Raw genomic sequence first — 57,671 nt, forward strand, 5'->3', positions numbered from 1 at the left:
CATCCCGGCGCAAACAGGTGCTGCGCCTGGGGCTGCTGACCCTGGCCGTGGCGGGCGGCGTCTGGTACGCCAGCCACTGGTGGCTGGTCAGCCGGTTTGTTGAAGACACCGACGACGCCTACGTGGGGGCGGATGTGACCGTCATCAGCGCCAAAGTGCCCGGCTATATCAGCGAAGTGGCCGTGCAGGACAACCAGTTCGTGCACGCCGGCGACGTGCTGGCGCGCATCGATGTGCGCGACTACCGCACCGCCCTGGCCAAAGCCGACGGCGCCGTGGCTGCGCAACAGGCCGCGCTCGCCAACCTGGACGCCACCGAACAGCTGCAACTGGCGGTGATCAACCAGGCCAGGGCGCAGATCGACGCCACCGACGCCGAGGCGCAACGGGCCGGCGACGATCAGACGCGTTACCAGAACCTGGTGCGCAGCCAGGCCGTGTCGGTCGAAAGCGCGCAACGGGTCAACGCCGTGTGGAAGACCGCCCGCGCCGATCACTCCCGGGCGCAAGCCGGGTTGATGGCGGCACGCCGGCAAATCGACGTGATTGAAACCCAGCGCGGCCAGGCTCGCGCCGCACTGCAACAGGCGCAGGCCGAACGCGACCAGGCGCAGTTGAACCTCAGCTACACCGAACTGCGGGCCCCGGTGGACGGCTATGTGGGCAACCGCCGCGCCAGGGTCGGTGCCTACGCCGCGGCCGGCAGCCAACTGATCTCGGTGGTGCCGGCGAAGGGGCTGTGGGTGGACGCCAACTTCAAGGAAGACCAATTGGGCCGCCTGCAGGTTGGGCAAAGCGTGAGCATCCGCGCCGATATCCTCCCCGGTCGCGAATTCCACGGGCACATCGAGAGCCTGGCCCCTGCCACCGGCGCGCAGTTCAGTGTGTTGCCACCGGAAAACGCCACCGGCAACTTCACCAAGATCGTGCAGCGCGTGCCGGTACGCGTGCGCCTGGATAGCCGCGACGCCGACTTTGGCGCCCTGCGCCCGGGCTTGTCGGTCATGGCCAAGGTCAACACCCAGGCAGCGTTCGACGACCAGGCCGGCGCACTCAAGGCCCAGCTATGAACAGCCCGTTGCCCGTCCTCAGCACGGCGCAAAAGGTCGCAGCCTTCGCCACCATGTGCGTGGGCATGTTCATCGCGTTGATCGATATCCAGATCGTGTCCGCCTCGCTCAAGGACATCGGCGGCGGGCTGTCTGCCGGCGCGGACGACACGGCGTGGGTACAGACCGCCTACCTGATCGCGGAAATCATCGTGATCCCCATGTCGGGCTGGCTCTCGCGGGTGATGAGCACGCGCAGGCTGTTCGCCGCCTCGGCGGCCGGGTTTACCTTGACCAGCCTGCTGTGCGCGATGGCCTGGAACATCCAGAGCATGATCGCGTTTCGCGCCTTGCAGGGGTTTCTGGGGGGCTCGATGATCCCGCTGGTGTTCACCACCGCGTTCATGTATTTCAACGGCAAACAGCGGGTGATCGCCGCGTCCACCATCGGCGCCATCGCGTCCCTGGCCCCCACGCTGGGCCCCGCCGTGGGCGGCTGGATTACCGATATTTCCTCCTGGCACTGGCTGTTCTACATCAACCTGGTGCCCGGCCTGTTTGTGACCTTTGCGGTGCCGATGCTGGTCAAGGTCGACCGCCCCAACCCGTCATTGCTCAAGGGCGCCGACTATATCGGCATGGCGTTGATGGCGGTGTTTCTCGGCTGCCTGGAGTACACCCTGGAAGAGGGCCCGCGCTGGAACTGGTTCAGTGACAGCACCATCTCCACCACCGCCTGGATCGCCGCCGTCAGCGGCGGGCTGTTTATCTGGCGCTGCCTGGAAATCAAGGAGCCGATTGTCGATTTACGCGCCTTGCGGGACAGAAACTTCGCCCTGGGCTGCCTGTTTTCATTCATCACCGGCATCGGCATTTTCGCCACCATCTACCTCACACCGCTGTTTCTCGGCCGGGTGCGCGGGTACGGCTCGCTGGATATCGGCCTGGCGGTGTTTTCCACGGGGGTGTTCCAGTTGCTGGCGATCCCGGTGTACGCGCTACTGGCCAATCGTTTCGACCTGCGTTGGATCCTGATGTTTGGGTTATCGCTGTTCGCCCTGTCGATGTGGGACTTCTCCCCCATCACCCACGACTGGGGTGCCAAGGAGCTGCTGCTGCCCCAGGCCATACGCGGTTTTGCCCAACAAATGGCAGTACCGCCCGTGGTCACCCTGACCCTCGGCGCACTGGCCCCCGACCGGCTGAAACTCGCCTCGGGCCTGTTCAACCTGATGCGCAACCTCGGCGGCGCCATCGGCATCGCCGCCTGCGCCACGGTGCTCAACGACCGCACCAACCTGCACTTCTTGCGCCTGGCTGAGCACCTGAACATCCGGAACGAATCGATGAACGTCTGGCTTGAGCAGCTTTCAGGTAACGCCCAGTTGCTTGGGCAAAACAGCCTGGACGCCAGCCAGTTCGCGCTGAGTCAGCTGTGGGCGCTGACCTGGCGCGAGGCGCAAACGCTGACCTATGCGGACGCGTTCCTGATGATCATGGTGTGCTTCATCGTCGCCGTGTTGCTGGTGCCGTTGATGCGCAAGGTGCAGCCGCCGAAGCAGCCGTCTGCGGATGCGCATTGAGTCGTCCGATCATGTTGAAGGCCGCAACGGCGCCAGCCGGCTGAGCTTGGTCATCTGTTTGAATATCAGGCCAGGCGCAACCCGGCTGGCCACCTTCAGCACCTTGCTCAGGCCCGGGCATATTTCCAGTTGGCCGGCTTCGATTTGCCGGATGCATTGCTGCACCATCAGCACCGGGTCCATGCCTTTTTCGTTCTTCATTTCTTCCGCGAACTCGGCCCTGAGCAGCGGTGTTTCGGTGCCGGGTGGGGCAAGCTCCACCACGGTGACGGCGCTGTGCTGAAGCTGTGCTCGCAGGCATTGGGTGTAAGCGTGCAATGCCGACTTGGACGCACTGTAGACGGGCGCCGCCGGAAACGGCACAAACGCCAGCCCGGACGAGACGTTAATAATCAAACCGCGCGGGTGTTTGAGCAGCCAGGGAAGAAACTGCTGGATCATCCGGATCGGGCCATTCAGGTTGATCTCGATCTCTTCAGTCACGTCCTCCAGCACCCGCTCCCCGGCCAGCTTGATGTTGCGCATCACGCCCGCGTTATTCACCAGCGTATCGAGCCCAGGGAACTGACCGGTGACTGCCGCAAACAGCGTTTGGATGCTGGCGGGGTCGCGCACGTCGCTTTGAAACGTGTGCAGACTCGGCAGTAGTTTCCGCGCCTCGTCCAGCCTGTGCTGATCGCGGCCCGTCACGATCACGGTATTGCCTCGTGCCACAAGCTGGCGGGCAAGTTCAAGCCCGATACCACTCGAACCTCCCGTCACTAGCACTGTTCGTCCGGTCATCTTCATCGACGCTCTCCAATGGTGGGTCACACGCAACGAGCTTGAGGGATATACTGGCCTTAAGTAAGTAGGCACCCAAAAGATCTATACGCACCTGAAAGAGAGTGTCCAACGGATGAACAAACACCCTGGCTTTACCGATGAGCAGATTGCCGCCGCCCAGTTTTATGCCCGGCAAACGCCCCCGAAGGACCTGGACCCACGGATCGCGCCCCTGGTGACCGACCTGATAGGCCGCGTTGCGGACAAATGGACCATGCTGATTCTTGAAGCCTTGATCGAGACGACGCCGCTGCGCTTCACGCGCTTGAGTGAGCGAGTCGGCGGCATCAGCCAGAAGATGCTGACGCAGACCTTGCGAGGAATGGAGAGGGACGGCCTGGTGGTGCGCAAGGTCTACCCCGTCGTGCCGCCGAAGGTTGAATACAGCCTGACAACCCTCGGCTTTACGCTGGGTGCCACCTTTTGTGGCGTGTGGGTCTGGGCGGCTAACAATCTGGAGGAGATTGAACAGGCACGGGCGGATTTCGACCTACGGTGCAACACCGAGTCATAAGGCCGCAAAGTACTGGAGCACCTCTCCAATCCCGTCAATATCGGGGGCCTCGCTCACGGCGGCTTGCGGGCTGCACCATGGGTAACTCAGGCGGGACACCCAGCTCATCACGCTCCCCAGGTCTGACGCCGGCAGTGTCTTCATATGCTCGATGGTGATCGTCAGCCTTTCGACCAGCCCCGCTTCGGCATTGAACTGCCATTCATACACACCACACCCTACCCGGGCTTCGCCGGAGCTCTTGTCGGACATGCCCACCAGCCATTGGCACTGATAGGTTTTGGCCCCAGCCTCCGGTGGCGCCCCCAGGCAAAACGTATAGACGTTTTCAAAGGTCTGCCCGAACCGCCTCACCAGCACATCGCCGATGCCGTCCACCCCTTCGACGTGGGGCGGAAACGAGATGGACCCGGTGCGCACCACCATGTCCAGGATCGCGTCCGGAACGAACGCCCGGCTGAGCAAATGCGGGCGGTTGCCGTCCTTGGCGAGTATGTAGTGCTGAATCGCGAGTTGAGCAGTGTTCATGGTTTTTCCGTCGATTCCCTATCGGATGATGCTTAGGCCTTCTGGATCAGCTCTCAGAAGAAACAACCGTCTCATCAGCAGATTCAGCCGCCAGTTTCAGGCGGTCTGCTTTACTGATGTACTTGTCCTTGCGGGCCGGCGCCAGTTTGGCACTGGCCTTTTTGGCCTTGGCCTTGAACAGCTGCTGTAGTTTTTTTTGACGATTCATGGTTTCTATCCGGTGTGTAATCAGTGCTTGCCGTGGTGATTATCCATCTTTCATGCCGTCATCGAAGCACATTTAATTCACGGCACTCCACAACGCCACAGCGGTCTGTGCCTATACGCCCCTATTCTCGCCCAGCGGAGCCACCATGATCATCGTCCACCACCTCAACAACTCCCGTTCGCAACGCATCCTGTGGTTGCTCGAAGAACTCGGCCTGCCCTACGAGATCAAGCGCTACCAGCGCGACCCGAAAACCAACCTCGCGCCACCTGAACTCAAGGCCATCAACGCCCTGGGCAAATCACCGGTGATTGAAGATGGAGCCCAGGTGGTCATCGAGTCCGGCGCCATCATCGACTACCTGATTCGCCGCCACGGTCACGGTCACCTGCAACCCGACCCTGCCACCGCCACGTACGACAAATACGTGCAATGGCTGCACTTCGCCGAAGGCTCGGCCATGCTGCCGCTGATGCTCAACCTGTATGTCGGACGCCTGGGTGATGCCGGCGCGCCGCTGCATCCGCGTATCGAGTCCGAGGTGGCCAATCACCTGGGTTACCTGGACAACGCGTTGGGGCGATCGCCGTACCTGGTGGGTGAGGAATTGACCGGCGCGGATATCCAGATGAGCTTCATCGGCGAAATCGCCCGGGCCCAGGGCAAGTTGCAGGCGTACCCGAATGTGGCGGCGTGGGTGCAACGGTTCCAGGAACGGCCTGCGTATCGCAAGGCACTGGAACAGGGCGGGGAGTATGCGTTTGCGAAATAAAGAACATGACCGGGTTTGACTTCAAGGCACGATTTATAGCGGCGCTGCCGTTCGTGCCGCCGGAACTGGACCTGTGCCTTGGCGAATTTGTCGTCTACGAGGCAGGCAAGGTGAGTGCCCTGGCGCCACAAGACTCGCAGTTCCTGCTCAAACAGGGACTTCCGCGCGACGCCGCCCCCTTCCTGAGTTTTGAAGCCTACAGCGCATCGCAAATCGCCCACCGGCTGACGGTGTACGGGCTTAGCGAGGACTATTTCCCACTTGGGCACAACGGATCGGGGGACGTTTTGGCAATCGATCGTCGAAGCCGCGAGGTCGTTTGCTTCAACCATGACTTCGATAACGCACGTGTTTTCATCAATGCTACCTTGATGCAATTTGCGCAGTGCCTGTGCCTCTTCCAGGAGCATCTGCGTGACGGCAGGATTGATCGATGCCTGGCTGAGATCAAGCGGGTTGACCCCGCAGCGGCAGTGCCGGGTGCGATGTGGACCGACGCGGTCAGCGAAGAGCTTTGTTGAATTGCTTTAACGCCCTGGATAGGGATAACTGTAGGGCGCATACAACTTTGAGATAACCCAGCATGTTCGACCTCGCCCCCATCCTGACGTATATCGCCGTGGTCATCGGCCTGTTCCTGATCCCCGGCCCGGCCGTATTGCTGGTGATCACCCGCACCCTCCAGGGCGGGCGCAAGGTCGGGATCGCCACCGGACTCGGCGTTGCCTCGGGCGACCTGATCCACACGCTGTGCGCAGCACTGGGCCTGTCCGCAATCCTGATGACCTCGGCCGTGGCGTTTAACGTGGTGAAAGTCGTCGGCGCCTGTTACCTGATCTACCTGGGCGTACGCGCCTTTATGGCCAAGCCGGGTGCGACCACGCGCAAAGACCTGCCCACGGTGACCTCGACCCAGGCGTATTTCCAGGCGGTGGGCGCGGAGGTGTTGAACCCAAAAACCGCGATTTTCTTCCTGGCCTTCCTGCCGCAATTCATTCACCCGGAATCGGGTTCTTCCCTGGCTCAATTCGCGGTGCTGGGGTTGATCTTCTCGGGGCTCAGTGCGGTGTACACCACCCTGATTTCGGTGGCGATCCGTCCGTTGAGCCAATGGATGGTGGGGCTTTCAAGGCTGCGCCGTTGGGAGGGGAAAATCATTGGTACGTTGTTCATGGGCCTGGGGCTGAAAATCGCGTTTCAGCAGCGTTAATTCATAGCTGGGAGCTGTCGAGCTTTGCCGGTTAGACCTTCACGGCTTGAGTGAACACGATTCGGGAGCCCTGGAGTCACTCCACTGCAAACCGCTGCCGCTTAACCCGGTACATCTCGCCGTCCGCGTGTCTGAGCAGGCTGTCGGCATCTGCCCCATCCGCCGGGTAAAACGCTACGCCGATACTGCAGGACGGCATCTTAACCGCGCCAAACTCAGCGCTCAGGGGCTGGGCCATCACCGCAAGTATCTGCTGCACTTTCGCCGACACGGCTTCCGGTGACTGGATATCCGTCAGCAGCACGGTGAATTCATCCCCGCCCATCCGGGCCACCAGGTCGCTCTCACGCACACACCCTTCCAGCCGTCGTGCAATCACGCAGAGCACGCGGTCGCCCACGGCATGCCCGTGCACATCATTGATGCCCTTGAAGTCATTGACGTCCAGGAACAGCAAGGCCAGAGGACTTTTGTGGTGGTGGGCCGCTTGCAGGGCCTCGTCCAGCCGGTCATTGAACAGCGAGCGATTGGTGAGGGCCGTCAGCGGGTCGTGATGGGCGAGGAAACGCAGCTCTTCCTCCGCCTGCGTCAGGGCCGTTACGTCCCGCGCAACACCGATCCGCGCCCCCACTTCCTCGGACCAGAAGGCCGCCCACAGGATGTGCACGACGCTGCCATCCTTGCGGATATAGCGGTTGCGGAAGTCGACGTGGGGTTTGCCATTCATGACCCGCACGATCGAGGCCCGGGTGCGCGCCAGGTCTTCAGGGTGCATGTAGTTCGTGATCGGGGTGCCGGTCAGCTCATCAGCGCGGTAACCGAGCAACGCTTCGCAGGCATCACTGACAAAGACAATCTGGTTTTCACTGTCGACCACGAACACCGTATCCAGCATCAGGTGGATCAGTTTGGGATAGAGGGCTTGCAGGTCAACGGGCATGGGGCATCGGGCGTCCGGTTCATGTGGGCCGATCATAGCCCGATCATGCCGGATGGCAAAAAGGAATCATAGCGGCCCGCAGAATAGCCGCAGGCAATGTTGTTGGGCCAACTGGGTTGCCACGAGCAGGCTGCGCCACCCTTCGAGGTCGCAGGACAGCGCGCGCCAGAGCAGCCACGGCCAATAGGTGTAGAGGTGGAACACGTACCAGATCATTCGACGGACCGGATTTTATAATGAACGAATGATTGGTATGCTGAACAACAGACAACACAGCGTCAACCCTTTAAGGATGATTTGAAGAACAAATGACTGACATAACGAACAACCTCAACCCGAGTCGAATCGACCTGCTGGCCCTGTCGATCAAGCGCGAACGCCAGGCCGCCGGGCTTTCGTTGACCGAACTGGCGAAACGCGCGGGGGTGGCGAAGTCGACCTTGTCACAGCTGGAGTCCGGGATCGGCAACCCGAGTATTGAAACCCTGTGGTCGCTGGCCACGGCGATGGGGTTGCAGGTGACCCGGTTCTTCGAGCAGCCCCGGCAGCATCTGCGGGTGATTCGCGCCCACGAAGGCCTGACCACCTATACCGAAACCGGCAACTACGCGGCGACGCTGCTTGCGGATTGCCCGGCGGGCGTGCGGCGCGATATCTACCGGCTCAAGGTGCAGCCTGGCGAGGTGCGCCTGTCTCAGCCCCACCCTGCCGGCACAGTAGAACATGTGATGCTGTGCAGCGGCAGCGCGAACATCGGACCGGCCAATGAGCCCGTGCGGCTGCATGCCGGCGACTACATCAGCTACCTGGCGAACGCGCCCCATGTGTTTGAGGCGCTTGAGGCGGACACCACCGCGGTGATGGTGATCGAGCACCCTTGAGCGGTGGGCATTCGCCCTCAGGCATGGATAGGCAGGGCCACCCCGAACAGCACAAAAAAACCGCCACACACCTTATTGAACCGGCGCCCGGTTCTGGCCAGCCAGGGCCGGACCCGGTGCGCGGCGCTGGCCACCAGATACTCAACGATGAACTCCACCACGGCGTAGGTCAGGGCGATGGTGAGCGTCTGCGCGATGATGTTCCGGTGCGGGTCCAGGAACGGTGGAATGAACGCGGTGAACAGCAGCAAGGCCTTGGGGTTCGAAATGGCCGACACCAGCCCTTGGCGGAACAGCGGCCAGCCCCGCGAGCTGGTTGTGCCGGTCGCCTCAAGGCTGACCGGCGCCGCCCGCCACAGCCCGAAGCCCAGCCAGATCAGATACAGCCCACCCGCAACTTTCAGGGCAGTGAACAAACTGGCCGACGCCTGGATCAGCGCCCCCAACCCCAACGCACACAGCGCCAGCACCAACGCAAACCCGAGCACGCCGCCGGTGATGGTGAACAGCGTTTTGCGGCTGCCATGAAGGGCGCCATGGGTCAGCGCCAATAACGCATTGGGGCCTGGCACCACCGCGATGCCGAAGCAGGTAACCACGTAAAGTAGCCAGGTATCAAAGGGCATGGTCCGATCCAGTAGGTGTTGGTTCTGGGCAGAATGTTGCGGGTGAACAAACCCTCATGAAAAGCGCATAATTCAGGCCTTAGCCATTCGATTAACGAATAGAGGTCACCGCGATGCCGGCCAGTGATTTGCAACTTGATTGGCTCAAATGCTTTGTGGCCGTGGTGGACGCCGGCTCGCTGTCGGGCGCCGCCCACGAGGTCAACCGCTCGCAGTCCGCCGTCAGCATGCAGATGAAGAAACTCGAGGCGGCCCTTGGGCGGCAGTTGTTGAGCCGAGGCCCCAGGCACCTGCAACTGACCGCCGACGGCCAGACCCTGCTGAGCTACGCCCGGCGTATGCTCGCCCTGCACGCCGAGACCCAGGCGGCGTTTCACGGTGAAGAACTGACCGGGCGCATCCGCCTGGGCGTCGCGGAAGACTACGCGGCCCGGTACCTCACGCCGCTGCTCAAGCGCTATTCGCCGCGCTACGCCGGGGTGGAAATCGAACTCACCTGTGAACAGTCGACCACGCTGATCCCGCAGTTGCGCAGCGGCGACCTTGACCTGGCGCTGGTGTCCAGGGATTCGCCCCAGAGCGGCACCTTCCTGTTCAAGGAGCCCATGGTCTGGGTCGGTTCACCCCAGTTCGAACTGTGGCGACGCGACCCGATCCCCATCGCCGTCTACGAAAGCGCCAGCCTGGCCCGGCATTACGCGGTGAACTCGCTCACCCAACGGGGGCGGGCATTCAAGGTGGTGTACAACAGCTCCAGCCTTGCCGGCCAGGTGGCCGCCGTAGAGGGCGGGCTGGCGATTGCCGCGATCACCCAGTGCACCGTGCAGGAGTCGCTTCAGGTGTTGGGGAGCGAGCACGGCCTGGGAAACATTCAACCCATGGAAGTTTCGATTCTGCGTAGCCGGGCGTCTCGCGGGTCTAAAGCCGTCAACAGCCTGCATGCATTCATCATCCGGGCGCTGAGGGCTCAGCCGTAGTCGTTTTGTGATGTGTGGCACCGGCCTCTGTGGCGAGCGGGCTTGCCCCGCGTTGGGCTGCGCAGCAGCCCCAAAACCTGCTACCGGGTAGTGCCTGACAGAACACGGCGGCGCTCAGTGGGGCCGCTTCGCAGCCCAACGCGGGGCAAGCCCGCTCGCCACACAAGCCCTGTTTTCCTTAATAAACATTGAGGAGGGTGCGACAGAGCATTTCGGCACAATCATTGAGCGCTTCGGCGCAGTCCGGCATCCCGGCGCTGTTTAGGCTTAACCCTCACCCCACGCCTGGACACCACCGCGATGAAACTCAAAGCACTTGCACCTGCGATCACCCTGATCATGGCCGCCAGCGGGCACGCCGCCAGCTTCTCCCTCAGCAGCCCGGACATCGCCGACCAGCGCCCGCTGACGCGCCTGCAAGAATTCAATGGTTTCGGCTGCAACGGCGGCAACACGTCCCCTGCCCTGTCCTGGAGCAACGCCCCGGCGGGCACCAAAAGCTTTGCCATCACCGTCTACGACCCCGACGCCCCGACCGGCAGCGGCTGGTGGCACTGGACGGTGGTCAACCTGCCCGCCACCGTCACCCAACTGCCGAGTAACGTGGGCGCCCACCTGCCGGCCGGTGCCGTGCAAGGACGCACGGATTACGGCCAGCCCGGCTTCGGAGGCGCGTGCCCGCCCGTGGGTGATAAACCCCATCGCTATCAATTCACCGTATGGGCGTTGAAAGTCGACACGCTGCCGATCGACAATCAGTCCAGCGGCGCCCTGGTCGGCTACATGCTCAATGCCAACAGCCTGGCCAAGGCCACAATCACGGCCCCTTACGGACGCTAGTCACGATGGATGTTCACGAAGGTGTACGGCACAGGGAAAGCATCATTGAAAGCTGCGTGATCAGGGCCCGGCAACACCACACCCTGCAACGCGTGCCGATCTTCATGACGGCCCTGTGCCGCGTGCGCCAAGGGCAAAAACAGATGCAGTGGGACGCGCGCGAAATGCGCGCGGGCCCGCAGGATTTGATTTTGCTGCCGGCGGGGCGCGAGCTGGGCGTAACCAACTTTCCCGGTGCCCAGGGTGACTACATCGCCGACGTGGTGTCGTTTCCGGTGCCGGTGTTGCGTAGCTTCATCGCCCGGTATGGCGCACAGTTCAAGGGCAACACGAACACAGACCTGTGCGTGCGCCTCGACAAACAGACCCGACAAGCCTGGGACCACCTGCTGATCGCCCTGAACACCGGCGCCCCGGCGACCTTGTGCACCCACTATGGCGAAGCTGTGTTGCTGTGCCTGTGCCTGGCCGGCCAGGCGGGGCCGTTGCTGATGGATCGCAATGATCCGTTGAGTGAGCGGGTGCAGCGGTTGATTGGCAGCAATCTGTCTCGGGACTGGACCGTGGCCAGCGTTGCGCAGCAGTTGAATCTGGGGGAGTCGACCCTGCGCCGGCAGTTGGCCAATGAGGATACGAGCTTCAGGTCGATCCTGGAAAACGTGCGACTGGGGGCTGCCTTGCAACAGCTGCAAACCTCCAGGGACTCCATTGGGGAGATTTCCAACGCGTGCGGGTATGCGTCGGCTTCAAGGTTTGCGGTGCGGTTCAAGTCGCATTATGGGCTGTCGCCAAGGTCGTTGCGGGCGGCGATGTGAGGGTTTTGGGACGAGGTTTATCGAATCTCCTCTACCCCTCGCAAATCGCTTTCAGACCCAGGATGGTGGTTGGTGTACTGCCAATATGAGTGGCCGTGCTGACAACCATATTAGCGCCCGTGTCACCTTCCAGATGATAAGGCTTACCGTCACACACCTTGGCCGCTTTCTGGTTTATGTTCTCCAGCATCCCCTCCCTGGAATTAAAGATGCTGCCATGGCTCGTGATCATGTAGACGCCAGGCGTCACTTCATAAGCCCCGGTAAAGGTACATCCCGTTAACAGCAAGGCAACAGAACCGCTCAAGAGTAACTTCTTCATGTGACCTCCCAGTCAATATTCAATGATTAATTCGCGACGTTACTCGACACAAGCAACCGTTGCTTCAGCGCTGCTGCCATGAGCGCACACTCAACAATGCTACTGTTTTGACATCATCCTGTCCACGGACCGACACCCACAAAAAAAGGGACGGGTCTATTTTCAATCAAATAGACCCGTCGCCTGTTGAGCGTCCTCTTTATGGCGAGGGCAAACCGGTTACTGAAGCGCTTTGGCTACCGCGTCAAAGGCAAACATATCGTCGATCACCTTGCCACCCGTGGGTTTGGTCTGCGCCTGCCACACCACAATCACCACATTCTTGGTCGGGTTGATGTACACGTACTGCCCAAACGTACCGGCCGCGGTAAAGGCTTTATCCGCCTTGGAAGCGTCGGTCCAGCCCGGCCACCACATGGACGCAAAGTCACCGTACGCCGCGTCTGACCCCGTGGTCGCGCTGGCAAAACTCAACCAGTCCTTGGGCAATACCTGCTGCCCACCGGCCTTGCCACCGCTCAGCACGAACTGCCCAAACCGCCCGTAATCCTCCAGCGTCGCACTGATGCCGCTGCCGCCCACTTCATTGCCATGGGTGCCGTCCAGCCACCACTTGGCATCGGTTTGCATGCCATAGGGCGCCCAGATTTTCTCGCTCAGGTATTGCGTCAAAGGCTTGCCCACCGCAGCGCTCACCAGTTGCCCCAACACCTGTGTTTCACCCGTGCTGTAGTTGGTGCGGGTGCCCGGCGGCGCGGCGGTTTGCAGGCTGGCCATAAACTTGAGCAGCGACCCGGGCACTTGCTCGCTACGCAGTTTGATCAAGTGGCGTTCGTCGGAGGTCGGGTCGGTGTATTGCTCGTTCCACTTGATCCCGGAACGCATGGACAGGATCTGGCGCACCGTCACCTGGTCATAACCGCTGCCCGCCAACGCCGGCAAATAGCGAGTGACCTTGTCATCCAGGCTCTTGATGGCGCCGTCCTGCAGGGCCGCGCCCACCAGGGTCGAAGTAATGGATTTGGCCACCGACATCGACATCCACCGGGTCTCGGCGGTGTTGCCTTTTTCATAACGCTCATCAACGATCTTGCCGTCCTTGAGCACCAACAGCCCGGTGACCTTGTTGATCGCCACATAGTCATCGAGGCTGTAGCGCTTGCCCTTATAGTCAAAGGCAACCGGCCCGAGTGGCTGGCTGCTGCGAGGTAACGGGAACGGATGCCCGCCCGCCTTGATCGTGCGCGTGGGGAACAACCGGTCCGTGTTACGGAAGGTCGTCACCGCCAGCTCCTCGCTGAGCCTGCCGTCATAGATGGCCTGCACATCGCCAATCGGCTCCTGTGCATGGGGGTAAGGCTTGGCGGGATTCGGGGTGGCCGCGCTGGCGGTCAACGACAGGGCGAGCGTCGAAGCGCACAGCAACACGTTAAGCGCGCGGCGTTCAACCAGGGATGAAGGGCGATGGAGCAAGGGCATAAGCACCTCTTTATTATTGTTTGATAGGTCTTGAAACGCTGCTGCACATCAGCACCACTGACATGCCGAGGTTCAGGATGCAGCGCGGGATTTTTTCTGGCGCGCGGGATCGGGCCGGATTACGCGCGGAGTCGGGCCATGGAAAATCCGGAGGGTTTACACACACGCGAGCGCTCTGCTCAGGGCGTCTTATCGATGGGACTGATGATTACTATCGAAATGGTCGCCTATTGGCTTAACAGAACCCCTTCCTATAATCGCCTCCACTTTCTCCCTCCCGTCTGTCCGCAGGCGAAATCTCCTCCCGGAACCCGACACCATGCCAAGCGCAAGCCGGGCCCCTAGCGGCCTCCCCGAACATAATCAACAAACCGTCCTGCAACAGTGGCTGGCCATTCTCTCAGTGGCCGTGGGCGCCTTCGCCCTGGTCACCAGCGAATTCCTGCCGGTGGGCGTACTCAACGACGTCGCCGCCGACCTCGGCATCAGCGCCGGCCACGCCGGCCTGATGGTCACCCTGCCCGGCATCATGGCCGCCCTCGCCGCCCCGTTGCTGTCGGTGGGCATTGGCGCCATGGACCGCCGCTACCTGCTGATCGGCCTGACCCTGATCATGATCATCGCCAACATGGTGGTGGCCTACGCCAGCGACTTCAGCCTGCTGCTGTTCGGCCGCGTCCTGCTGGGCATCAGCATCGGCGGCTTCTGGGCCACGGCCATCGCCCTCAGCGGCCGCCTGGCGCCCAAGGGCGTGGGCGTCGCGAAAGCCACCTCGATCATCATGATGGGCGTGACCCTGGCCACCGTCCTCGGCGTGCCCGTGGGCACCTGGCTGAGCGGCCTGATGGGCTGGCGCATGACCTTCCTCGTCACCGCACTGGTGGGCATACCGGTACTGCTGGCACAGATGTTCCTGCTGCCCCGCCTCGAACCGGAAAAAGCCATCCGCGTCAGCGACCTGCCGGCCCTGTTCATCAACCCACAAGCCCGGGTCGGCCTCATCGCCGTACTGCTGATCGGCCTGGCGCACTTTGCCGCCTACACCTACGTCGCGCCCTTCTTCAAAAACAGCTCCGGCTTCGACGGCCCGACCATTGGTTCCCTGCTGCTGCTCTACGGTGTGGCCGGCGTGATGGGCAACGTCTTCGCCGGCTTCGCCGCCAACCGCAGCGTGCGCCACACCCTGCTGCTGGTCGCCCTGATGATCGGCGCCAGCACCGCCCTGTTCCCCTACTTCGCCACCGGCATGACCGGCGCCGTGATGCTGATCGCCCTGTGGGGCTTCGCCTTCGGCGCCTTCCCAGCGTGCGCGAGTATCTGGATGTTCGTGGTTGCGCCCAAGGATGTTGAACGTGGTATGCCGCTGTTCGTGGCGTTGTTCCAGGTGATCATTGCCGTGGGCTCGTTCTTTGGCGGGCAGATCGTCGACAAGATGGGCACTTCGGTGCTGTTGAGTCTGGCGACGGCGTTGGTGGGCGCTGGGTTTGTGACGGTGCTGGTGTTGGGGCGCAAGGTGAGTAATAGCCTGGCGGCTCAGCCTGCCTGAGTATGAAAAACGGGACTGATTGATTTCAGTCCCGTGGCTTGAGGCAGTGAGCACGGCACCTTGCTCCATTGCCTACAGTTGCGTCAGAATCCGCCGGCTTGTGCACCTGGGTTGGCGTCTCTAAGGTTGCTCGGTCGCTGAAACCTCAGTGATCGGGTTTAGTAGCCCTAGATTATCCGAGCAATGTGCATGAGCTTCATCTATCAGACTTCTCTGTCTGTGCTTGATGGTGGCTGTGCGCAGGGCGCCTTCGGGCGCGCCGGTCTTTGTTTGGATTCCCGGTCTACTAACCTGTGCACAGCTGCCACCCTAATCGTTTAGTAGCGAGAAGGTGGCGGCCCACATAGAGAATCCAAACAATGTTCAAGGTAACGCCGAATCCTCCGGGAACTCCCGATCTCAAACTCCACCAGGCCGCCCAGCGCGCCTTGGATCACTACCTCAATCCCTCCTCCGCCAAAACTACCCCGCCGTCGGGTGCGCTGTTCAGTGTGGCTGCGGATGCCAGCAGTGAAAGCCTGATTACCAATAGCTACGAAACCTTTGCCTCGGTCAGCGCGTTGCTGCTTGATCTGTCGGAAGAGCTGAGCGGGAAAGACCGTGATGTGGCGTTGGCGATTCACCAGCTTAGTGAGTTGGGGGTGGTGTTGATGGGGAAGCTGATGGATCGGGAGGTGCCTTGTAGCTGAAGTCGGGCGTGGCACAAGCTGTTCGACTAGCTCATTTGATTCGCTGAGGCGTTGTAGGCATCTGCAGCGGCTCAGCGACTATGATGCCGAGTGCTGCCTTCAGTTGAGTGAGTCGCCGGTCATGCTGCGCTCAATGGCGACTTTCGGCCAGAAGCGGCCGCTCGCAATCGGTAGTTTCCATACCGCAGCCGTCAGCCGTCGATCAATCTCGTGGAATCTGACCGCTCAAATAGCCAATGCTCGAAAGAAACACGTTGGTATCTCGATTAGAGCGCAGGCGAACGACGCGGCATGTTGATGGTGCCGTCGCCACCAGCCACTGCATATTCGCTCGCGCTGTTTTTTTCGTCCGCCACATAAATCTCAAAAACTCTGGCAGATTCGCCAGCAGTTCTGGGCAGTTGTCCGGCAAATCGGGCCGAGAGTTGCCGCGCTGGAGCAGCGTTCTTAGCAGCACGCGCCAAAATCGAAGCGTCGCCGAACGATCAATCCATATCAAAAGATCTGCGCGCGCTACCCGATTCTCCCAAGTAACGGAATGGCCGCCTTCGAATATCCATCGATCACGAGCCTCGACCTCGGAACAAAGGCGCGTTTTCTCGTCCCGGCTTCGTTCAACCCACCCTGGCTGCCAGTGGATAGTGTCTATATGAACGACAGGTAAGCCCGTGCGCAGACCAAGCTCACGCGCCAAAGTGCTTTTGCCCGACCCAGGTTGACCAATAATCATCACCCGCTGCATCTAAGCTCCTTCTCGCCATACGCGCTATTTTTGGGGGCGGCGATTTTACGTCAACCTCCTACTCCGTCAACAGGCAGCAAGGCAAGACTTGATTGTCGCGACGGTTCGCTTTGGGTCGATTTCTGCCTGTAGCCACCGTCAGCTTTTGGCCGGTTAGCGACCGTTGCTCTGATTAGCCATCCTTGTCCTTCCCCACGTGGAGGACTTGTCATGAACATCATTGCTACCTGCGCCCGTCAGCCCTGGAACAAAGGAAAACTGGTCGGGCAGAAAACACCACTCCGACTGAGAGATATCTGGGCCATCCGAGTAAGGCTTCAAATTGCGGAAAGAACCCGAGATCTGGCTCTTTTCGATCTGGCCATCGACAGTAAGCTTCGAGCCTGCGACTTAACCAAGCTCCGCGTGCGCGATGTCGCTCATGGCGAGCACGTATCATCACGAGCCATGGTGATGCAGCAGAAAACGCAGCGGCCTGTGCAGTTTGAGATCACTGAGCAAACACGGTCTGCTCTCGCGGCTTGGATACATCGGGCCCAGCTACGCAGCGAGGACTGCCTGTTTCCTAGCCGGCTGCATACTTCAGACCATCTATCTACTCGTCAATACGCTCGTATCGTCAAAGGCTGGGTGAAAGCCGTGGGCCTTGATCCAGCCATGTATGGCACCCACACGATGCGACGTACGAAGGCATCACTGATATATCGCAGGACGAAGAACCTGCGGGCGGTTCAGTTGCTGCTCGGCCATACGAAGCTGGAGAGCACTGTTCGATACCTGGGGATTGAGGTCGATGACGCGCTAGAGATGGCGGAACAGACTGAGGTTTGACCATGTATAGCGACGGTCGACGTCAGACCGTCGCTAACCGGCCAGAAGCGGTCGCTCACTGTCTAAGAACTAGGGGGCGTATTCACTGCTTTCAAGAAGCAGCTCCCACCAAGGTTTCCGCCCTACATGTTGTATGCAAACGCTCGGGGTTGGTTACTGCAATTGAATCACTGCAAGAATATAGGGTCATTTGCTACAAGGTTGATTTCACCACGACTTTAGAGGGAAGAAGCCAGTTAAAGGCGGCTGGAATGGGGCATCTAACTCTCTTGGACATCCATGCTTCAGGCGAGAATGGCCCCAGAGCGAAAATGGCGTTAGCATTCCGCCTCAATCGGCTTAAAAAGCTTGTTTTTTCAGATCAGGGTCGCATCGTGGAAAAGCTAAAACGCCTCGAAAGTGGAATCGAAGGGCTCGACGCTCTGCTCAAGGGAGGGCTGGTCGCAGGCGCCTCATACATAATCCAAGGACGCCCGGGGTCTGGAAAAACGATCCTCGCCAACCAACTTGGGTTCCATCATGCGAACAATGGAGGCCGAGTTCTGGTCGCCACGCTACTGGCCGAGTCACATGACCGTCTTTTTCAGTTTCTTTCTACTTTGAGCTTTTTCGACTCTTCCAAAGTCGGCGCCGAAATTCAATTTGTCAGTGCTTTTGACACCCTGGAGAACGAAGGTCTGGATGAGGTAGTAAAGCTGCTTCGGCGCGAGATAAGCCGCCAAAAAGCTACGGTGATGGTGGTAGACGGTTTGCTCAATGCGCGCTCAAAAGCCGATTCGCACATCGACACCAAGAAATTCATTTCAGAGCTGCAAGGGCACGCTGCTTTCGCGGGCTGCACCGTCCTGTTTCTTACCAGTTCCCGACTCGATGACGGCAGCCCTGAGCATACGATGGTAGATGGCGTGATTGAGATGGGTGAAGAGCTATATGGCACTCGCTCGGTTCGTCGTATTCAACTGCGTAAAACGCGCGGCAGTGGGGCAATGACAGGCCTTCACGAATGTGAGATTAACGACAACGGATTGGTGGTTTACCCTCGACTCGAAAGTCTTTACAGCCACCCGTCCGCCCCAGACAGTGCCGACATGACGCGTATTGCCAGTGGCATTGGCTCACTGGACGACATATTGGGCGGAGGCGTTTACAGTTCCAGTGTGTCTCTGGTTATTGGCCCATCCGGGATTGGTAAAACGACTCTGGGTCTCAAATTTCTGGCAGAGTCGACGGTGGATTCACCGGGACTGCATTTTGGCTTCTACGAGAGTCCACAACGGTTGCGGCTCAAAGGCCAATCACTGGGTATAGATATCAAAGGTATGGAAGACAGCGGCGCCCTGAGCATTGCCTGGCAGCCGACTACTGAAGGCCTGCTGGATGGTCTGGGCGCACGACTGCTGAGTATCGTTGAAGAAAAGGGCATTAAGCGCCTGTTCATCGACAGCCTTAGCGGTATGACACGAGTCTCAACAAATCCGGCGCGTATTACTGACTTCTTCAGCGCTCTGATGAACGAGCTGCGTTCCAGAGGCGTTACGGTATTTGCGTCCTGGGAAATGCGCGATCTTTTTGGCTCCGAGGTAAGTGCACCAAACTCTGACCTGTCCAGCATCGTCGACAACCTAATGTTGATGCGGTTCTCTGAGAATCACTCTGAACTAAGCAGGACGCTGTCCATTCTTAAAGTAAGAGACAGCTCCTACGATCCCTCTCGATTTGAGGTCGTCATTCGTGAACATGATGTTTTCCTGAAAAAGGCTTCAAGACATGAGCCCTCAGTCCCCACTGATTCATCGCCCGGTTCAATTTCTTAAGCGTTTGAGTAGGTTGAATTAACATGACCACCATCCTGGTCGTCGACGACGAGTATTTGATCGCTGATATTCTCTGCTTCGCGCTGGAGGATGAGGGGTTCATGGTGGTGACGGCTAGCAATGGTCGAAAAGGACTCGAAGTTCTTAATAGAGAACAGCCAGCATTGATCATTACCGACTTTATGATGCCGGTCATGGACGGCCTAGAATTCGCTACAGCTGTCCGAGCCCTCCCTTCCGCCAACCACTTACCGATTATCTTGATGAGCGGTGCTCAGGCACATATCGGTATGCAGAGGTCAGATTTGTTTGATGCGGTATTGGCAAAGCCATTCAATATCGATTTGATCATCGCCGAGGTTAGAAAGCTTTTAGGTTCAGAGTAGCTCGCAGCTTGAGTCGCCCCGGGTTTCGTAGACGTTTTTGGAGTCCGTTTTTTGGACGGCAGAAGCCACTCATGAGCGGCCGCTTCGGGTCGATAGCACCCGTCGTGACGGGTAGCTACTGGCCGGAAGCTACCGCTGTGCCCAATCGGCAACTAGTGCACTACCAATGATAACCAAGCCCCAACGTAAGTCCGAAATCTCCCTGCGCGGTGCCCGCACCTGTCGCACGATAGGTCCACTTCCCACCCCTGGAGCGCGCCGTCAACCCGATGGCCAAAGCGGGCTCACCTTCGTACACAGCCGTTGCCATTGCCACCATCGACTTGCCCGGCGAGGACGCAACCGGTAACCCGGCGGTGGCCATCACCGCCGCAATACCGGCGTACACGTCCTGCCGCAGGCTGCCAACGCGGCGGTCGGTATAGTCGTTGGCCTCAGTTAGCGACCGATTGGCGGCTTGGTTCGAAAGCCGAGTTGCCTGGCGGAAATTGACAGCGTCCGTGCCTTGCACAGCCTCGGCTGCATGGCTGATCTGACGCTCGGCGCCATACGCACCGACTGCCACGCTACTGGCACGTGTGGCTTGGGACCCAGCCCCCAGCGCCACGCTATTTGTCGCGTTGGCGCCTGCTTGCGAACCCAGCGCAGTACTCTGTTTCGCCTGAGCAGTGGCACCAGCACCGGTGGCGACACTGCGCTCGCCTTCAGCCTGAGTCTGTGCCCCGAGCGCAACCGATTGGCTATCCGGACGCGTGGATACGTTGTCGCCGGCTTCGCTCGCATCCACGGCAATGCCGGAAGACTGCTGGCCCAATTGCCTGGCCTGCTGATTCACTGCCTCCAGTTGGCGCCCGTTGACGGCATCGAGGCTGGTAGAACTGACCTCGCCGTCCTCAACGCCACCCACCGTGCGCGAGCCTTGGCTGCCACTGATGTCGACCTGGGCCCCATCAGCAATGCCGGCCAACTGTATGTCACGACTGACCGGATCCTGGCGGACATGCCCCACCTCACCGCTGTCCATTTGTTTGCGCAGTGTCTCGGCTTGCGCATTGATGGCATTCGATTGGTCGTCGGTAGCCACCATACGGTCATCGAGTAGACCGAATGCCTGCCCGATGGAGTCGACCTTGATCAACTGAGCCTCGGCACCGTTCTGGCCAGACTGCGTCACTGCATAGGTGGAAGGGCTCGTCGAACCGTCGGCGTTCACGTTCGCGCTGCCGCCCATGGCGGTAGCCAGGAACTGGTCATGTGCTTTAGCGGAGACCTGGATGTGCCCGAGAACCGTTTCGCCTTGGGCGATGCCTTGCAGCCTGGCGGCTGACTGGTCCGCGACCTGGCCGGCAAGAGTCGCACTGGAGTGCGCTGCGCCGGCGCCATCACGGGCAGTTGCAGCAGCGGATTGTGCGGCCTCGGCACTGCCCTTGGCCGCCTCCGCGCGGCTCTGTGCAATGGCAGCGACGCCTGTCGCACCGACGGCTACGCTTTGCGCCTGGTCAGCCATGGTTTTCCCAGCCAGGGCAACACTCTGGGCTGCCACCGCCGTGCGATCAACGTCATCCAACTGGCCCTTGTTCACCGCATCAGCCTGTGCGCTACCGGAAGCCAACCGGGCGATGCGGGCCGGCTCGCTGGCTGAACTGCGGCCTGCGTTGTAGACCCCGTCGATACCACTCCACTGCAACGTGTCATCGCGCAGGCCCTGGATGTTATCCACCAACGCGTCCAGCTCAGTGGCCTGGGTACGCACGGCATCGTTGAGCGTGGAGAGATTGCCCGCCACCGCGTGCAGCGCCTCACCTGCATTGTCGTGGCTGGTTGCAGGCTGAGCACTGCCAGCGGCTGCGATCAGGGGGATGTTATAGCCAGGTGCCGTGGGCTGGCCTTCAGCGTCCACGGTAGCGCCACCTCCGAGCAGCCGAGTGATGGTCTCGCGACCCACGCCCGCAGCGGCTTTTACCGCCGAGTCCAGGCGCTCTACCACCGTTTGCCCGCCGTCCAGGCCGCCGAGCTGAATCGCAGCCACATCAGCGGTGGACCGGGCGGCGTTGGCAGTGCCCTGGGCATTATCGGCCGTTCGCTGAGCGACCGACGCGACGCTCAACGCCGTGCCGGCTGTCGTTTGTGCTGCAGCGGCTCGATGACTTGCCTGCGTCGCTACGCCTTGCGCCTGGTCGGCGTCGGACTGCGCTACGACGGCGACACTCATCGCATCGATGCTGGCGCTGTTCGCTTGCTGTGCTGTGGTGTGGGCCGTGTCGGCCGTACGCTGTGCCGTGTTTGCCGCATCCAGAGACGCATTGGCGCGGCTCTGGGCAGCCAGGGCCTTCTGATTGACCTGCGAGGCGCTCAGCAACGCATGGTCGGCGGCGCTCTGCGCGGTCTGCGCAGCCGTCTGAGCGGTGGATGCCGCACCCAACGCAGCTTCAGCGTTGGCTTGAGTCTCCAGCGCGGCATGCTGTGTGCCGGACGCCGCGTCGGAAGCGGTGTCGGCACGGCTTTGAGCCGCCTGCGCAGAAGCATGCGCGACGGTGGCGAGGCTCAGCGCCCGGCTGGCGGTAGTGTCGGCAGCGCTGGCTGCTTCTCGTGCTGTCGACGCGACGCCCAATGCGGTATCGGCGCTGTTGCGTGCGGCCATGGCAGTGATATTCGCACTGGCAGCCGAGTCCTGCGCAGCGCCTGCAGTGTTTTGCGCGGCATCCGCAGACCGCTGCGCCTGCAAGGCTGAAGACAACGCGAGGTCGGCAGTGCCTTGGGCCCCGTCGGTGGTGGCCTGAGCGTTTTCCAGCGCGCCCAACGCGCTGTCTGCATCACGCTGGGCGACATCGGCCAGGTCTTGAGCAGAAGCGGCGGTGTCGTGAGCGTTTTTTGCGGTCCCTTGGGCATTCTGCGCATCGGTTTGCGCTGTGACGGCCGCTGCACCTGCCGTGTCAGCTGTTTGCCGGGCGGTGGCTGCCGTTGTCTGGGCGGCGGTCGCCGCGTTCAGTGCGGCGTTGGCTGAAACCTGCGCCGAGTCGACCGCGCTGTGTGCGCCCGCAGCCGTGTCCTGGGCTCTGTCAGCCATGTCCTTGGCGACCTCACCGGCACCCTGGGCGGTCGACGCGACCCCCGCAGCCCGATCGGCGATTTCACGAGCGGCAGCCGCTGCATCCTGTACCGCGTTCGCCGCGTTCAGGGTCTGGCCGGCAGTGGCTTGCGCGGTTTCAGCGGCCACGTCGGCCTCCCTGCCCACAAGCAAGGCCGCATCCGCAGCGCGCTGTGCACCATCGGCCCTCTCCTGTGCACTTGAGGCCGCAGTGGCAGCCTGGTCCGTCCGGTCTTGTGCATCCGCTGCAGCGGCCTGCGCCGAAGTGACCGCATCCGAGACGACATCAGCCGAGCGCAGGGCAGCTGTCGCGGCAGCCGCAGCCTTGTCCACGACATCTCCCACTTCCTTGACACGGATTTGCGCCGCGCTGGCCAGAGCCTGCGCCGTCGTAGCGCTGGCGTGTGCCTGCGTGGCGGCGCCTTGGGCGGTCTGGGCCGAATGCTGAGCGCTTGCGGCAGCAACGTCGGCACGCTCAGCTACCGCTTGCGCGTTGGCGGCGGTCGTACCGGCCTTGCTGGCGGCGCTTGCCGCCGCACCGGCGCTGCCCTGGGCTTGATTGGCGGCGTCAAGGGCACCCGCTGCCTCCTGGGAGGCATTGTTGGCCTGTGCCAACGATGAGTCGGCGGCATCCTTTGCCGCCAACGACACCTGATGAGCCTTGTCCACAGCAGCAGTGGCGGTGCCGGCCGCCTGTTGTGCACGCAAGGCGCTGCTTTCAACGCTGTCCAACTGACCTTTGTTGACAGCATCCGTTACCGCCACGCCGGCAGCCATATTGATAATCGACGTGGGCACGCCAGCGTCCCTGTCGGCGTCATACGCACCCGTCTGGGGGTTCCAGTAGAACCTCCTGGTCGCCCTCAACACCTGGGATTTTTCCGAGATGTCCATGACGGAATCGAACACTTCACCCATGCGGTCATCAGTGACGTTGTGCGCTTTGTCCAAGGCCGCCAGAGCCCCCAACAGCGTGGTGGGCGGCGGTGTTCCCGTGGCAAGGCTGGTCAGTACAAGAGGTGTCGGTACTATCCGATTGCCCTGGGCGAGCGGGCCGGTTCCCAAGGCCTGTGCCATCGATTCACCGGCCGTGGTCTCACGTGTTCCAAGACGGCGGATCGCCTCATATCCCGAGAACAACTGGGCACCGTTAATGGCATCGGTACTTGTGGCGTTCACCGTGCCAGGTGCTACAAAAATCCACTGGCGTAAGCGTGCCAAGCTGCCACTGCTGACCGTACCGACAGCGCTGTTACGGTCGAAGGAGTAGGCGTGCCCGTTAAGGGTCACGGGGGCGACATCCCGTAGATCGTCAGTGGCCGAGAAACTGCCGAGTGCGACACCCGCACTCTGGGGGGCTTGGGCGCTGTAGCCGAACGCCAGGCTTTCGACGTTGGAAGCGCTCGAGCTCCTGCCGATCGCAACCGAGTTATCCCCTCGCGATACCGCGAATCGCCCGCCGGCAAATGAGTTCGCACCGCCAGCCTGTGCGCTGGCACCGAGTGTAGTGGCGTACGCACCTGAAGCCGTGGACGCCGAACCAAACGCGGTACTGAACGTATTGGAGGACAGCGCCGTATTGCCGAACGACAGCGCATACGGATTTTGTGCCTTGGCGGAAAGGCCGAAGGCCATGGTCCAGGCGGCGGTGCTCTGGGCGCCGCGGCCAAAGACAAAGCCGCCATCAGTGGCTAGCGGGTTACCACCCTCCGTGCCTGACTGGCCTATCGCAATGCTGCCGTTTGCACCGCCTAACATCAGCCGCCCGCTGTTGATATACAACTCCCCGCCCAAGGAAAGCGAGGTTGCACCAACACCCGGTACCCCTGACGGGCGATAGAACAACACGCTTTCGGTTTGGCCACTCTTGGCGCTCGAATCGCATCGCGTCGATTGACCCTCCTTGAAACTCACGTTTTCGTTCAAATAGGCTCTGTCGGCCCCAGCCCCTGAAATGTAAATACTCTGGGGATCATTGAGGCTGACGCATTCGCCGCTGTCATTCGCGTTGATGTGTATACCGTTGCCTGCACGGGCATCAGACACGCCCAGCAGCGCCGAAACACCGGTAAGTGTCAGCAGGCCGAAGATCGGCCAACCGCGCGATGTCACCGCAAACTCGGGGCAGTAGAAGGTGCGAATGAGGGAACGAAGTGGATTGAGCGGAACAGCATGCAGACAAGCGACCTGCGAATCGAAACGCAATGTGACTTTCACGATGACTTACCTGAGACATTGACGGATGCGTCGAACCGAAACAAGGCACCAGCAATCCGATGGCTGAAACGGGTTCCACGAGTGGTAGCCGCTGCGACAGCGGGCATTGATTACTGAGGGTTATTGTGGGCAGCGAAGCTGCCGGGGAATATCGGACTGCTCCTAAATCGGCAGGCCGAAGGCCAGGCCTTCGAACTGCCGATATCAGGCCCTACCATTCGTAACCCACCCCGACCGCCAGCCCTACACTTCCCTGGGCACTGCCCGAACCATTGGCCTTGTAAGCCCACCGGCCATCTTCGGTGCGACCCGAGAGGCCGACGGCCAAGGCTGACTGCCCCTCGTAGACCGACGTCCCCATGGCCACCATGCTCCTGCCCGGTGTCGACGCCACAGGTAAGGCTGCCATGGCCATCGCTGACGCGATGCCGGCGTAGGCATCCTGACGCACTGCACTGATCTGGCTGTCGGTATAGGCGTTGGCCTGTCGTAGGGTACGGTCAGCGGCCTGGTTGGAGATCTGCGTGGCCTGGCCGAGATTGACGACATCAGTCGCCTCGCTGGCGGCTGCTACGTTGGTGATTTGCCGCTCCGCCCCCGGCGCGCCCACTGAGACGGTATTCGCCCGCTGGGCCTGGGAGCCGGCACCAAGCGCGACGCTGCCTGGCGCATCGGCCTTGGCATCTGCCCCCAGTGCGGTGCTGCGAGGCGCTTGGGCCACGGCACCTGCCCCCACCGCAACGCTGCGCTCGCTGCCGGCCTGGGCGTTGGCCCCGACAGCCACGGCCTTGCTACCCGGCGTCACCGTTGCCTTTTCATTGCCTTGGGTGTCAACGGCGATGCCAGAGGCTCGTTGCGTCAACTGCTTGACCTGCCGGTCGACGGCGTCGAGTTGTCGGCCATTGACGACATCGGTGCTGTCGGCGCTCAAGGCACCCTCCTTCACACCCGTCAGAACGCGAGGTCCCTGCGTACCCGTGAGATCAACACGAACGCCATCAGTATCCCGCGCCACCTGAATATCCCGGCTGAGAGAGTCCTGGCGAACCAGGCCGACCTGACCGGTGCTCACCTGCTCGCGCAAGCTGCCCACATCCACCGTGGCTTTGTCAGTCTTGGCGTTGACCGCATTCAGTGACGCGTCAAGCGCCCCGATCGCCTCCCCGACGTCACCCACTTGGACCTGGCCAATGGGGCCGCGCTCCTGGTCGATCCGGGTCACATCGTAGGCTGGTGCTTTCACGGAACCATCCGCGTTGACAGCGGCGCCACCGCCCAGTGCGTCAGCCAATGCCTGTCGATCCGCACGGCTCGCTGCCTGTATGCGATCAATCACGGTCTCACCCTCCCCCAACCCCTGCAGTTGTGCTGCGGCGCGCTCGGCCACCTGGCCAACCTGGCTGGCGAATGTGTGGGCGGCGTTTGCGGCCTCACGTGCATCGGCAGCAGTGCCACCAGCGGTATCGGCGGCATGTTGCGCGGCGTCAGCGGAGGTTTGGGCGAAAGCGGCAGCAACCACCGCGCCATCCGCCGTACCCTGGGCCTTCACCGCTGCCGCCCGGGCTGCGTCGGCGGCGCTGCTGGCCTGCGATGCGGTGAGCGCGGCGCTATCGAGCTGTCCCTTGTTGACGGCATCGGTTTGCGCAACACCGGCCGCCAGGTTACCGATACGTGCAGGCTCACCGCGATCAGCGCCACGACCCGCGGTATAAGCACCGCTAGACTCGTCCCACACAACGCTGTCGTCACGCAGCGCCCGGACGTCCTCATCCAAGGCACCGAGTGCCGCGCCTTGGCGGCTCACAGCGGTGTTGACCGCGCCGGCATTGCGGTCCAAAGCAGTCAGCGCATCGCCCACGTTGTCCAGGGTTTGAGGAGCGGGCTGAACGCTGCCATCGGCGTTGATCTGACTGATTGCATAGGCCGGCGCCGTCGGCTGTCCATCGGCGCCCACGGTGGAGCCTCCTCCCAATGCCTTGGCGACGAATTCACTGGCCGCACCTGCGGCGCCTCGAATAGCCGCGTCAATGCGCTGGATGACAGTCTGACCGTCGTCCAGGCCCTTGAGCTGACCAGCAGCAATGTCGGCGGTGGCCTTGGCCCCATCGGCGGTGCGTTGAGCCGCGTCCGCCCCTTGCTGGGCATTGTTTGCTGCGCCCAACGCGTTGTCGGCGCTGGCCTGTGACGTTGATGCAGCCTGCAACGCATCGCTTGCCGAGCGCCCGGCGGCGTCCGCGGTGCCCTGGGCCTTGTCTGCCGCGTTGCGCGCAGACGAGGCCGAAGCCAGGGCGGTATCGGCGGAACCCTGGGCGGCTTCAGCGGTTTTCTGCGCGCCGGAAGCCGAGCTCAATGCCGTATCCGCCGTGCCTTGGGCGGCATCTGCGGCGTGCTGCGCCTGGGCCGACGAGGCCAATGCGCTGTCAGCTGTACCCTGGGCGTTGCCCGCCGCGCTTTGCGCGCTGGCTGCAGCGACCAATGCTTCATCGGCAGTGCCCTGGGCCGTCTCGACCGCTTGGCGCGCTGTGGAGGCTGTGCTCAGTGCCTGGTCAGCGGTGGACTGGGCGGCGTCGGCGGTGCGCTGTGCCGTGGAGGCGGCACCAAGGGCGTTGTCTGCTGTACCTTGCGCGGCATTCGCGGCCTGTTGTGCGCCAGCCGCCGAACTGACGGCGGTATCCGCACGGTCCTGGGCCGATTGAGCGGCAGTCTGCGCCCCTGTCGCCGTTGCCAATGCAGAATCCGCAGTGGTTTGGGCAGCGTCGGCGGATTGCCGGGCACCATCGGAGGCGCCGAGCGCCTGACTCGCGGTGAGCTGTGCTGCATCGGCGTTTTTCTGCACCACGACGGCCTTGTCCAGCGCAGTGTTCGCGGTGCCTTGGGCCGCGTCGGCAGCCTTGTGGGAGCTGGCGGCGGCTGCCAATGCCGCGTCGGCGGAGCCCTGGGCGGCAGTAGCGGTTTCACCCGCCCGAGCAGCCGTGCCCAACGCCGTATCGGCCGTGCCTTGCGCGGCATTCGCAGCTTGTTGGGCGCTGGTGGCCGTCGTCAGCGCGGTATCGGCAGTGCCTTGGGCCGTCGCCGCGTTTTTTTGCGCTTCAGATGCCGAACTCAGTGCTGTAGTGGCTGCGCCTTGTGCGAGATCGGCCGTCTTCTGTGCGATGGCTGCAGAACCCAGAGCAGAGTTGGCGACACTCTGTGCGGTTTCGGCCGTCTGTTGTGCAGTCGCGACGGCCCCTTGGGCCCGTTCGGCTGTTCCTCGGGCGGAGTCGGCGGTTTTCTGGGCGTTAGCCGCAGAGTCCAGCGCTGCGCTGGCTGTCCCTTGCGCGACACCTGCGCTCTTTTCTGCGCTGTCGGCCTTAGCCAAAGCAGCATCGGCAGCACCCCGCGCACCGCCCGCCACCTTACGGGCATCATCAGCCCCGGCCAATGCCGAGCTCGCCTTGCCTTCTGCGGTCTCGGCAGTTCGCTGTGCCGTTGTTGCCGAATTCGCCGCCACGTTCGCCGCCGACTGCGCGGCCTCGGCCAGTTGCTGCGCACCGCTTGCCGAACCCAGTGCCGAGTTGGCAGTGCCTTGGGCGGCATCAGCTGTCGCCTGTGCGGTTGATGCGGCCCCCAGCGCGGCAGTAGCAGAGCCTTGCGCGGTGTCTGCGGCTTTCTGTGCTGCATCGGCCGAGCTGGCGGCATCCTTGGCGGTGCTCTGCGCGTTATCTGCCGTTGCCCGAGCTCCCGCCGCCGTTTGCAAGGCCGCGTCGGCCCCCTGTTGCGCTGTATTTGCCGTTTTGCGGGCGTCGGCGGCGGTGGCCTGCGCCGCGCTGGCACCGGCCAGCGCGCTACCGGCAAGGTTGTTCGCATTGTTGGCGGTACTTTCCACGGCGTCCAACTGGCCCTTGTTTACCGCGTCAGTTGCGGCCACACCTGCAGCCACATTGGCAATGCGGTTCTCAGGGCTGGCGCCTTCACTGGCCGTGTAGGCTTGCAGGTCCTTGTTCCAACGCAGGTATTTCTCGGCCATCGCCAAGCGGACTTGCTCTGCCGTTTCGTTGGCCACTTTATCAACGTCACTCAAGGCTTGCTGAGTGCCTTTATGGGCCTGATCCAAAGCTTTGATCGCCCCCACCACCGACGTCGGCTGTGCAACACCAGAACCCAAGCTTGTCAGGGAAAATGCCGGCAGCACGACCTTGCCGTCTTTGACCGCAGTGCCTGCGCCAAGCGCATCCGCCACCGACTGAGTAGACGCCAGCTCCCGGTCCCCGAGTTTCTGGATCGCATCGTAGGCGACGAACAACTGGGCGCCATTGACGCCATCGGTGCTGGTCGCGCTAACCGCCCCAGGCGCCATGTTGATCAGTTGGCGCGTCTGTTTGGTGTTACCCAGGCTGACCACGCCCATTGCCGGCGTACTGTCGACACTGTAGGCCGTGCCATTGATCGTCACCGGCGCCACCGCCTTCAGGGTTTGCGTCATGGCGCCACTGCCCAGTGCAACCCCATAATTGTGTTGTGCGCTGGCCTTGTACCCCAGGGCAACCCCTTCGTTGCTGCTGCTCGCCACGCTGGCCTCGGCGCCCACCGCAACGCTGTGGGTGCCCTCCGCGCTGGCGTCGCGACTCGCGGCAAAAGCCCCGCCGCCAATGGCCTTTGCACCGGTGCCAACAGCGGTAGCTCGTTCTCCCGCCGCCGCAGCATTTGCGCCGATAGCCGTGGCGTACTGATTCGTGGCTTCGGCTTTATACCCAAATGCATGGGCATAGTCAGCCAGGGACTTGGCCTCGAAACCCGCCGCCATGCCCCAGCCACCGTTGCCTTGGGCACCATGACCAATGGCCGCGCCGTTGATGCCAGCTTGAGTACTCTCGTTACCGATCGCCATACTGCCGCCTGGCTGCCCGAGAATAATCCGGCCACCGTTGACGTACAGTTCACCACCCAGGGTCAGTGACGTCGCCCCTACGCCAGAAACACCCCCAGGGCGGTAAAACAGTACCGAGTCGGTCTGCGAGCCCTTGGTCGCAGAGCTGCACTTATTCGAGGCCTGATCCTTGAAGATCAGGTTTTGCGCAAGATACGTCGTGGCATTGCCATCGTTGTTCTGCGGGTCGTTCAAACTTACGCACTGGCCATCCGCATTCGCGTTGATGTGCACACCATTGCCGGCATGGGCTGGTGCACCCAGCAATGCCGTTATGCCGGTCAGGGTCATGACCCCCCATATCGCCCAATCCAGTTGAGGGCGTGGGGACTGACAAGCATCAGGTGCATGGCAATAACGCATGCGAACCCAGTAGCGAATCGGATTTAACGGGGCTGATAGCAGGAACGCAAATGGCAAGACTGAACGCGACGTGACTTTCACAATAACTCACCCTGTAGCACACACATCGTCAGGTATGAGGCCTCACGAAGTGGCATTGAAGCGCAGAAGCAACAGCTGTCGGCGACAGCGTGCATGCACTCGTTCTGTAATGCCCGCACATGCTGCGAGCCGCCATGAATCGGGGTGAATTCTGTAGAGCGCTCGCAAATACCGATATCGGACTGCTCTTAAATTTCGGATCAGCGCAGACCGGAACCCGGACAGGGTTCAGCCACGATTTAGTCCCAGTCTTATATTTCTCTCACACCGCCTTTGCTCAAATGTGGCCTCACTACAACCACCGAGCATCAGCAGATGGCAGCCCAAGTCATCGTTCCCTCCGAGCGCGCCCTGCAAAGCCTGGTCATCCTGGCCAGTGACGAGCAGTACGCCCATCGCGTAGCCACGCAGCTCAACGGGAGCCCCCTTTTTCATATCGAACACATCGATTCGTTGAGCGAGTTGATGACACGCTTGCGCAAGCAGCCTGTCGACATCATCGTCGCGCAGGTTCACGCCGACCATGTCGACAGCTTGATGCTGCCGTGCTGTGTCAGCGACCTGAATGCTTCCGGGCTGCTATGCAGCATTCCGCATATCGTCTGGACCGCCCAGCCACAATCCGAGCTTGCGCTCACCCCCGGTTTACTGACCGCTGGTGTTGAGCAGGGCTGGACCCACACCCTCAATGGTGTATCAACGGCAGCCCTGGCTTCCCATGCACGCCTGGCCAGGGCTTCAGGTATTCGGGTCGAGATTGCTGTGGAGCAACAACCCGAGCAATTCCTGGCGGTAATCAGTCAACTGGCACATACCGCCCATCCGTCGCCGCGCAGTCCACACGAGGAAAAACTGGAGCAACTGCTGAATGACGATGAGGTGGTAGCGGCCCTCGCTACCGGCGAAGGATTAAGGGTGGTCTACCAGCCCCAATACGACCTGGCGACACGAACAATCGTCGGCGCGGAAGCCCTGATCCGCTGGCACCACCCACGGCATGGGGATGTGCCACCCTCGGTCCTGATCCCGATGATCAATCAGCTCGGGCTGGATCTATTGTTGTTCAGCTTTATCGAGAAGACCGTGATCGACACCCTGGGTAAGTTGAGCCGTGCAGGCATTGAAATCCCCATCGCCATTAACGCTTCAGCGCGAACGCTCTGCGCCTATGGCCTAGCCACACGGCTTGCGCAAAAGATGCATCGGGCGGGGTTGCCCTGTAAACGTCTCAAGATCGAGCTGACCGAAGACCTGGCGCCCGACAGCGAACTGGCCCTCTCAGCCTCGATCACTGCTTTGCGCGCCAAAGGCTTTCCGGTGTCCCTGGACGACTTCGGTGCCGGCGCCGCGACGCTGTCCCTGCTGTCACGGATGCCATTCGATGAGATGAAGATTGACGGTGCCTTGGTGCGTGCGGTGGGTCAGTTCGCGCATTCGTCGGAAATCATCTCGGGTATCGTCGGTCTGGCCCAGTTATTCAATATCAACCTGATCACCGAGGGTATTGAAGATACCGAGAGTATCGAGTTGCTGAGCAAGCTGGGCTGCAACACCGGGCAGGGTTTCGCCCTGGCCCGGCCCATGGAGAGCGATGTCTTCCTGAGCATGATCACCGCATAGGAATGCGTTCACGTCCATTGAACCTGTAAACGTCACCCCGGGCGTGCCGGAAACTATCACGGTACGGTTCAACGATATTTACACCTTTGCTGGAGCGGAGTTGATAGATGGTCTTTAATCGATTGATTACCCGGCTACTTTCGAGTGTCCATTGGCAACCATGAAAACCATACGCATAGCGATCCTTGATGATCATGCAGTGGTACGCCACGGCCTCGTCAGCCACCTCGCCGAAGAGTCATCCATCGAGATTGTTGGCGTCTATGAAACCAGCCGTGAATTGATACGCGGCATGGCGACAATGCCTGCCAACGTCTTGCTGCTGGACTTTGCCCTGGGACGGGATGAGCTGGACGGCGTCTCCCTGATTCGCGCCTTGCGAAGCCGCTTCCCTGACTGTCGTATCCTGGTGCTGTCGAGCCATCACGAGTCGGCCACCGTGTCGCTTGCCTTGCGTGTCGGCGCGCGAGGCTTTGTAGGTAAAGATGAGGGGCTGGGAAGCCTGGTGAAGGCGATTCGTACCGTTGCCTCGGGCGCCATCTATCTGAGTGCCGACATGTCTTACCAAGTGGCCGACGCAGCCAGGCCCGGTGAAACAGAGCAAACGCCGATCAGTGACAACGCCTTGCAGCGAGCGGCATTGTCGGCTCGGGAGCAGGAAGTGATCCGCTGCTATCTGGAAGGCATGACGGTGACGGAGATCGCCGAGAAGTTCAATCGCAGCATCAAGACCATCAGTACGCAGAAGGCCACGGCTTTTCGCAAGCTTGGGGTCACCTCCAATAACGGCTTGTTCAAGATCATGAAAACCCTGGACTAGCCATGATGATCAGGAGCCACGCTCGTTGGGTCGCCAGCCTGCTCTTGCTGATGGCTGCGACATGGGCGGGCGCCGGTGCCCTGCCGCCCGGGCTGGATCTAAGCGTTGAAGAACACGCCTGGATCGAACAGCACCCGGTATTGCGAGTTGCCGTCGTCGGCAACCTATCGCCAATCGAATACGTGGAGAACAACCGACTAAAGGGGCTGTCGGCTGAATTCCTGCAGATGATTGCCCACAAGACTGGCATGAAGATCGACTATGTTTCCGCTCACTCGATCCAGGAGCGCATAGAGCTGCTGATGACCGGTCGGGCGGACCTTATCCCCACCATCATGCTTACTGGGCCCGGTGGTAAGGATCCCCGGCTGCTGCTCACTTCAGCCTATTTGAATACCACCACGGTCATCATCACCCGAATCGGGCGCCCGCCTCTTTTCGAGGCCGAACAGCTGGACGGGCTGACCGTGACCCTGCCCATCTTCGATCGCTATAGTGATTTCCTCGCGACGAAGGCACCGGGGGCGAAATTGATCTTCGGCGGCAGCGCCCTGACCATGCTGCAGCAAGTTGCCGAAGGAACCGCTGATGCTGCGGTTGCCACCGAAGCCTATCTGCTGCCATTTCTGTATCGGCAGTTCCAGGGCCAGTTGCAGATATCCGGGGTGATCACCGGTATGGCGTCGCAATTTGGCATGGGCACTCTAAAAGACGAGCCTTTACTGCACTCAATCATCCAGAAGACGCTCGACTCGGTCACCCCTGACGAAGTTCGCGTCCTGCACGCCAATTGGCTGCGCGAGCATGCCACCCAGGACCTGCCGCTCAGGGAAGTTGTGTCCCACTACCCTCATGAGATCGCGTTAATTGTCTTGGTGGTAGTGCTATTGCTCATCACGATTTACCAAACCCAGCGCATGCGCCAGCGCGCCGAGCGCAACGAGCGGGAAAAGGCGATGTTCCTGGCAGTCATGAGCCATGAAATCCGCTCGCCGATGAACGCAGTGGTGGCTGCCGTCGAACTGTTGCGCAACACGCCGCTGGACAAGCAGCAACAGCACTTTGCCGACCTGGCCAATCACGGCGCGCAATCATTGTTAAGGCTGCTCAATGACGTGCTGGATATATCCAAGCTCGATGCGGGGCAGGTCAAGCTCGAATACGAGCCGGTGAGCATCAGCACCCTGGTGCATAACGTCGTTGATCTGCATCGCTTGCGGGCCCGGGAGAAGCATTTATCGATCTGCGTCAATGGCGAATCCCACCTGCCACTGTTGATGCTCGACAGCACACGTATTGGGCAGGTGCTGCACAACCTGCTGTCCAATGCCATCAAGTTCACCGAAATCGGCGGAGTGGAAGTTACCTATGCGATCAATGACCTGGCTGCGTCGCGCAACAAGCAGCTGCGATTGACCGTCACCGATACCGGGATCGGCCTGAGCCCGGAAAGCCAGGCGCGCCTTTTCCAGCCTTACAGCCAGGCAGCACAATCCTATAAGCACTCAGGTGGCACCGGCCTGGGGCTAGTCATCTGTCGCGACCTGCTCAAACTCATGGGCGGCACCCTCACGCTGGACAGTTCGCCGGGCAAGGGAACGCGTGTTGAATTGTCGTTGACCGCGGAGTTGGCACCGCCCGACGCGACAGAGGCTGAAACCGTGCTCCCCGCCACGACCTGGTCAGCGACATCCGCACCAAAGGCCTTGCGCATTCTGGTCGTGGAGGACACCGTCGCCAACCAGGCGGTATTGCAGGCACAGATCGAGGGCTTCGGCTGCACGCCAGTGATCGCGAGGGACGGCGCCCAGGCCGTGGATTGCTTCGAACAAGGCACCTATGACCTGATCTTGATGGACTGTGACCTGCCGGACCAGGACGGCTATTCGCTGACGCGCCTGTTCCGCATGATCGAACAGGATGCCGCGCAAACGCGCTGCCCCATCATTGCGATCTCCGCCTCTACGGGCAACCAGCATGTCGCCCGGTGCTTTGATGCCGGCATGGATGGCATCCTCAGCAAGCCGATCAGCCTTGGCAAGTTGCAGGATGCAATCGAGTTATGGTGCGGCGTGACCCTGACGTTACTGCCACACCCCTTCGCCCAACGGCAACCTGTGGGCCACCAGCAGATCCTTGAAGCATTGGAACGGGATCTACTGGCGCTGCTTGAAGGGATGGTTCTGCGCAACCTGGAACCGGCCCTCCACGCAGCCCACCGTCTTCACGGCGCAGCACTCAGTGTCGAATGGCCAGATGTGGCCCTCCAAGCGGGACAGCTGGAGGCCCTTCTCAGGACTGCCACGCCGTGGAGCGACCCAACCTACGCCACGACCTTACAGGCACTGCTTCATGGGTTTCGCTCCACGAGCTTCAGTCACCCCGTTTTCGACCCGCCCGTCCCTCCTCCGGCAGATTGAGATTCGGGTCTGTGAATTAAGAGCAGTCTGATTTGATTCACCGCCCTCCCCCCTGAAAATCGGCCTTGTCAACTAAAGACAAACTCAACCGCTCCCAAGGTTTGAATGATGGATCCTTTGCACGAGATTCAAAGACGGCAACTAAGGTTGATAGAGTCAGCCTCCGTTAACGAAGCCTGCGCCGTTGACTTGCTGAGTCTATTGCGCAAGTTGACCGCGGCCGAAGCCAGTAATGTCCTAAATATCGTCACGCTGCTGCAAAGCGAGGCGGAATTTTTGCGCGAACTTTCAAAGGAAATGGCCACGCGAGAATATGAGGCACTGATCAGTTAAACCCCTGCCACATTTTTCCATCCCGGCAGAGAAGCTGTTCAGCTCTGTCGCTCGTACCGAAGGTAGATGTGGGAACTGCCAGGGCGATTCATTGCTAACTCGTTCAAGCCTGCAGCCGCTTTTTGGATGATGGCGACAGCCTCAACATCAATCTGCTACGGGAGTTATCGAGTCGCTTTGAGTAGCGGCTTTTTGGCCGCTTCCAGCCTAAAGCCCCACCCAACAATGCCGATAACCTCCTACCACCATTCAACCTTTACTCTCCTACACCCGATTCGCTCCCCCGCATGCCCGTATGGCACGTCGCATGCTTGCCTCACCCCGGCCCGTCCACATGGAGTACGAGTGAATGCCTGCCCAAGCCCGTTTCATCGAGCACTACCGCAAAGCCGACCGCATCATGCTCGCCCTGATCTGGCTGATGGCCCTGTTCTCCCTGGGCCTGGCGTTCTGGCACGACACGCTGCTCCAAGCGCTCTTCATAGGCGGCGGCACCAGTGTGGTGCTGACCCTGGCCTATCGCGTCATCGGCGGCACTCGCCTGATGCGTTGCGCGCTGGGCGTTGGGCTGATGGTGATGGCGGCGTTGCACATCAATCAGGCCGAGGGTGTCATCGAATCGCACTTCGGTATCTTCGCGCTGCTGGCGGTGCTGACGTTCTACCGTGACTGGCTGCCTATCCTGGTGGCCGCCGTCACCATCGCGGTGCATCACGTGGTGTTCCATGCCTTGCAGCACCAGGGTTTCCCGGTGTTTGTGATGGAGCATCACGGCGGCTGGAGCATGATTTTCGTCCACGCGTTCTACGTGGTGATGGAGACGGTCGCCCTGCTCTACCTCGCGGTACACAGCCAGACCGAAGCGGTAGAGAGCCAGGAAATGCTCGAAAAGATGCTCGCCGTCACCACTCAGTTCAGCGGTGAGGCAGCCAAGGGCAACGCGGAAAAAGTCCATGTGTCCCTGGCCACCCGTTTCGACCACTTTCTGACCCAGATCACTGGGCTGATCGACGGTGTCGCCCGCGACTCCCACGGCCTCGGCCAACTCGGCCAGGAACTGGCCCACGCCAGCGGCACCCTGGAAACAGGCGCGCGCCATCAACTGGCGGAAATCGCGCAAATGACCGGTTCCATGCAGCGCATGGAGGACGCCATGGGCCATATCGCCGTGCACGTGGAGCATGCCGTCGAGCACGCGGGTCAAGCCAGCCAGCAGATCATCCGTGGCCAGGAAAGCGTCGGCCGTGCCCAGCAGGAAATCACCCAACTCGCCACCCGCCTCCACGACACCAACGAGACGGTGCAAGGGCTGGCCGTGCAGGCCGAACAGATCGGCTCGGTGCTGGAAGTCATCAACAGCATCGCCAACCAGACCAACCTGCTGGCCCTCAACGCCGCCATCGAAGCCGCCCGCGCGGGTGAGCAAGGGCGCGGGTTTGCCGTGGTCGCCGATGAGGTGCGCAGCCTGGCGCAGCGCACGGCGGTGTCGACCCAGGAGATCAAGACGATTATCGAAGGGTTGCAACACGGCAGCCGGCGGGCGGTTGAAGCCATGCACGACAGCCGCCAAGGCGTGGAGCGCTGTGTGGAAGACAGCCAGCTGGCGGTGGAGATGCTGCGGGCGGTGGGCAATGATATTTCGCAGATTGATCAGTTGAATGGGCGGATTGTGTCGACCACTCGGGAGCAATCCACGGCGAATGTGGAGATTGTGGGACGGCTGCAATCAGTGCAGAGCATTGCGCAGAATACGGCGCAGGATGTGGAGACGCTGGCCCGGAGCAGCGAGCGCTTGCCGCCGATTGCGGTGCGGCTGGATGCGCTGGGGCGCCGGTTTCATCAGTGAGTGGGAGCATGGGCCGGTGCTTGATTCAAGCCGACAAATCGGGGGCAGACCGCCATTGTTTTAAATGGGGTCTGACCCCGATTTTTCCTCAGCCGATTTACAAATGTTAACGCCTTCAAACGGCTATTAGCTTTAGGCTTTGACGCGCAAAGTCCGAATCGCCCCCATCAGCTTCAAGATGACTCTACAACCATGAATCTGCATGCCATCGCCGCGACGCTTTTTGCGTTGTTCACGCTGCTTCCTTACTCGGTGCACGCCGCAACACCCATCACCCATGTGGCTATCTACCGAGGCCCCGCGGGCTGCGAGGGATGCTCAGAGAATGTTAAAACAGCCCTGCTGCGCGTCCTCCCGGATGCCCGGATTGACTTTGTAGGTGCAGATGAATCGATCGACATCACGCCGCAAAGCCTCGCGCATTATGACCTTCTACGTTCAACCCGGCGGCGGTCAGGACATCCCTGCGGCGCTTGACAGTTTGGGGGATGCGCGGGTGCAAGCCATTCGTAACTTTGTCGCCCAGGGTGGGCGCTACCTGGGGCTGTGTATGGGCGCTTATCTTGCCGATAACAGCAACTTTGGCCTGATACCCTACGACCTTGATTCAGAGGCGGGCCGGCCTGGGTTTGAGGTCGCGGGCATTGCAGACGCGGCGGTGCAGGTTGTGTGGGATGGGAAAGCCGATAGCGTCTTTTATCAGGATGGGCCTTACTTTCCCAAGCCTGACACGACCGTGCCTTCTTCTACCATTGCGACCTACCAGAATGGTGATGTGGCGGCAGCGCGTTACACGTATGAAAACGGGGTCGTGGTGCTGAGTGGCCCGCACCCTGAGGCGGATCGGGAGTGGTTCGAGAAGGCGGATATTCCCTTGAGCGAGATGCCGCGGGGTGAGCTTTTTGGGGCGTTAGTGCGCAGCATTGAGGGGCGCAGGTAGGGGGCACAGAAGCCTCGCTTAAAGGGATGTCTCAGGCAGTCGGTATCTGACGCCTGCGCTGGGCAAAAATGCCTTTGCATCAAAAACAGCCCACGCACTGCCCCATGGGAACGTCTCTGTGCCGCTCTCGAAAGACCGGGATAGCTGTTGCATCAACGCGTTTCGGAGTAAGGCGACGTCCCGCTCAACTGCCGCTTGTGAAGGCCACCCATTACGGGTGGCCTCGTTCGGGTTGGATAAGCCTAAATGGACTTCCATCAAACGCCCCGCATAAAAACACAGCGCAAAAGAGCCGGGAGTACCGTTGATGTTGATGCCGCTGTATGAGTTCCACACGTAGCCATTTCCATGATCCAGTTCCGACAGATAGAACGGTGACAGCTCCGCCACTGCCCTCTCTGCGGTGAGGGTCTTGTCGATCACAATGCAGGACTCATTTCGCTGAATTCGGATGGATCCGTCGTGCGGGGAGATGATCAGTTGCGGATTCAAACTGGATGCTCCAGGCCACTGAAAAAGTCATAGGGCAGCTAGCTATTTACCCAGGTTTTGATTCATCAAATTATCCAGTACAGGAAATTTTCTGGCCGCCTGCCATTCGCGTAAATGCTTGCAGCCTTCATCATTGAGCTCGGCAAGGTTGCTGCGTGCGTCGCATATCGTGAACCATTTCTGTCGGAGAGATGGATACTTTACAAATTCTTCCCGGGTTGGGGGTTGGTTAGTGGCCAAACGCAGAACTGACACCACTAAAAGTGCAGACACGCCGATACTGATAGAGCCGTTTTTATAATTCATATCAGCTTCCGCAAATGAGAAATCCTCACCCCACAGCCAAACTAAGGATCGCTGTTAACGGCTTGGGGCATTGGCCGACTATAGAAGGTAAATGGATCAGTAAAAGATCCACTTTCGATGCATCTCATAGGGCCATTTATTCGCGATGCGGGGAAAAACAGAGGTTTGCAGGGAATTCCAGCGTTGCTTCCTCACCTGACAGATCCCGCTGTCAAGTAAAAACCGGATGTGTAACGATATGTGACTCAGCCATTGATACTGCCTATTACAGGAATCAACTCGGATGCTCGCCGCCTTCAGACACTACCCGTTTTCGGTCAATCTGCTGCTGTCGTCTGCGTTGTTCCTGACACTGGGGCGCGCCATTACCCTGCCGTATATGGTGATTTACCTGTCATCCAACTTCACGCTGGGCATCAGCGACATCGGTCTGGTAGTGGGCGGTGCGATGCTGGTGGGCTCGTTGCTAAGCCTTTACGGCGGCTACCTGACTGACAAGATTTCCAGCTATCGATTGATCCTGAGCTTCACGGGTTTCTTCACCGTGGGCTTCATCGGTATGTGCGTCACGTCGCACCTGTGGCTGTTTTTCCTGTTTCTGGTGTCGTTCAATTTCGCCTATTCGGTTATCGATATTGTGGTCAAGGCGGCGTTTGGCAAACTGCTGCCGGAAGCCGAGCGCGGCAAAGTGTTTTCGGTGCGCTACACCCTGATCAACGTGGGTTACGCGGTGGGGCCGTTCATTGGCGCCGGGCTCGCGCACATGGACATGAAACTGCCGTTCCTGGTCTCTGCGATCCTGGGCATGGGCTTCTTCGTGACTTATATGGTGTGGGGTGACAGGAGCCTCAGCTCCGCCGACCCGGCGAATGCGCCGGTGTCATTCGTCGCAGTGGGGCGCATTTTGCTCAAGGACTATCGCCTGGTCTGCTTCACGGTTGGCGGCGCTTTAAGCGCTGTGGCGTTCGGCCAGTTCACCGGCTACATCTCCCAATACCTGGTGACAACAAGCACCCCGGAATTTACCTACCAGGTCATCAGCTCGGTGGTGGCGGTTAATGCGACGGTGGTGATCTGCCTCCAGTACATGGTGGGCAAGCGCATTACCAATGAGCATTTGAATCAATGGCTGACGGCGGGCTTCAGCCTGTTTCTGCTGGGCGTCGTCGGTTTTGCGTTGTCCACCACCGTGTTGCATTGGGCGTTGGCCGTGGCGATATTCACGGTGGGCGAAATCATCGTGTTCCCGGCCGAGTACATGTTCATCGACCGCATCGCGCCGGACCACTTGCGCGGCATGTATTACGGCGCGCAAAACCTGTCCAGCCTCGGCGGTGCGCTGGGGCCGGTGCTGTGCGGATTTGCCCTGGCATCGCAGCCGGCGCATTTCATGTTCTATATGCTCGCAGCGTTTATCGTGGCGGGCGGGTGTTTCTATCTGATGGGCGCTTCCTATTCGAAACGCTACGACACTGGACGCGGTGATGGGGGTTGATTTACCGCTACCTGCCCTGAAAATCTTGTAAAGAGACTGTGTACATGGATGTTGAATTGGCCCATGCGATCGAGGTCGCAGAAAGCGAGTATTTGTGTTCACGCGTTGAGAGCTTGTCGCGGGTCAGTGGAAATCCTTTTGGTGCTCGTGTTTTTTCCAACGGGGCTTTTCCGTGCTTTCAGGTGAAGGCAACGCCCAGTCCGATGTTCAATCGCATTTACGGTGATAGCACCGGCAACCCCCAGTCACTGCTGAACTTGCTCAAGGAATCAGCAGCGTATTCGACAGTAACGCCGCTTATCGGCAAGGCCTCGGCGTTGGAGCAGTACGCGTTTGCGGGAGAACAGCGATTGGAGCGTTTGAGGGGGTGGACACACCTGCAGCTTGCCTGCCCTATCGAGAACGCGTCGTTGACTCCCCAATCATTCGACATCGAAGAGGCCACTTCAGACTCTCTTCCGGAGTTCGCGGCGGTTCATGCGAGTGGCTTTCATACCAAGCCAGAGCATCGTCAGTTGAGCCAGGCTTCGTTTGCAGGGCTCATGTCAAATGATCGTCTGAAAATCTACGTCCTTAAAGCTGATGGGCAGGTCGTTGCAGGTGCGTTGATGTACCTGGCCAGCAATGGCGTTGCCTACCTGGGGACGGCTGCCACCCGAAAAAATGCACGAGGCCTGGGCTACCATGGAGCCCTGATATCTCACCGGATAGAGCAGGCAAAGAAGCACGGCAGCCTTGTGGTCGCCGCGACAGCGCTTCCCGGTTCGCAGAGTCGCCGCAATTTGCAGCGCACTGGGCTGGCGGCATCTCATGCTCAGGCGCTGTATCGCTTGGCGGGTGGTTGAAATAGGCCGGTGCGTTCGCGTCAAAAAGCGCCCGACTCAATGCTACCGGGTGCCCTCCAAACCCTACGAAGATCGTTTAGAGCTGTGGTGAATGAACTAGGGAAGAGCGGAGTCGGCGCGTGCAGTAACAACTTCTGATTGGACAGTTCGCCAACATCCAGTGGAATTATTCTTTGGCGCGCTTTGCAGATTTAATGGCACTCCTTGCGAGTTACGTGACTACTTTGACTCAGATAGTCTTCTGCTTGTCACTACTTAACCCATTTAGGCTGTGGTGCCCTCCGCCCTTCATTCTATTGGTGTTAGGCATTCAGCAGATCAGCACGGAGTTGTTCATGAAAGAATTTGAAATTGACAAGAGCAAGCCTGCGATAGTCACCGGCGCAACTGGCTACGTTGCTGGCTGGATCGTTAAGCGGCTATTGGAGGAAGGCGTCACTGTTCACGCGGCCGTGCGCGATCCGGCTGACCGAAGAAAAGTCCGCCATCTTGACGAGATGGCGGCAAAGCTGTCGGGCACTCTTCGCTATTTCAAGGCGGACCTGCTTGATCAAGATTCCTATACCGAGGCAATGGCGGGTTGCGGCATTGTCTTTCATACGGCCTCTCCCTTCACGCTGAATATCCGAGACCCCCAAAAGGAACTGATTGATCCGGCCCTACTGGGCACCTGCAACGTCCTCGAAACGGCCAACCGGACGGAGTCTGTAGCGCGTGTCGTCCTGACCAGTAGTTGCGCGGCTATCTACGGAGACAATGCCGACTTGGAACAAACACAGCGCGGCATCTTCACGGAGGAAGAGTGGAATAGCAGTTCATCCCTGAACCACTCGCCATATTCCTATTCCAAAACCGTCGCTGAGCGCGAGGCATGGTACATCGCCAAAAAACAATCCCGTTGGAGTTTGGTTGTGCTCAACCCGAGCTTCGTCATCGGTCCGGGCATCAGTCCCCACGCCACCTCGGAAAGCTTCCAGATAGTCCGGCAGATGGGGGATGGCCGCATGAAGGACGGCGTCCCGGATTTCGGAGTGGGTGCCGTCGATGTTCGGGATTTAGCGGAAGCCCACCTGCGAGCCGCCTATTTGCCCAAGGCCCAAGGGCGCAATATCATTTCCGGACACAACACTTCTCTGCCGGAAATCGCCAAGGCGCTTTTGCCGAAGTTCGACGCTTACCCGGTGCCGCGGCGTATTCTGCCTAAGTGGCTGGTGTGGCTGGTCGCCCCGATTGCGGACAAGAGCACCACTCGCAAGTTCGTGTCGCGAAATGTTGGCCTCCCGTGGCGTGCCGACAACGGCAAGAGCGTTCGGGAGCTCGGCATGGTTTATCGCCCCCTCGATGCCTCAATTCGGGATATGTTCCAGCAAATGATCGACAACGGGTTAATTCCAAAGCGCTAAGGCATGAGGCGGCGGGAAATGGAGCGTTGATGAAACAAGGTACGAACTTCGTGGTTCAATCGGGCTGGCGGTTGTTGCTTGCAGATATGGGCGTAGATTCTGCTCGCGTTTTGCGCCATGCGAACCTTCCGGCAGACCTGTTCTCTCGCCAAGAGGCGACCATCACGGCTGCGCAATTCTTCGAATTATGGCAAGCAATCGAGCAGGTTGGAGGGGATGACATGGCCTTGCCGCTCAAATTGGGTCAAGCAATCTCTGTTGAGGCCTTTGATCCCGCGATCTTTGCTTGCTTGTGCAGCCCTAATCTCAACGTCGCCTTTCAGCGTTTGTCTGTCTTCAAGAAGCTGATCGGTCCCATGGGGCTGGTGGCTGAGGTGGGCGCCAACCAAACCTCGGTGACATTGGAATGCTACTCGGACGCTGGTCCCATCCCGCACAGCATGGCGGCTGCCGAGATCGTTTACGCGACCCAACTGGTAAGGATCGCCACGCGTCACCGCGTGGTGCCTAGGGAGATTACGCTTCCGGAACTTCCTGATCACATCCAGAGCTATGAGGACTTTTTCGGCGTTATGCCAAAAGCGGGGAAGACCATCCGTCTCACATTCTCGAAAGAAGATGGTGTCCGTCAATTCTTGACCGCCAACGATTCCATGTGGAAGTTCTTCGAAGTTGGTTTGCGTGAACGCCTAACGACTCTGGATTCAACCGCGACCATTAGTGATCGCGTCAAGGCTGTGTTGTTGGAGGGACTTCCCTCTGGGCAATACACTGTCAACGATGTCGCGAAGCACTTGGCCGTCAGCAAGCGCACTTTGCAGCGGCAATTGAGCGAAGAGTCGACATCTTTCAAAGACATCCTTATCGCCACTCGCCAGCAACTGGCTGTGCACTACCTTCGTAAGCCCTCTATCGCGCAGGGAGAGATCGCATTCTTGCTAGGATTCCAGGACGTCAACTCCTTCATTCGGGCATTCAAGGACTGGCAGGGAGTAACACCAGGCGCATACCGACTGAGCAGTCATTTGCATCGGGTTTCGTAGACACATTCGATTGACCACTAGTGGCCGATTTCTGCCTGTCACAACTGACCGAAATCGACCCTAAGCTGCTCTTCGCGAAAGGCAGCAATCGGTCAGAAATAGCCTCCAAATGCAGACTCGCCAAGCATGAGCTAAACCTCATCAGACCGTCTTGATGAAGGAATGCAAAATGTTAGGGACACCAGCGGTGTTCAGCGCCTGCCACGAAGGTAAGTGGCGTTCGATTTATCTCTACCTCCAGACAAAGGGAGAGGATCTCTATCTGACTTTTGAACAAGGAACTGCCGGCAATTACTTTCTCAAGATTAAGCGAGAACACATTGCTAGGGTTTCAGCTTTCTTTGCTGCGCCTTCTAACCGGGCGACTGTTACATGGAAACCGTCAATATTTTCGTGGTACCGCCTTAGCTTCTCTGAGAGTAATCAGCCGGGAGCGCTCGCCATTCGGATACTCGCCTTTACCCCTCTCTCGATCAGTGGAACGACTGTTCCATTCGCCATAGAGAAATTGGTGCAACTCGGCCACGTAATGCAAGCGCTCGTCGATTGCCCTCATGAACCTGTTTGAGAGGTCGGTTTTGGCCGATAGCCAACCGTGAAGACTCCCTCCACCCACCGCACAACTCCAAATGTCATCCCAACTCCCGCCCCAAAAACGGCGCAGTCCGGCTGCTCTTGCTCTTCGCAACTGTCTGCGGGGTGCCACTCACCACCACCTTCCCGCCGCGATCCCCGGCCCCCGGCCCGATATCAATCACCCAATCACTCTGCGCCACCACGCGCATTTCATGCTCCACCACAATCACCGTGTGCCCCGCCTCCACCAGGTGATTCAGTTGGCTCAACAACCGGTCCACATCCCGCGGATGCAGCCCGGTCGTCGGCTCATCCAGCACATACAACGTCGCGCCCCGGGCATTGCGTTGCAACTCGGTCGCCAGCTTGATGCGCTGCGCTTCCCCGCCCGACAGCTCCGTAGCCGGCTGGCCAAGGCGCAAATAGCCCAAGCCAATATCCCGCAGTACTTGGAGTGAGCGCAGCACGCCCGGTTGCTCGGCAAATACCTCGACCGCCTGTTCAACGGTCAGCCCCAGCACTTGGGCGATGGTCAGCCCTTGCCACTTGATTGCCAGGGTTTGCGGGTTGTACCGCGCGCCGTGGCACGTCGGGCATGGCGCGTACACGCTGGGCATGAACAGCAATTCAACGCTGACAAACCCCTCGCCTTCGCAGTTCGGGCAGCGCCCTTTGGCGACGTTGAAGGAGAATTGCCCGGCGTCGTAATTCCGCTTTTTCGCCTCCGGAGTAGCGGCGAACAGTTTGCGCACGTTGTCGAACAACCCGGTGTAGGTCGCGAGGTTGGAGCGCGGTGTGCGGCCGATGGGCTTCTGGTCCACTTGAACCAAACGGCGGATGTGTTCCAGGCCGCCGCTGATGCGCCCGCCGCTGGTTTGCGGGGCGTCGTCTTCGAGGCTGGGCTCGTCTTCGCTTTCCACCACGCGGCCCAGGCCTGCGCCTACCAGTTCCAGCAGTGCCTGGCTGACGAGGCTGGATTTGCCCGAGCCGGAGATGCCGGTGACGGCGGTGAAGCAGCCCAAGGGGAAGTCCACGCTCAGGTCGTTGAGGTTGTTGCGCGTCACGCCTTCCAGGCTCAGCCAGCCGGTGGGTTGGCGCGGGGGTTGGCTGACCGGGCGTTTTTCGGCGAACAGGTATTCGCGGGTTTGCGACGCTTCGATCTGCGCGAGGCCTGCGGGTGGGCCGCTGTACAGGACCTGGCCGCCGTGCTCGCCGGCAGCCGGGCCGACGTCGATCAGCCAGTCGGCGCGGCGCATGGTTTCCAGGTCGTGTTCCACCACGAACAGGGAGTTGCCGGCAGCCTTCAAGCGGTCGAGGGCGGCGAACAGGGCTTCGCCGTCAGCGGGGTGCAGGCCGGCGGAGGGTTCGTCGAGCACGTAGATCACGCCAAACAGTTGCGAGCCCAGTTGGGTGGCCAGGCGCAGGCGTTGCAGTTCGCCGGAGGACAGGGTCGGTGTGCTGCGTTCCAGGGCCAGGTAGCCCAGGCCAAGGTCGGTCAGGGTGCTGACGCGCTCCAGCAGGTCCTGGGCAATGCGTTGGGCGGCCAGGCGTTTTTCCACGGAGAGTTTTTTGTCGCCCTGCCCTTCGGCCACCGGGCGCAGGAGTTCGGCGAGTTGCAGCAGGGACATTTGCGACAGTTCACCAATGTCCACGCCGGCAAATTTCACTGACAGCGCGGCCTTGTTCAGGCGTTTGCCTTCGCACAACGGGCATGGGCTGCCCTGCATGAATTGCGAGACGCGCTTTTTCATCAGGGCGCTTTGGGAGTGGGTGAAGGTGTGCAGGATGTAGCGCCGCGCGCCAGTGAAAGTGCCCTGGTAGCTGGGTTCCAGTTTGCGTTTGAGAGCGTCGCGGGTTTGGGCTGGCGTGAAGCCGGCGTACACCGGAACGGTGGGCGTTTCTTCGGTGAAGAGGATCCAGTCGCGCTGTTTTTTCGGCAGGTCGCGCCAGGGGATGTCGACGTCGTAGCCGAGGGTGACGAGGATGTCGCGCTGGTTCTGGCCTTGCCACGCCAGCGGCCAGGACGCCACGGCGCGCTGGCGTATGGTGAGGGACGGATCGGGCACCATCAGGGCTTCGGTCACTTCATACACCCGGCCAAGGCCGTGGCATTGCGGGCAGGCGCCTTGTGGCAGGTTGGCGGAAAAGTCTTCGGCGTAGAGCATCGGCTGCCCCGCCGGGTAGCTGCCGGCGCGGGAGTAGAGCATGCGGATCAGGCTGGACAAGGTGGTGACACTGCCCACCGAGGAGCGCGTGCTGGGCGTGCCGCGCTGTTGTTGCAGGGCCACCGCGGGGGGCAGGCCTTCGATGGAGTCGACGTCGGGGACGCCCACCTGGTCGATCAGGCGGCGGGCATAGGGCGCGACGGATTCGAAGTAGCGGCGCTGGGCTTCGGCGTAGACGGTGGAGAATGCCAGCGAGGATTTGCCGGAGCCTGACACGCCGGTGAACACCACCAGGGCGTCGCGGGGGATGTCGACGTCGACGTTGCGCAGGTTGTGTTCCCGGGCGCCCCGCACCCGGACGAAGCCTGGGCGTTGGTTGGAGAGTGACGTGTCGGGGGGCGGGTTGCGCTGGGAAGTCATGGGTAACCTTATCGGTGTGCTCAAGGCAGTGAAGATCAATTGTGGGAGCCGGGCTTGCCCGCGATGACGGTGTGCCAGTTACCGGATGGGGTGCCTGACACTCCGCCATCGCGGGCAAGCCCGGCTCCCACAGTGGTTGGGTGTTGCTGGCTGGATCTCCATTCGTCACATCATCCGGAGGTCAGCACCGAGCGCACTCGTTGGGCCAACTCATCCGGGCTGTAGGGTTTGCTCAGCAGGTGAATGTCCTGGCTCAGCAGGTGGTTGCTGGAAAGAATGTCGCGGGTGTGCCCGGAGGTAAACAGCACCGCTATCGCCGGCACTTGCTCACGCGCCCACTCAGCCAGGTCGGTGCTTTTGACCCGCCCCGGCATCACTACGTCGGTAAAGATCAGGTCCGGTTGCAGGCCGGCGCGCAGCATCCTCATGGCCTTGTCGCCGTCTTCGGCGATCAGCACGGTGTAGCCGGATTGTTCCAGCAGTTCCACCGCGGCGGTGCGTACGCCTTCGTTGTCCTCGACCACCAGGATGGTCTCCTGGCCACCGCTGTATTGGGTGAGCTCGACGGGCGCTTCTTGGCTTTGCGGCTCTTCGAGGCTGCGCGGGAAATACATCTGCACCAAGGTGCCGCTGCCCACTTCGCTCTCCACCTCGACGTGCCCGCCACTTTGCCGCACGAACCCGAACACCATGCTCAACCCCAGCCCGGTGCCGTGGCCATCCGGCTTGGTGGTGAAAAACGGTTCGAAGGCCCGCGCCATGATCGTCGCCGACATGCCGGCGCCACTGTCGGAGACGGCCAGGCGCACGTACTCGCCGGGGCTGATGCTTTTGCCGGCGCAGTCCGGGGGGTTGAGGATGATGTTTTCGCCGGTGATCCGAATCACGCCCTCGCCTTTCATGGCGTCCCGGGCGTTGATCGCCAGGTTGAGCAAGGCGTTTTCCAGTTGATTGCGGTCGACGTTGATGCACCACGGATCCTGGGGCAGCTGCACATCAATGTGGATGGTTTCTCCCAGTGCCCGCTGCAGCAGTTCGCCCAGGCCTTCGTAGATGCGCAGCGGGTTGTACACCGCTGGCGAGAGTGGCTGGCGACGGGCAAACGCCAGCAGTTGCGAGGTCAGCTTGGCCCCGCGCTCCACCGCCGCAATCGCGGCGCTGACCCGGCGCTGTACCTGGGGGTTGTCCGGTTCATGCCGGGCCAGCAGGTGCAGGTTACCGGCGACCACTTGCAGCAGGTTGTTGAAGTCGTGGGCCACGCCGCCGGTCAGGCCACCGATGGCTTCCAGCTTCTGCGACTGGCGCAGCTGCTCTTCGGCGGTGGAGCGGGCCTGCACTTCCGCCGCGACGCGCTGCTCCAGGTTGTGGGTGAGTTCCTGGCGCAGGCGCTCGGAGATCATATGTTCGGTGGTCTCCACCACAATCGCCAACACCCCGCCCGGCCGCTGGTCATCGCCGGCTACAGGGCTGTAATACAGGTCCATCCAGACTTCTTCCGGACGGCCGTCGCGCAGCAGTTCCAGGGGCAGATTGCGGTAGGACAAGGTGCCGCCGGCCAGGCAGGTGTCGACCACATGGCGGTTGAAGTCGGCGACTTCCGGCCAGCCCAGCTCCACCGGCACCCCCAGCAGATACGGGTGACGGCCACCGGCAAACACCGAATAGCTGTCGTTGTAGATCATGTAACCCGCCTGCCCCCACAGCATCACCATGGGCATCGGCGAGGCCAGCATCATCTGCACGGCACTCACCAGGCTGCAGGGCCAGTGGTCCAGCGGGCCGAGGTCGGTGCCGGACCAGTCGAAAGCACGAATCCTCTGGGCCATTTCCCCAGCCCAGCCTTCACAGCCGTGGGTATTCGATAAAAACTGCATCGGTCGGCTCTGCAAAAAGATAAAAGGTGGGCGGCAATGAAAACTTTGAGCCTGACAGCAGCGGTTGGTTTCATTGCATAGTGCTCATGCGCGGATGAACGGGCAAGGGCCGGCTCAGCGAAAATCCCGGCTGCGCACATTGATGCCTGACAACAAGGGGGTCAGGTCGGTCAAGCGTCCGGCGATCAGGTGCCGAACCTCCCCCACTGCCTCCCAGCGCCCGTCCACTTTGAGCAGCCGCGAGCCCACCAGCGCCTGGCGTTGGCGTTCGGCCAAATCACGCCAGACCACTACGTTGATATTGCCGAACTCATCTTCCAGGGTGACAAAGGTGACGCCGCTGGCGGTGCCCGGGCGTTGCCGCCCCGTGACCAAACCGGCGACGCTGACATTGCGTCCATGCTCGACCCGCAGCAACTCTTGGGAACTGCGACAACGCCGCGCCCGCAGTTCATCGCGCAACAACGCCAGGGGATGTGGACCGAGGGTGGTGCCGATGCTGGCGTAGTCGGCATACAAATCCTCGCCCACCGTCGGTTGCGGCAGCTCCACCACCGCCTCTTCGAGGCTGGCCACCCCGGCAAACAGGCCGAGTTGTTTCTGCACCCCGGCCACCTCCCAGCGCGCCCGGTGCCGATGCCCGGCCAGGCCACGCAAGGCCCCGGCATCCGCCAGCAGCTCCTGGGCGCGGGTGTCCAGGAGGGCGCGTTCGCCGAGGTCGGCAATATCGGAAAATGCCCGGGCCTGGCGCGCCGTTTCGATGCGCCGGCCATCCTCTTCGCGAAACCCGGAGATCATCCGCAAGCCCATGCGAATGGCCGGTTGCTGGCCGTCGATCGGTTCAAGGCTGCAATCCCAGTCGCTGGCCTGCACGTCCACCGGGCGGATCTGCAAATGATGGCGCCGGGCGTCCTGCAGGATCTGGTCGGGGCTGTAGAAACCCATGGGCCAGCTGTTGATCAGGGCGCAGGCAAAGGCTGCCGGTTCGTGGCATTTGAGCCAGCAACTGGCGTAGGTCAGCAAGGCGAAACTGGCGGCGTGGGATTCGGGAAAGCCGTAGCTGCCAAAGCCCTTGATCTGCTCGAAAATCTGCGCGGCGAAGGCTTCGGTGTAACCGTTTTTCAGCATGCCGGTGCGCAGGCGCTGCTGGTGGGGTTCGAGGCCGCCGTGGCGTTTCCAGGCGGCCATGGAACGGCGCAACTGGTCGGCTTCGCCGGGGCTGTAGTCGGCGGCGACCATGGCGATCTGCATGACCTGTTCCTGGAACAGCGGGATGCCCAGGGTGCGCTTGAGCACGCTTTCCAGTTCCGGCGATGGGTAGGTTTCGGGTTCTTCCTTGTTCCGCCGCCGCAGGTACGGGTGCACCATGCCGCCCTGGATCGGGCCCGGTCGCACGATAGCGACCTCGATCACCAGGTCGTAGAATTTTTCCGGTCGCAAACGCGGCAACATCGACATCTGCGCCCGCGATTCAATCTGGAACACGCCGATGGTGTCGGCCTTGCTGATCATCGCGTAGGTCGCCGCGTCTTCCTTGGGCACCGAGGCCAGGCTCAGGTCTTGATTGCGATGGCGGCGCAACAGGTCGAAGCAGCGGCGAATCGCGCTGAGCATGCCCAGCGCAAGAATATCCACCTTGAGCAGGCCCACCGCGTCGAGGTCGTCCTTGTCCCACTGGATGATGGTGCGCTCGGCCATGGCGGCATTTTCCACCGGCACCAGGGTGTCCAGCGGGTGTTCGGAAATCACGAAACCGCCGGGGTGCTGGGACAGGTGCCGGGGGAAGCCGATCAGTTGCTGAGTGAGTGTGAGCACCCGGCGCAACACCGGGCTGTCGGGGTCGAAGCCGCCTTCGCGCAGGCGCTCCAGGGGCGGCGCTTCATCGCTCCAGCGCCCGCAACAGTCGGCCAGGGCGTTGACCTGATCCGGAGGCAACCCGAGGGCCTTGGCCACATCGCGCACCGCGCCGGCGCCGTGGTAGCTGCTGACCACCGCCGTCAACGCGGCGCGGGTGCGGCCGTAGCGCTGGAACACGTACTGCAGCACTTCTTCGCGGCGTTCGTGTTCGAAGTCCACGTCGATGTCGGGCGGCTCGTTGCGCTCCCGGGACAGGAAGCGCTCGAACAACATGTTCATCAGGCTGGGGTCGATCTCGGTGATGCCCAGGGCAAAACACACCGCCGAGTTGGCCGCCGAGCCGCGGCCCTGGCACAGGATCGAACGGCTGCGGGCGAAGCGCACAATGTCGTGCACGGTGAGGAAGTAGCTTTCGTAGCCCAGCTCGGTGATCAACTTCAGCTCATCGTTGATCTGCCCAAGGGTCTTGGCGTCGACACCGTCGGGCCAGCGCTGGGCAATGCCCTCTTCGGTCAGGGTGCGCAGCCAGGTTTCCGGGGTTTGCCCTGCGGGCACCAGTTCACGCGGGTATTGATAGCGCAGTTGGCCGAGGTCGAAAGTGCAGCGACGGGCGATGTTCAGGGACTCTTCCAGCAGGTGCGCCGGGTACAGCGCGGCCAGGGCGTCGAGGCTGCGCAAGTGCCGCTCGCCATTGGGGTGCAGGCGCGTGCCGGCCTCGGCCACCGGGACGTGATGACGGATCGCGGTCATGGTGTCTTGCAGCGCACGGCGGCCACGCACATGCATGTGCACATCGCCGCAGGCCACCGCCGGCAAGTGCAGGCTGGCGGCCAGGTTCAGGCGTTGCTCAAGGTGGCGGGCATCGTTCTGGCCGCAGTGCAACTCCACGGCCAGCCACAGGCGGTCGGTGAAGGTGCTGCGCAGCCATTGGATATGGGCCTGGGTGTCGGTGTCTTCGGCCATCCATAACGCCAACAGGCCTTGCACGCAGGTGAAGTCTTCCGGCAGCAGCCGGTAGTGACCTTTTTCCGCACGGCGGCGGGCGATGGTGATCAGCCGGCACAGGTGCTGGTAGCCCTCCAGGTTCTCCACCAGCAGCACCAGCTTGGGGCCGTTTTCGAGGCGCATCTCGCTGCCGATAATCAGCGGCAACTCGACCGCCTTGGCCGCCTGCCAGGCGCGGACGATGCCCGACAAGGTGCATTCATCGGTGATCGCCAGCGCCTCGTAGCCTTGCTGTTTGGCCCGCTCAAACAGTTCCCGGGCGCTGGAGGCGCCACGCTGGAAACTGAAGTTGGACAGGCAATGCAGCTCCGCGTACTTCATGCAAACCAGCCTTGCAGCCACAGCGCGCCGCTTTCGCCCACGGTGCGATAGGCCCAACCCTGCTGACCGGCGCGGGTACGCACCAGGTAGTAATCGCGGCGCACATCGGCGCCATCCCACCAGCCGGATTCGATGCGCTCCGGGCCCATCAAAATTTGCAGGCCCTGCTCGGCCAGGGGCGTCGGTTCAGGCAGCAACCAGCCGGGGCGCTGCACAGTGTTTGAGGGCACACACGGGCGCAGGTCAGCACCGGGTTGCCAGGCACATTCGGGGCGGTGATCGGCGTGAAAGCGCAGGCCTTGCACCGCTTCGTCCCCCAGCCGCGCCCGCAGGCGTTCGCGCAGTTGTTCCCACGGCAGGGTTTGTTGCGGGCGCTCGTCGAACAGGTCCTGGCGCTGGGGCACAAACACCGGCAGGTCCTGGGCCACCAGGCGAAAGCCACGCACCGGCGAGGTGACTTGCACCTGCTCCAGGCGACCACGGGCCAGTTCGAACAGCATCGCCGCGTCGCGCTCGGCGCTGAGCAGGCCAACCTTGATGAGGGTGTCGGGTTCTGCGGCGTGTTCCAGGTGCAGGTCAAAGCGCTGCACGCCACTGTCGCGGCCACACAAAAACGCCGACAGGTCGCCGGTCAATCGGCGCAACGGAAACAGCAAGGCCTGGTGGGACGACACATCAAAATTCAGCTCGATGCGCACATCGAAGCGGTCCGGCGGCTGGTAGAACGCCAGGGCCAGGGGCCGTTGCCCGCTCAGTGCATCGAGGTGCTTGAGCAGCGCCGCGTCAAAGCGTCGGGCCAGGGTATGCCGGGGCAACGCCTGCACCTGGGCCAGGGTGCGCAAGCCCATGCGTGATAACGCGGTGGCTGCGTGCGGCTCGAGGCCGGCGCGGTCGATGGGGATGGGTGCCAGGGCGTGTTGCAGGCATGGGGCATCGGCCACGGCCAGGCCGTCGTAGGCATTCGCCAATATCCGCGCCGCCGCCGGGTTCGGTGCGGCGACGATGCGGTGACGAAACCCCAGTTCGGTCAGTTCCTTGCGCAAGCGTGCCTCAAGCTGCGGCCACGGACCGAACAGGCCCAGGCTCGATTCGATCTCGAACAGCAACGCCCGTGGGTAATACACGCTGACCTGGGAACTGAAACGGTAGGCCCAGGCGGCCAGAAACTGCTGCCAGTATTCGATCTGCGCCGGGTCGTATTCGGCGCAGGCAAACGCCTTGGTCAAGGCATGGGCTGCCGTCAGGGATTGGCCGGGGCGCAGGCCGAGTTTGCGTGCGGCGTCATTGACGGTTTGCAGCACCCGCCGCTGCGGCGTGCCGGCCAGCAGGGCCAACGGCTGATCCGGCTCGGGGCGCGAACGCAGCACCCCGTCCAGCGCCAATTGCGGGAAGACAATACACACCCAGCGCATGCCAACCTCAGTGCCCAAGCGCAATGGGCGCGGGATGGGCCAGGCCGCCCCGGCACTTGAGCACCCGCACCTGCGCCGGGCTGGCCTCCACCGCCAAGCGCAAGGCGGCCGGTGACGGGTTGATGGCCTCGTTCAAGGAGCGCCAGGCGAAGGCCAGGGTCTGGCCGGTTTCCGCCGCCACCTGCAAGCGGCGCAAGGCCCGGTCATCGGCCTTGCGCGGCCAGCACAGCACCGCGCCACAACTGCCGGAACGCAGGCATTGCTCCACTGCCCACAAGGCGTCGCGCTCATCGGCCTGGATCACCGAAAGCTGGCGCACATCCACCCCGGCGTTTTGCCAGGCGTGGGGGTACGGCGTGTAAGGCGGCGCCACCAGCACGATGCGCTCGCCAGCCGCCGACAAGCGCGCCAGGGTCGGCCACACCAGTTGCAACTCACCCACGCCCTCCTTCGCCATCAGGATTTCGCTCAACGCCGCTTCCGGCCAGCCACCGCTGGGCAGCACCGCATCCAGGGCCGCAAGCCCGGTGGGATGCACGCTGGCAGGCGGCGCCGCGGGCCGGCCTTTCCAGACCCGACCGCCATTGAACAGCGAGTCCAGTGCAACGACGGCGCCCATCAGCCTTGCCTCACCAAACCGCAAAACACCCCTTCGATGGCCAGGTCCTGATCGGCCCGCACCACGATGGGTTGATAGGCGGGGTTGCGCGGCAGCAGGCGCACGCGCTCGCCCACGTGTTCAAAACGCTTGATGGTGACTTCACCGTCCAGGCGCGCCACCACGATCTGCCCGTTCAAGGCCTCGGCACTGCGGCGCACGCCCACCAGGTCGCCATCGAGGATGCCGTCTTCGATCATCGAATCGCCCTGCACCCGCAGCAGGTAATCCGGGGTTTTCGCGAACAGGGCCGGGTCGAGCAGCAGGCGGTTGTGAACCTCGGCATCGGCGCCGATGGGCAAGCCGGCGGCCACCCGGCCGAGCACCGGGATGTCCAGCAGCTCAGGCCGCGCCGGCTGATTGAGCAGGCGAATGCCCCGGGCCTGGTTCGGGTTAACCTCGATAAAGCCACCCTCGGTCAGCGCCACCACATGCTTGCGTGCCACACTGCGGGAGGCAAAGCCGAACGCCTCGGCGATCTCGGCGAGGCTGGGGGACTGGCCTTGCTGCGCGATGCGGTCGCGGATAAAGGTCAGGATGGCGGTACGGCGGGGCGTTAAGTTCGTCATGGAGTACATTTGTACTCCTGTGGGAAATTTCCTGCAATATCCATCAGTCGCTTCCCACTCCGCCACTGGAAAAGCCCCCCGCCAAGTTGACGAACGGTCTTCCGAATGTTCAGATGCCGGCCTGTTTCAGGTGCCTCATGCCGCCGTGCATGGGGTGAAACGGGAAACCGGTGCCGCTCTTTCCGAGCCAGTCCGGTGCTGCCCCCGCAACGGTAGACGCGTGATCCCTTCGACACACCACTGTGGCCCGCGCGCCATGGGAAGGTGAAGGTGTCCATACGCGTGAGCCCGGAGACCGGCCTGGAATTCTGTTTGGCAAAATCCTGCGGTGGGCGGGCATGGGCCGGTATTGGCGTGTGCTCGGTGCCTACTCGTGCGTGCTTTTCGCGAAAGATACTTTTCCGAGAAGACTATGATTCGACCTTTCAAGACTCCCGTGCCCAGCCTGTTGTTCGGCTGCCTGTTCAGCCCCCTGCTGCTGGCCGACGACAACCCCCTCGAACTCAAGCCACTCAACGTTTCCGCGCCGTCGGTGGAGTCCACCACGGTGGCCGACATGGCCCAGTACGGCAGCAAGGTCGAGATCGTCACCCGCGAACAGATTGAACGCGCCGGCCCCGCTGCCGATGTCTCGCGCGTGATGCAGATGTTCATTCCCGGCCTGTACGTGGCGCCCAAGAACGGCCCGTTCGACTACGGCACCTACTCCCTGCTGGGCGGGCGCAACGATGACACGTTAATCCTGCTGGACGGCGTGCGCCTGAACAACCGGCTGTACGGCGGCCTGTACCTGGACACCCTGCCCGCCAACGCCATCGAGCGCATCGAAGTGCTCAAGGGCGGCCAGAGCCTGCTGTTCGGCACCCAGGCGGTGTCGGGGGTGATCAATATCGTCACCCGCAGCCCGCAAACCCGCGAGGCGTCCGGCGAAGTGAACCTGGGCGCGGACACCTTCGGCGGCACCACCGGTGATGCCCGGGTCGAGAAGATTTTCAACAACGGTGTTGGCGACCTCGGCTTGCTGGCCTACGTCAGCCGCAACGTCTCCGAGGGCTACCAGCCGTTTCGCAACCGCGACCTGAAAAACGTCACCGACAAAAAGCGCTCCTACGAAGTCACCACCTTTGGCACCAAGGCGATCCAGTCGTTTGGCGATGACACGCGCCTGGAGCTGTTTTACCAGTACGCCGACGCCAACCTGGATTTCGCCCGCCCGGTGGACAACCGCAAGACCACCAACGACCGTGTGCAACAGATCGCCACGGCGACCTTTGAGCAAAGCCTCAACGAGCGCCTGAGCTACTTCGTCAAAGGCCATATCAACGACTGGGACACACGCTACACCCGCATCAACAATGTCGAAGGCGGCGGCACCGTGGTCAAGAATCACGACGACTACTGGGGCTTCACCGACTGGGGCGTGCAGGCCGAAGGCAAGGCCATATTGCCGGGCGAGCACGTGCTGGTATTCGGCTCCGACAACCAGTGGTTCAAGGGCCAGGACGATGTATTGATCATCGACGACAACAAGGCCCAGGCCCACGCGCTGTACACCCAACTGCGGCCGAACATCGAGGCCCTGCCGAACTGGCACCCGAGCATCGGCGTACGCCACGAAGCCATGAGCGGCGGCGACAGCTCCACCGTCGGCATGCTCACTTCGCTCTATGATCTCAACGACAACTGGGCCCTGCGCGGCCAATACGGCACCGCCTACAAGCTGCCGAACGCCGAGCAACTGTTCGTCAACGAAGACGATGAAAAAGGCAATCGCAACCTCAAGCCCGAGAAGAGCCGCAACGCCGAGCTGGGCGTCGACTACAAGGGCAGCCTGTTTGCCCGGGACTTCAGCGCCAGTGTCACGCTGTTCAAACGCAAGATCACCGACCTGATCACCCAGGACGATATCCAGTGGGTCAACGGCCAGGGCCAGATCCAGATGCGCGGTTTCGAGGCCGACGCCACGCTGCAACTCAACGCGCAATGGAGCGTGCAGGCCGACATGACCCGCAACCTCACCGAGTCCCGTGCCGGGGTCACCATCAACGACATCCCCGGGTTCTTCGCCCGCTCGCGGGTCGGCTATGAATCGGTGGATCGTATGTGGGGCGCCGGCACGGCCGTGCGCTACATCGGCGATATCGTCAGCTCGAAAAAGGTCGAGTACGGCAACTACACCGTGGTCGACGCCGACGCCTATCGCTACCTCGACAACGCCCACCAGCACCGCGTCAGCCTGCTGGTAGAGAACCTGCTGGACCGCGACTACGTCACCAGCCGCGCCAGCAACGTCGACAACCTCGGACGGCCGTTCACCTCCGAAGTCCGCTACACGTACCGCTTCTGATGAGTACGCCGGTGGAAACTCACCCGGACTGGTCCCACGTGCCTGACCACGCCCGTCACGTGTTCCTGTGCACCGGCCCGCGCTGTACCCAGCGTGGTGCCCTGCAACTGTGGAAAACCCTGCGCCGCCACCTGCTGGCACACGACCGCATCGAAAAACCCGGCGGCGTATTGCTGACCCGCACCCACTGCCAGTTCCCGTGCAACCTGGGGCCGATTGTGACGGTGTACCCGGACACCTGCTGGTACGGCGTGCACACCCACGCCGACGTGCAACGGCTGGTGGAAGTGCACCTGGTGGGCGGCGAGGTCGTCGAGGATCTGCTGATCAAGGAGCGCCCATGAAAGCCCCCTGGCTGCTGTTGGGCGCCCTGCTCTGCGCCGGGCCGGTGTGGGCCGACAGTTATCGTAACTGCAACCAGACCTGGGCCGCCGAACACGCTGCGCCCTCGCGCATCGTGGCTCTCAACCAGCATGCTGCCGACCTGTTGTTGGCGCTGGACGTTGGCCCGGCGTTGGTGGGCGTGGCGTATCTGGATGACAACGGTGCGGCCCACCCACGTGGCGAGTACTTCGATGTACCGGTGATCGCACCCAAGTACCCGTCCAGCGAAGTGCTCTATGCGCAAAAACCGGATTTGGTGGTCGGTGGTTTTGCCACGGCGTTCGGCAC

46 protein-coding genes, 1 pseudogene and 1 riboswitch (2 of these 48 cut by a window edge) are annotated in these 57,671 nt (G+C 61.4%); of the genes and pseudogenes, 29 read left to right on the forward strand and 18 right to left on the reverse strand.

Annotation, left to right across the window (positions count from 1 at the left end; genetic code table 11):
* Nucleotides 1-1,070: the 3' portion of an HlyD family secretion protein gene (locus P3C29_RS17020; protein WP_275964974.1), read on the forward strand. 40 nt of this gene lie to the left of the window's left edge; only the last 1,070 of its 1,110 coding nucleotides appear in the window; the start codon falls outside the window, past its left edge; its stop codon occupies nt 1,068-1,070.
* Entirely contained in the window at nt 1,067-2,632 is a 1,566-nt protein-coding gene (locus P3C29_RS17025) for a DHA2 family efflux MFS transporter permease subunit (protein WP_275964975.1), read from the forward strand. The genes P3C29_RS17020 and P3C29_RS17025 overlap by 4 nt, the downstream gene beginning before the upstream one ends.
* Nucleotides 2,633-2,641: 9 nt before the next feature.
* Here the strand turns inward: P3C29_RS17025 and P3C29_RS17030 are convergent, their stop codons facing one another.
* Complete coding sequence (locus P3C29_RS17030) at nt 2,642-3,421, reverse strand: SDR family NAD(P)-dependent oxidoreductase (protein WP_275964976.1); 780 nt, start codon at nt 3,419-3,421, stop codon at nt 2,642-2,644.
* Nucleotides 3,422-3,530: 109 nt separating this feature from the next.
* Here P3C29_RS17030 and P3C29_RS17035 point away from each other — a divergent pair, with 109 nt between their 5' ends.
* A complete protein-coding gene (locus tag P3C29_RS17035) occupies nt 3,531-3,971 on the forward strand; it encodes a helix-turn-helix domain-containing protein (RefSeq protein WP_275964977.1) in 441 nt (146 codons plus the stop codon).
* Here P3C29_RS17035 and P3C29_RS17040 read toward each other — a convergent pair.
* Both P3C29_RS17040 and P3C29_RS17045 read right to left on the reverse strand, forming a co-directional pair.
* Nucleotides 3,966-4,499: a hypothetical protein gene (locus P3C29_RS17040; RefSeq protein ID WP_275964978.1), complete on the reverse strand. Its 534-nt coding sequence runs from the start codon at nt 4,497-4,499 to the stop codon at nt 3,966-3,968. The genes P3C29_RS17035 and P3C29_RS17040 overlap by 6 nt on opposite strands.
* Nucleotides 4,500-4,545: 46 nt before the next feature.
* Nucleotides 4,546-4,707 carry a DUF2986 domain-containing protein gene (locus P3C29_RS17045; protein ID WP_010172128.1) on the reverse strand — a complete coding sequence of 54 codons (162 nt, stop codon included), beginning with the start codon at nt 4,705-4,707 and terminating at the stop codon, nt 4,546-4,548.
* 145 nt (nt 4,708-4,852) lie between these two features.
* On the opposite strand from P3C29_RS17045, the gene P3C29_RS17050 reads away from it, so the two are divergent.
* From P3C29_RS17050 to P3C29_RS17060, 3 genes are all read left to right on the forward strand, one after another.
* On the forward strand, nt 4,853-5,479 hold the full coding sequence (locus P3C29_RS17050) for a glutathione S-transferase (RefSeq protein ID WP_275964979.1): 627 nt from the start codon (nt 4,853-4,855) through the stop codon (nt 5,477-5,479).
* 5 nt (nt 5,480-5,484) lie between these two features.
* Nucleotides 5,485-6,000, forward strand: coding sequence for an SUKH-4 family immunity protein (locus P3C29_RS17055; RefSeq protein WP_275964980.1), 516 nt, complete (start codon nt 5,485-5,487; stop codon nt 5,998-6,000).
* 62 nt (nt 6,001-6,062) lie between these two features.
* On the forward strand, nt 6,063-6,689 hold the full coding sequence (locus tag P3C29_RS17060) for a LysE family translocator (RefSeq protein WP_201124591.1): 627 nt from the start codon (nt 6,063-6,065) through the stop codon (nt 6,687-6,689).
* 76 nt (nt 6,690-6,765) lie between these two features.
* Here P3C29_RS17060 and P3C29_RS17065 read toward each other — a convergent pair whose 3' ends face one another.
* Entirely contained in the window at nt 6,766-7,629 is an 864-nt protein-coding gene (locus P3C29_RS17065; RefSeq protein ID WP_275964981.1) for a sensor domain-containing diguanylate cyclase, read from the reverse strand.
* A 308-nt stretch (nt 7,630-7,937) separates the two neighbouring features.
* Between P3C29_RS17065 and P3C29_RS17070 the strand changes: the two genes are divergently transcribed.
* Nucleotides 7,938-8,510 (forward strand): XRE family transcriptional regulator, encoded by a 573-nt coding sequence (locus P3C29_RS17070; protein WP_275964982.1) that lies wholly within the window; start codon nt 7,938-7,940, stop codon nt 8,508-8,510.
* A gap of 17 nt (nt 8,511-8,527) precedes the next feature.
* Here P3C29_RS17070 and P3C29_RS17075 read toward each other — a convergent pair whose 3' ends face one another.
* On the reverse strand, nt 8,528-9,136 hold the full coding sequence (locus P3C29_RS17075) for a LysE family translocator (RefSeq protein WP_275964983.1): 609 nt from the start codon (nt 9,134-9,136) through the stop codon (nt 8,528-8,530).
* Between the two features lie 113 nt (nt 9,137-9,249).
* Here P3C29_RS17075 and P3C29_RS17080 point away from each other — a divergent pair, with 113 nt between their 5' ends.
* From P3C29_RS17080 to P3C29_RS17090, 3 genes are all read left to right on the forward strand, one after another.
* Nucleotides 9,250-10,113: a LysR family transcriptional regulator gene (locus tag P3C29_RS17080; RefSeq protein WP_169388923.1), complete on the forward strand. Its 864-nt coding sequence runs from the start codon at nt 9,250-9,252 to the stop codon at nt 10,111-10,113.
* Between the two features lie 300 nt (nt 10,114-10,413).
* Entirely contained in the window at nt 10,414-10,953 is a 540-nt protein-coding gene (locus P3C29_RS17085) for a kinase inhibitor (protein WP_275964984.1), read from the forward strand.
* Nucleotides 10,954-10,958: 5 nt separating this feature from the next.
* On the forward strand, nt 10,959-11,768 hold the full coding sequence (locus tag P3C29_RS17090) for an AraC family transcriptional regulator (protein WP_275964985.1): 810 nt from the start codon (nt 10,959-10,961) through the stop codon (nt 11,766-11,768).
* Between the two features lie 31 nt (nt 11,769-11,799).
* On the opposite strand, the gene P3C29_RS17095 is transcribed toward P3C29_RS17090, so the two are convergent.
* Both P3C29_RS17095 and P3C29_RS17100 read right to left on the reverse strand, forming a co-directional pair.
* On the reverse strand, nt 11,800-12,090 hold the full coding sequence (locus tag P3C29_RS17095) for a hypothetical protein (protein ID WP_169388925.1): 291 nt from the start codon (nt 12,088-12,090) through the stop codon (nt 11,800-11,802).
* 219 nt (nt 12,091-12,309) lie between these two features.
* Entirely contained in the window at nt 12,310-13,569 is a 1,260-nt protein-coding gene (locus P3C29_RS17100; protein WP_275964986.1) for a serine hydrolase domain-containing protein, read from the reverse strand.
* 319 nt (nt 13,570-13,888) lie between these two features.
* Here P3C29_RS17100 and P3C29_RS17105 point away from each other — a divergent pair, with 319 nt between their 5' ends.
* Together P3C29_RS17105 and P3C29_RS17110 are read left to right on the forward strand one after the other, a co-directional pair.
* The gene (locus P3C29_RS17105; protein ID WP_201124600.1) at nt 13,889-15,115 is read left to right on the forward strand and encodes an MFS transporter; all 1,227 of its coding nucleotides are present in this window, start codon (nt 13,889-13,891) and stop codon (nt 15,113-15,115) included.
* A 359-nt stretch (nt 15,116-15,474) separates the two neighbouring features.
* The gene (locus tag P3C29_RS17110) at nt 15,475-15,804 is read left to right on the forward strand and encodes a DUF6124 family protein (RefSeq protein WP_275964987.1); all 330 of its coding nucleotides are present in this window, start codon (nt 15,475-15,477) and stop codon (nt 15,802-15,804) included.
* Between the two features lie 202 nt (nt 15,805-16,006).
* On the opposite strand, the gene P3C29_RS17115 is transcribed toward P3C29_RS17110, so the two are convergent.
* Nucleotides 16,007-16,546 (reverse strand): AAA family ATPase, encoded by a 540-nt coding sequence (locus tag P3C29_RS17115; RefSeq protein ID WP_275964988.1) that lies wholly within the window; start codon nt 16,544-16,546, stop codon nt 16,007-16,009.
* Nucleotides 16,547-16,756: 210 nt separating this feature from the next.
* Between P3C29_RS17115 and P3C29_RS17120 the strand changes: the two genes are divergently transcribed.
* The 3 genes from P3C29_RS17120 to P3C29_RS17130 all read left to right on the forward strand — a co-directional run bounded on the left by P3C29_RS17120 (nt 16,757) and on the right by P3C29_RS17130 (nt 19,577).
* On the forward strand, nt 16,757-17,377 hold the full coding sequence (locus P3C29_RS17120; RefSeq protein WP_275964989.1) for a tyrosine-type recombinase/integrase: 621 nt from the start codon (nt 16,757-16,759) through the stop codon (nt 17,375-17,377).
* A 371-nt stretch (nt 17,378-17,748) separates the two neighbouring features.
* Entirely contained in the window at nt 17,749-19,191 is a 1,443-nt protein-coding gene (locus P3C29_RS17125) for an ATPase domain-containing protein (protein ID WP_275965013.1), read from the forward strand.
* 23 nt (nt 19,192-19,214) lie between these two features.
* A complete protein-coding gene (locus tag P3C29_RS17130) occupies nt 19,215-19,577 on the forward strand; it encodes a response regulator (RefSeq protein WP_122758059.1) in 363 nt (120 codons plus the stop codon).
* A 160-nt stretch (nt 19,578-19,737) separates the two neighbouring features.
* Here the strand turns inward: P3C29_RS17130 and P3C29_RS17135 are convergent, their stop codons facing one another.
* Together P3C29_RS17135 and P3C29_RS17140 are read right to left on the reverse strand one after the other, a co-directional pair.
* Nucleotides 19,738-23,616: a YadA-like family protein gene (locus tag P3C29_RS17135; protein WP_275964990.1), complete on the reverse strand. Its 3,879-nt coding sequence runs from the start codon at nt 23,614-23,616 to the stop codon at nt 19,738-19,740.
* A 1,477-nt stretch (nt 23,617-25,093) separates the two neighbouring features.
* Nucleotides 25,094-30,079, reverse strand: a complete 4,986-nt coding sequence (locus tag P3C29_RS17140) for a YadA-like family protein (protein ID WP_275964991.1) — start codon at nt 30,077-30,079, stop codon at nt 25,094-25,096.
* Between the two features lie 468 nt (nt 30,080-30,547).
* On the opposite strand from P3C29_RS17140, the gene P3C29_RS17145 reads away from it, so the two are divergent.
* The 6 genes and pseudogenes from P3C29_RS17145 to P3C29_RS17170 all read left to right on the forward strand — a co-directional run bounded on the left by P3C29_RS17145 (nt 30,548) and on the right by P3C29_RS17170 (nt 38,211).
* Nucleotides 30,548-31,852, forward strand: a complete 1,305-nt coding sequence (locus P3C29_RS17145; protein WP_275964992.1) for an EAL domain-containing protein — start codon at nt 30,548-30,550, stop codon at nt 31,850-31,852.
* 160 nt (nt 31,853-32,012) lie between these two features.
* A complete protein-coding gene (locus P3C29_RS17150) occupies nt 32,013-32,672 on the forward strand; it encodes a response regulator transcription factor (protein WP_275965014.1) in 660 nt (219 codons plus the stop codon).
* Between the two features lie 2 nt (nt 32,673-32,674).
* Nucleotides 32,675-35,092: an ATP-binding protein gene (locus P3C29_RS17155; RefSeq protein ID WP_275964993.1), complete on the forward strand. Its 2,418-nt coding sequence runs from the start codon at nt 32,675-32,677 to the stop codon at nt 35,090-35,092.
* 108 nt (nt 35,093-35,200) lie between these two features.
* Complete coding sequence (locus P3C29_RS17160; RefSeq protein WP_065904340.1) at nt 35,201-35,425, forward strand: hypothetical protein; 225 nt, start codon at nt 35,201-35,203, stop codon at nt 35,423-35,425.
* Between the two features lie 349 nt (nt 35,426-35,774).
* Nucleotides 35,775-37,271: a methyl-accepting chemotaxis protein gene (locus P3C29_RS17165; protein ID WP_275964994.1), complete on the forward strand. Its 1,497-nt coding sequence runs from the start codon at nt 35,775-35,777 to the stop codon at nt 37,269-37,271.
* Between the two features lie 192 nt (nt 37,272-37,463).
* Nucleotides 37,464-38,211: pseudogene (locus P3C29_RS17170) on the forward strand (BPL-N domain-containing protein).
* A gap of 18 nt (nt 38,212-38,229) precedes the next feature.
* Here P3C29_RS17170 and P3C29_RS17175 read toward each other — a convergent pair.
* Together P3C29_RS17175 and P3C29_RS17180 are read right to left on the reverse strand one after the other, a co-directional pair.
* On the reverse strand, nt 38,230-38,703 hold the full coding sequence (locus P3C29_RS17175; RefSeq protein WP_275964995.1) for a hypothetical protein: 474 nt from the start codon (nt 38,701-38,703) through the stop codon (nt 38,230-38,232).
* A gap of 42 nt (nt 38,704-38,745) precedes the next feature.
* Nucleotides 38,746-39,009: a hypothetical protein gene (locus P3C29_RS17180; RefSeq protein ID WP_275964996.1), complete on the reverse strand. Its 264-nt coding sequence runs from the start codon at nt 39,007-39,009 to the stop codon at nt 38,746-38,748.
* Nucleotides 39,010-39,292: 283 nt separating this feature from the next.
* Here P3C29_RS17180 and P3C29_RS17185 point away from each other — a divergent pair, with 283 nt between their 5' ends.
* From P3C29_RS17185 to P3C29_RS17205, 5 genes are all read left to right on the forward strand, one after another.
* Nucleotides 39,293-40,504: an MFS transporter gene (locus P3C29_RS17185; RefSeq protein ID WP_275964997.1), complete on the forward strand. Its 1,212-nt coding sequence runs from the start codon at nt 39,293-39,295 to the stop codon at nt 40,502-40,504.
* Nucleotides 40,505-40,548: 44 nt separating this feature from the next.
* Complete coding sequence (locus tag P3C29_RS17190; protein WP_275964998.1) at nt 40,549-41,349, forward strand: GNAT family N-acetyltransferase; 801 nt, start codon at nt 40,549-40,551, stop codon at nt 41,347-41,349.
* A 335-nt stretch (nt 41,350-41,684) separates the two neighbouring features.
* Nucleotides 41,685-42,752 (forward strand): NAD-dependent epimerase/dehydratase family protein, encoded by a 1,068-nt coding sequence (locus P3C29_RS17195; protein ID WP_275964999.1) that lies wholly within the window; start codon nt 41,685-41,687, stop codon nt 42,750-42,752.
* 29 nt (nt 42,753-42,781) lie between these two features.
* Nucleotides 42,782-43,795 carry an AraC family transcriptional regulator gene (locus P3C29_RS17200; protein ID WP_010172174.1) on the forward strand — a complete coding sequence of 338 codons (1,014 nt, stop codon included), beginning with the start codon at nt 42,782-42,784 and terminating at the stop codon, nt 43,793-43,795.
* A gap of 169 nt (nt 43,796-43,964) precedes the next feature.
* Complete coding sequence (locus P3C29_RS17205; protein ID WP_201124614.1) at nt 43,965-44,363, forward strand: hypothetical protein; 399 nt, start codon at nt 43,965-43,967, stop codon at nt 44,361-44,363.
* A 64-nt stretch (nt 44,364-44,427) separates the two neighbouring features.
* Here P3C29_RS17205 and uvrA read toward each other — a convergent pair whose 3' ends face one another.
* From uvrA to lexA, 6 genes are all read right to left on the reverse strand, one after another.
* Nucleotides 44,428-46,956 carry an excinuclease ABC subunit UvrA gene (gene uvrA / locus P3C29_RS17210; protein ID WP_275965000.1) on the reverse strand — a complete coding sequence of 843 codons (2,529 nt, stop codon included), beginning with the start codon at nt 46,954-46,956 and terminating at the stop codon, nt 44,428-44,430.
* Nucleotides 46,957-47,126: 170 nt separating this feature from the next.
* Nucleotides 47,127-48,830 carry an ATP-binding protein gene (locus P3C29_RS17215; RefSeq protein ID WP_275965001.1) on the reverse strand — a complete coding sequence of 568 codons (1,704 nt, stop codon included), beginning with the start codon at nt 48,828-48,830 and terminating at the stop codon, nt 47,127-47,129.
* A 114-nt stretch (nt 48,831-48,944) separates the two neighbouring features.
* Nucleotides 48,945-52,013, reverse strand: a complete 3,069-nt coding sequence (locus P3C29_RS17220; protein WP_275965002.1) for an error-prone DNA polymerase — start codon at nt 52,011-52,013, stop codon at nt 48,945-48,947.
* On the reverse strand, nt 52,010-53,425 hold the full coding sequence (locus P3C29_RS17225; RefSeq protein ID WP_275965003.1) for a DNA polymerase Y family protein: 1,416 nt from the start codon (nt 53,423-53,425) through the stop codon (nt 52,010-52,012). Before P3C29_RS17225 ends, P3C29_RS17220 begins: the two co-directional genes overlap by 4 nt.
* Before the next feature lie 7 nt (nt 53,426-53,432).
* Nucleotides 53,433-54,044 (reverse strand): translesion DNA synthesis-associated protein ImuA, encoded by a 612-nt coding sequence (gene imuA / locus P3C29_RS17230; RefSeq protein WP_017475309.1) that lies wholly within the window; start codon nt 54,042-54,044, stop codon nt 53,433-53,435.
* Nucleotides 54,044-54,661, reverse strand: coding sequence for a transcriptional repressor LexA (gene lexA / locus P3C29_RS17235; RefSeq protein WP_275965004.1), 618 nt, complete (start codon nt 54,659-54,661; stop codon nt 54,044-54,046). The genes imuA and lexA overlap by 1 nt, the downstream gene beginning before the upstream one ends.
* A gap of 102 nt (nt 54,662-54,763) precedes the next feature.
* A riboswitch (cobalamin riboswitch) is annotated at nt 54,764-54,971 on the forward strand.
* 93 nt (nt 54,972-55,064) lie between these two features.
* On the opposite strand from lexA, the gene P3C29_RS17240 reads away from it, so the two are divergent.
* The 3 genes in view from P3C29_RS17240 to P3C29_RS17250 are tightly spaced (each overlapping or abutting the next) and all read left to right on the forward strand, a layout consistent with a single transcriptional unit that may run on beyond the window.
* Nucleotides 55,065-56,999, forward strand: coding sequence for a TonB-dependent receptor (locus P3C29_RS17240; protein ID WP_275965005.1), 1,935 nt, complete (start codon nt 55,065-55,067; stop codon nt 56,997-56,999).
* On the forward strand, nt 56,999-57,343 hold the full coding sequence (locus P3C29_RS17245) for a (2Fe-2S) ferredoxin domain-containing protein (RefSeq protein ID WP_032881958.1): 345 nt from the start codon (nt 56,999-57,001) through the stop codon (nt 57,341-57,343). Before P3C29_RS17240 ends, P3C29_RS17245 begins: the two co-directional genes overlap by 1 nt.
* Nucleotides 57,340-57,671, forward strand: the 5' portion of a protein-coding gene (locus P3C29_RS17250; RefSeq protein WP_275965006.1) for an ABC transporter substrate-binding protein. 595 nt of this gene lie beyond the right edge of the window; only the first 332 of its 927 coding nucleotides appear in the window; the start codon lies at nt 57,340-57,342; the stop codon falls past the right edge of the window. The genes P3C29_RS17245 and P3C29_RS17250 overlap by 4 nt, the downstream gene beginning before the upstream one ends.

It is taken from the genome of Pseudomonas sp. 1912-s (assembly GCF_029269205.1).
Lineage (GTDB): Bacteria > Pseudomonadota > Gammaproteobacteria > Pseudomonadales > Pseudomonadaceae > Aquipseudomonas.

Excerpts from the sequence above, each read along its gene's own strand:
- P3C29_RS17025 (WP_275964975.1), top strand. The coding sequence starts at position 1,067 with ATGAACAGCCCGTTGCCCGTCCTCAGCACGGCGCAAAAGGTCGCAGCC.
- P3C29_RS17030 (WP_275964976.1), bottom strand. The coding sequence starts at position 3,421 with ATGAAGATGACCGGACGAACAGTGCTAGTGACGGGAGGTTCGAGTGGT.
- P3C29_RS17035 (WP_275964977.1), top strand. The coding sequence starts at position 3,531 with ATGAACAAACACCCTGGCTTTACCGATGAGCAGATTGCCGCCGCCCAG.
- P3C29_RS17040 (WP_275964978.1), bottom strand. The coding sequence starts at position 4,499 with ATGAACACTGCTCAACTCGCGATTCAGCACTACATACTCGCCAAGGAC.
- P3C29_RS17045 (WP_010172128.1), bottom strand. The coding sequence starts at position 4,707 with ATGAATCGTCAAAAAAAACTACAGCAGCTGTTCAAGGCCAAGGCCAAA.
- P3C29_RS17050 (WP_275964979.1), top strand. The coding sequence starts at position 4,853 with ATGATCATCGTCCACCACCTCAACAACTCCCGTTCGCAACGCATCCTG.
- P3C29_RS17055 (WP_275964980.1), top strand. The coding sequence starts at position 5,485 with ATGACCGGGTTTGACTTCAAGGCACGATTTATAGCGGCGCTGCCGTTC.
- P3C29_RS17060 (WP_201124591.1), top strand. The coding sequence starts at position 6,063 with ATGTTCGACCTCGCCCCCATCCTGACGTATATCGCCGTGGTCATCGGC.
- P3C29_RS17065 (WP_275964981.1), bottom strand. The coding sequence starts at position 7,629 with ATGCCCGTTGACCTGCAAGCCCTCTATCCCAAACTGATCCACCTGATG.
- P3C29_RS17070 (WP_275964982.1), top strand. The coding sequence starts at position 7,938 with ATGACTGACATAACGAACAACCTCAACCCGAGTCGAATCGACCTGCTG.
- P3C29_RS17075 (WP_275964983.1), bottom strand. The coding sequence starts at position 9,136 with ATGCCCTTTGATACCTGGCTACTTTACGTGGTTACCTGCTTCGGCATC.
- P3C29_RS17080 (WP_169388923.1), top strand. The coding sequence starts at position 9,250 with ATGCCGGCCAGTGATTTGCAACTTGATTGGCTCAAATGCTTTGTGGCC.
- P3C29_RS17085 (WP_275964984.1), top strand. The coding sequence starts at position 10,414 with ATGAAACTCAAAGCACTTGCACCTGCGATCACCCTGATCATGGCCGCC.
- P3C29_RS17090 (WP_275964985.1), top strand. The coding sequence starts at position 10,959 with ATGGATGTTCACGAAGGTGTACGGCACAGGGAAAGCATCATTGAAAGC.
- P3C29_RS17095 (WP_169388925.1), bottom strand. The coding sequence starts at position 12,090 with ATGAAGAAGTTACTCTTGAGCGGTTCTGTTGCCTTGCTGTTAACGGGA.
- P3C29_RS17100 (WP_275964986.1), bottom strand. The coding sequence starts at position 13,569 with ATGCCCTTGCTCCATCGCCCTTCATCCCTGGTTGAACGCCGCGCGCTT.
- P3C29_RS17105 (WP_201124600.1), top strand. The coding sequence starts at position 13,889 with ATGCCAAGCGCAAGCCGGGCCCCTAGCGGCCTCCCCGAACATAATCAA.
- P3C29_RS17110 (WP_275964987.1), top strand. The coding sequence starts at position 15,475 with ATGTTCAAGGTAACGCCGAATCCTCCGGGAACTCCCGATCTCAAACTC.
- P3C29_RS17115 (WP_275964988.1), bottom strand. The coding sequence starts at position 16,546 with ATGCAGCGGGTGATGATTATTGGTCAACCTGGGTCGGGCAAAAGCACT.
- P3C29_RS17120 (WP_275964989.1), top strand. The coding sequence starts at position 16,757 with ATGAACATCATTGCTACCTGCGCCCGTCAGCCCTGGAACAAAGGAAAA.
- P3C29_RS17130 (WP_122758059.1), top strand. The coding sequence starts at position 19,215 with ATGACCACCATCCTGGTCGTCGACGACGAGTATTTGATCGCTGATATT.
- P3C29_RS17140 (WP_275964991.1), bottom strand. The coding sequence starts at position 30,079 with ATGACCCTGACCGGCATAACGGCATTGCTGGGTGCACCAGCCCATGCC.
- P3C29_RS17145 (WP_275964992.1), top strand. The coding sequence starts at position 30,548 with ATGGCAGCCCAAGTCATCGTTCCCTCCGAGCGCGCCCTGCAAAGCCTG.
- P3C29_RS17150 (WP_275965014.1), top strand. The coding sequence starts at position 32,013 with ATGAAAACCATACGCATAGCGATCCTTGATGATCATGCAGTGGTACGC.
- P3C29_RS17155 (WP_275964993.1), top strand. The coding sequence starts at position 32,675 with ATGATGATCAGGAGCCACGCTCGTTGGGTCGCCAGCCTGCTCTTGCTG.
- P3C29_RS17160 (WP_065904340.1), top strand. The coding sequence starts at position 35,201 with ATGGATCCTTTGCACGAGATTCAAAGACGGCAACTAAGGTTGATAGAG.
- P3C29_RS17165 (WP_275964994.1), top strand. The coding sequence starts at position 35,775 with ATGCCTGCCCAAGCCCGTTTCATCGAGCACTACCGCAAAGCCGACCGC.
- P3C29_RS17180 (WP_275964996.1), bottom strand. The coding sequence starts at position 39,009 with ATGAATTATAAAAACGGCTCTATCAGTATCGGCGTGTCTGCACTTTTA.
- P3C29_RS17185 (WP_275964997.1), top strand. The coding sequence starts at position 39,293 with ATGCTCGCCGCCTTCAGACACTACCCGTTTTCGGTCAATCTGCTGCTG.
- P3C29_RS17190 (WP_275964998.1), top strand. The coding sequence starts at position 40,549 with ATGGATGTTGAATTGGCCCATGCGATCGAGGTCGCAGAAAGCGAGTAT.
- P3C29_RS17195 (WP_275964999.1), top strand. The coding sequence starts at position 41,685 with ATGAAAGAATTTGAAATTGACAAGAGCAAGCCTGCGATAGTCACCGGC.
- P3C29_RS17200 (WP_010172174.1), top strand. The coding sequence starts at position 42,782 with ATGAAACAAGGTACGAACTTCGTGGTTCAATCGGGCTGGCGGTTGTTG.
- P3C29_RS17205 (WP_201124614.1), top strand. The coding sequence starts at position 43,965 with ATGTTAGGGACACCAGCGGTGTTCAGCGCCTGCCACGAAGGTAAGTGG.
- uvrA (WP_275965000.1), bottom strand. The coding sequence starts at position 46,956 with ATGACTTCCCAGCGCAACCCGCCCCCCGACACGTCACTCTCCAACCAA.
- P3C29_RS17215 (WP_275965001.1), bottom strand. The coding sequence starts at position 48,830 with ATGCAGTTTTTATCGAATACCCACGGCTGTGAAGGCTGGGCTGGGGAA.
- P3C29_RS17220 (WP_275965002.1), bottom strand. The coding sequence starts at position 52,013 with ATGAAGTACGCGGAGCTGCATTGCCTGTCCAACTTCAGTTTCCAGCGT.
- P3C29_RS17225 (WP_275965003.1), bottom strand. The coding sequence starts at position 53,425 with ATGCGCTGGGTGTGTATTGTCTTCCCGCAATTGGCGCTGGACGGGGTG.
- imuA (WP_017475309.1), bottom strand. The coding sequence starts at position 54,044 with ATGGGCGCCGTCGTTGCACTGGACTCGCTGTTCAATGGCGGTCGGGTC.
- lexA (WP_275965004.1), bottom strand. The coding sequence starts at position 54,661 with ATGTACTCCATGACGAACTTAACGCCCCGCCGTACCGCCATCCTGACC.
- P3C29_RS17240 (WP_275965005.1), top strand. The coding sequence starts at position 55,065 with ATGATTCGACCTTTCAAGACTCCCGTGCCCAGCCTGTTGTTCGGCTGC.
- P3C29_RS17245 (WP_032881958.1), top strand. The coding sequence starts at position 56,999 with ATGAGTACGCCGGTGGAAACTCACCCGGACTGGTCCCACGTGCCTGAC.